Source organism: Aeromonas sp. Y318-1 (assembly GCF_027706125.1).
GTDB classification, from domain to species: domain Bacteria; phylum Pseudomonadota; class Gammaproteobacteria; order Enterobacterales; family Aeromonadaceae; genus Aeromonas; species Aeromonas hydrophila.
This window is the reverse complement of record NZ_JAPDCM010000004.1, coordinates 1-57,464: the sequence shown is the minus strand read 5'-3', so window position 1 is coordinate 57,464 and position 57,464 is coordinate 1. Positions and strand designations below refer to the sequence as shown.

General features: G+C 59.9%; 51 protein-coding genes, 1 tRNA gene, 1 other RNA gene and 1 riboswitch (1 of these 54 running past the window's edge). Of the genes, 46 read left to right on the top strand and 7 right to left on the bottom strand.

The window, feature by feature from the left end:
- Positions 1-36: the beginning of a LysR family transcriptional regulator gene (locus tag OKB87_RS07240; RefSeq protein ID WP_011705681.1), read on the bottom strand. 903 nt of this gene lie to the left of the window's left edge; 36 of the gene's 939 nt are visible here — the first part of the coding sequence; it begins with the start codon at positions 34-36; its stop codon lies off the left edge, out of view.
- Positions 37-109: 73 nt separating this feature from the next.
- Positions 110-811, bottom strand: a complete 702-nt coding sequence (locus tag OKB87_RS07235) for a DUF2982 domain-containing protein (protein ID WP_076359648.1) — start codon at positions 809-811, stop codon at positions 110-112.
- Positions 812-977: 166 nt separating this feature from the next.
- Between OKB87_RS07235 and OKB87_RS07230 the strand changes: the two genes are divergently transcribed.
- From OKB87_RS07230 to OKB87_RS07215, 4 genes are all read left to right on the top strand, one after another.
- Positions 978-2,915, top strand: coding sequence for a putative bifunctional diguanylate cyclase/phosphodiesterase (locus OKB87_RS07230; RefSeq protein WP_016350432.1), 1,938 nt, complete (start codon positions 978-980; stop codon positions 2,913-2,915).
- Between the two features lie 88 nt (positions 2,916-3,003).
- Positions 3,004-3,729, top strand: coding sequence for an oxygen-insensitive NADPH nitroreductase (gene nfsA, locus OKB87_RS07225; protein WP_024944058.1), 726 nt, complete (start codon positions 3,004-3,006; stop codon positions 3,727-3,729).
- Positions 3,730-3,917: 188 nt separating this feature from the next.
- Positions 3,918-4,682, top strand: a complete 765-nt coding sequence (locus OKB87_RS07220; RefSeq protein WP_146061895.1) for a DNA repair protein — start codon at positions 3,918-3,920, stop codon at positions 4,680-4,682.
- Positions 4,676-5,230: a VOC family protein gene (locus OKB87_RS07215; RefSeq protein WP_270826972.1), complete on the top strand. Its 555-nt coding sequence runs from the start codon at positions 4,676-4,678 to the stop codon at positions 5,228-5,230. Before OKB87_RS07220 ends, OKB87_RS07215 begins: the two co-directional genes overlap by 7 nt.
- A 46-nt stretch (positions 5,231-5,276) precedes the next feature.
- Here the strand turns inward: OKB87_RS07215 and OKB87_RS07210 are convergent, their stop codons facing one another.
- Positions 5,277-6,485, bottom strand: coding sequence for an MFS transporter (locus OKB87_RS07210; protein WP_270826971.1), 1,209 nt, complete (start codon positions 6,483-6,485; stop codon positions 5,277-5,279).
- Between the two features lie 93 nt (positions 6,486-6,578).
- Here OKB87_RS07210 and OKB87_RS07205 point away from each other — a divergent pair, with 93 nt between their 5' ends.
- On the top strand, positions 6,579-7,454 hold the full coding sequence (locus tag OKB87_RS07205; protein ID WP_146061897.1) for a LysR family transcriptional regulator: 876 nt from the start codon (positions 6,579-6,581) through the stop codon (positions 7,452-7,454).
- 73 nt (positions 7,455-7,527) lie between these two features.
- Positions 7,528-8,502: an HTH-type transcriptional regulator CysB gene (cysB, locus tag OKB87_RS07200; RefSeq protein ID WP_010634254.1), complete on the top strand. Its 975-nt coding sequence runs from the start codon at positions 7,528-7,530 to the stop codon at positions 8,500-8,502.
- 77 nt (positions 8,503-8,579) lie between these two features.
- Here cysB and ribA read toward each other — a convergent pair whose 3' ends face one another.
- Positions 8,580-9,173, bottom strand: a complete 594-nt coding sequence (gene ribA / locus OKB87_RS07195; RefSeq protein WP_005299914.1) for a GTP cyclohydrolase II — start codon at positions 9,171-9,173, stop codon at positions 8,580-8,582.
- Between the two features lie 249 nt (positions 9,174-9,422).
- Here ribA and cmk point away from each other — a divergent pair, with 249 nt between their 5' ends.
- From cmk to pyrF, 6 genes are all read left to right on the top strand, one after another.
- Complete coding sequence (cmk, locus tag OKB87_RS07190; RefSeq protein WP_011705689.1) at positions 9,423-10,115, top strand: (d)CMP kinase; 693 nt, start codon at positions 9,423-9,425, stop codon at positions 10,113-10,115.
- A gap of 93 nt (positions 10,116-10,208) precedes the next feature.
- Positions 10,209-11,879 (top strand): 30S ribosomal protein S1, encoded by a 1,671-nt coding sequence (gene rpsA, locus OKB87_RS07185; RefSeq protein ID WP_011705690.1) that lies wholly within the window; start codon positions 10,209-10,211, stop codon positions 11,877-11,879.
- 95 nt (positions 11,880-11,974) lie between these two features.
- The gene (ihfB, locus tag OKB87_RS07180) at positions 11,975-12,259 is read left to right on the top strand and encodes an integration host factor subunit beta (protein ID WP_011705691.1); all 285 of its coding nucleotides are present in this window, start codon (positions 11,975-11,977) and stop codon (positions 12,257-12,259) included.
- A gap of 156 nt (positions 12,260-12,415) precedes the next feature.
- Entirely contained in the window at positions 12,416-12,700 is a 285-nt protein-coding gene (locus tag OKB87_RS07175; RefSeq protein ID WP_011705692.1) for a LapA family protein, read from the top strand.
- 9 nt (positions 12,701-12,709) lie between these two features.
- Positions 12,710-13,876: a lipopolysaccharide assembly protein LapB gene (gene lapB / locus OKB87_RS07170; protein WP_016350438.1), complete on the top strand. Its 1,167-nt coding sequence runs from the start codon at positions 12,710-12,712 to the stop codon at positions 13,874-13,876.
- A 101-nt stretch (positions 13,877-13,977) separates the two neighbouring features.
- On the top strand, positions 13,978-14,679 hold the full coding sequence (gene pyrF / locus OKB87_RS07165) for an orotidine-5'-phosphate decarboxylase (RefSeq protein WP_139389103.1): 702 nt from the start codon (positions 13,978-13,980) through the stop codon (positions 14,677-14,679).
- A gap of 47 nt (positions 14,680-14,726) precedes the next feature.
- On the opposite strand, the gene rrtA is transcribed toward pyrF, so the two are convergent.
- Positions 14,727-15,305: a rhombosortase gene (rrtA, locus tag OKB87_RS07160; RefSeq protein WP_270826970.1), complete on the bottom strand. Its 579-nt coding sequence runs from the start codon at positions 15,303-15,305 to the stop codon at positions 14,727-14,729.
- Here rrtA and OKB87_RS07155 point away from each other — a divergent pair.
- The 5 genes from OKB87_RS07155 (at position 15,235) to OKB87_RS07135 (ending at position 18,176) form a co-directional block, all read left to right on the top strand.
- On the top strand, positions 15,235-15,921 hold the full coding sequence (locus OKB87_RS07155) for a tRNA-uridine aminocarboxypropyltransferase (protein ID WP_270826969.1): 687 nt from the start codon (positions 15,235-15,237) through the stop codon (positions 15,919-15,921). The two genes, rrtA and OKB87_RS07155, sit on opposite strands and share 71 nt — an antisense overlap.
- 22 nt (positions 15,922-15,943) lie before the next feature.
- On the top strand, positions 15,944-16,651 hold the full coding sequence (gene queC / locus OKB87_RS07150) for a 7-cyano-7-deazaguanine synthase QueC (RefSeq protein ID WP_073349852.1): 708 nt from the start codon (positions 15,944-15,946) through the stop codon (positions 16,649-16,651).
- 61 nt (positions 16,652-16,712) lie between these two features.
- The gene (queE, locus tag OKB87_RS07145) at positions 16,713-17,384 is read left to right on the top strand and encodes a 7-carboxy-7-deazaguanine synthase QueE (RefSeq protein ID WP_016350442.1); all 672 of its coding nucleotides are present in this window, start codon (positions 16,713-16,715) and stop codon (positions 17,382-17,384) included.
- Position 17,385: 1 nt separating this feature from the next.
- Entirely contained in the window at positions 17,386-17,616 is a 231-nt protein-coding gene (locus OKB87_RS07140) for a DUF3820 family protein (protein WP_017410178.1), read from the top strand.
- Complete coding sequence (locus OKB87_RS07135) at positions 17,613-18,176, top strand: cob(I)yrinic acid a,c-diamide adenosyltransferase (protein WP_270826967.1); 564 nt, start codon at positions 17,613-17,615, stop codon at positions 18,174-18,176. The genes OKB87_RS07140 and OKB87_RS07135 overlap by 4 nt, the downstream gene beginning before the upstream one ends.
- Positions 18,177-18,242: 66 nt before the next feature.
- Here OKB87_RS07135 and OKB87_RS07130 read toward each other — a convergent pair whose 3' ends face one another.
- Positions 18,243-18,647: an H-NS family histone-like protein gene (locus tag OKB87_RS07130; protein ID WP_270826966.1), complete on the bottom strand. Its 405-nt coding sequence runs from the start codon at positions 18,645-18,647 to the stop codon at positions 18,243-18,245.
- 321 nt (positions 18,648-18,968) lie between these two features.
- A riboswitch (Lysine riboswitch) is annotated at positions 18,969-19,140 on the top strand.
- Positions 19,141-19,226: 86 nt separating this feature from the next.
- On the opposite strand from OKB87_RS07130, the gene OKB87_RS07125 reads away from it, so the two are divergent.
- Together OKB87_RS07125 and OKB87_RS07120 are read left to right on the top strand one after the other, a co-directional pair.
- Entirely contained in the window at positions 19,227-20,807 is a 1,581-nt protein-coding gene (locus OKB87_RS07125) for a Na+/H+ antiporter NhaC family protein (RefSeq protein ID WP_011705702.1), read from the top strand.
- 86 nt (positions 20,808-20,893) lie between these two features.
- Positions 20,894-21,475 carry a thymidine kinase gene (locus tag OKB87_RS07120; protein WP_011705703.1) on the top strand — a complete coding sequence of 194 codons (582 nt, stop codon included), beginning with the start codon at positions 20,894-20,896 and terminating at the stop codon, positions 21,473-21,475.
- 68 nt (positions 21,476-21,543) lie between these two features.
- Here the strand turns inward: OKB87_RS07120 and OKB87_RS07115 are convergent, their stop codons facing one another.
- On the bottom strand, positions 21,544-22,881 hold the full coding sequence (locus OKB87_RS07115) for a flavohemoglobin expression-modulating QEGLA motif protein (RefSeq protein WP_270826965.1): 1,338 nt from the start codon (positions 22,879-22,881) through the stop codon (positions 21,544-21,546).
- Between the two features lie 158 nt (positions 22,882-23,039).
- On the opposite strand from OKB87_RS07115, the gene OKB87_RS07110 reads away from it, so the two are divergent.
- The 27 genes from OKB87_RS07110 (at position 23,040) to OKB87_RS06980 (ending at position 57,393) form a co-directional block, all read left to right on the top strand.
- Positions 23,040-23,495, top strand: a complete 456-nt coding sequence (locus OKB87_RS07110) for a YbjN domain-containing protein (protein WP_029301206.1) — start codon at positions 23,040-23,042, stop codon at positions 23,493-23,495.
- Positions 23,496-23,641: 146 nt separating this feature from the next.
- Positions 23,642-23,729: transfer RNA gene (locus tag OKB87_RS07105), tRNA-Ser, on the top strand.
- A gap of 223 nt (positions 23,730-23,952) precedes the next feature.
- Positions 23,953-24,082, top strand: a non-coding RNA gene (locus OKB87_RS07100) — RtT sRNA.
- 569 nt (positions 24,083-24,651) lie between these two features.
- Entirely contained in the window at positions 24,652-25,170 is a 519-nt protein-coding gene (hcp1, locus tag OKB87_RS07095) for a type VI secretion system effector Hcp1 (RefSeq protein WP_005332563.1), read from the top strand.
- Between the two features lie 277 nt (positions 25,171-25,447).
- On the top strand, positions 25,448-27,643 hold the full coding sequence (gene vgrG / locus OKB87_RS07090) for a type VI secretion system effector VgrG (protein WP_270826962.1): 2,196 nt from the start codon (positions 25,448-25,450) through the stop codon (positions 27,641-27,643).
- Between the two features lies 1 nt (position 27,644).
- Positions 27,645-28,964, top strand: coding sequence for a type VI secretion system polymorphic nuclease effector (locus OKB87_RS07085; RefSeq protein WP_270826961.1), 1,320 nt, complete (start codon positions 27,645-27,647; stop codon positions 28,962-28,964).
- A gap of 9 nt (positions 28,965-28,973) precedes the next feature.
- Positions 28,974-29,963, top strand: a complete 990-nt coding sequence (locus OKB87_RS07080) for a PoNi-like cognate immunity protein (RefSeq protein WP_270826960.1) — start codon at positions 28,974-28,976, stop codon at positions 29,961-29,963.
- Between the two features lie 285 nt (positions 29,964-30,248).
- Positions 30,249-30,632, top strand: a complete 384-nt coding sequence (locus OKB87_RS07075) for a DUF6630 family protein (protein WP_235195040.1) — start codon at positions 30,249-30,251, stop codon at positions 30,630-30,632.
- Between the two features lie 135 nt (positions 30,633-30,767).
- A complete protein-coding gene (locus tag OKB87_RS07070) occupies positions 30,768-32,138 on the top strand; it encodes a tetratricopeptide repeat protein (RefSeq protein WP_270826958.1) in 1,371 nt (456 codons plus the stop codon).
- Positions 32,139-32,810: 672 nt separating this feature from the next.
- Complete coding sequence (gene tssB, locus OKB87_RS07065) at positions 32,811-33,314, top strand: type VI secretion system contractile sheath small subunit (protein ID WP_011705712.1); 504 nt, start codon at positions 32,811-32,813, stop codon at positions 33,312-33,314.
- 38 nt (positions 33,315-33,352) lie between these two features.
- Positions 33,353-34,831, top strand: a complete 1,479-nt coding sequence (gene tssC, locus OKB87_RS07060) for a type VI secretion system contractile sheath large subunit (protein WP_043163044.1) — start codon at positions 33,353-33,355, stop codon at positions 34,829-34,831.
- 6 nt (positions 34,832-34,837) lie between these two features.
- Complete coding sequence (gene tssE / locus OKB87_RS07055; protein WP_043163045.1) at positions 34,838-35,269, top strand: type VI secretion system baseplate subunit TssE; 432 nt, start codon at positions 34,838-34,840, stop codon at positions 35,267-35,269.
- Between the two features lie 3 nt (positions 35,270-35,272).
- The gene (gene tssF / locus OKB87_RS07050) at positions 35,273-37,039 is read left to right on the top strand and encodes a type VI secretion system baseplate subunit TssF (RefSeq protein ID WP_011705715.1); all 1,767 of its coding nucleotides are present in this window, start codon (positions 35,273-35,275) and stop codon (positions 37,037-37,039) included.
- Positions 37,003-38,001, top strand: a complete 999-nt coding sequence (tssG, locus tag OKB87_RS07045) for a type VI secretion system baseplate subunit TssG (protein WP_207136889.1) — start codon at positions 37,003-37,005, stop codon at positions 37,999-38,001. The genes tssF and tssG overlap by 37 nt, the downstream gene beginning before the upstream one ends.
- Before the next feature lie 56 nt (positions 38,002-38,057).
- Entirely contained in the window at positions 38,058-39,308 is a 1,251-nt protein-coding gene (gene tagH, locus OKB87_RS07040; protein WP_263308576.1) for a type VI secretion system-associated FHA domain protein TagH, read from the top strand.
- Positions 39,308-39,823, top strand: coding sequence for a type VI secretion system lipoprotein TssJ (gene tssJ / locus OKB87_RS07035; protein WP_167826556.1), 516 nt, complete (start codon positions 39,308-39,310; stop codon positions 39,821-39,823). The genes tagH and tssJ overlap by 1 nt, the downstream gene beginning before the upstream one ends.
- Positions 39,824-39,825: 2 nt before the next feature.
- On the top strand, positions 39,826-41,160 hold the full coding sequence (tssK, locus tag OKB87_RS07030) for a type VI secretion system baseplate subunit TssK (protein WP_201886334.1): 1,335 nt from the start codon (positions 39,826-39,828) through the stop codon (positions 41,158-41,160).
- A 22-nt stretch (positions 41,161-41,182) separates the two neighbouring features.
- Positions 41,183-41,962 (top strand): type IVB secretion system protein IcmH/DotU, encoded by a 780-nt coding sequence (icmH, locus tag OKB87_RS07025; RefSeq protein ID WP_010634228.1) that lies wholly within the window; start codon positions 41,183-41,185, stop codon positions 41,960-41,962.
- A 20-nt stretch (positions 41,963-41,982) separates the two neighbouring features.
- Positions 41,983-44,625 (top strand): type VI secretion system ATPase TssH, encoded by a 2,643-nt coding sequence (gene tssH, locus OKB87_RS07020; RefSeq protein WP_270826954.1) that lies wholly within the window; start codon positions 41,983-41,985, stop codon positions 44,623-44,625.
- Between the two features lie 2 nt (positions 44,626-44,627).
- Complete coding sequence (vasH, locus tag OKB87_RS07015) at positions 44,628-46,166, top strand: sigma-54-dependent transcriptional regulator VasH (protein ID WP_270826952.1); 1,539 nt, start codon at positions 44,628-44,630, stop codon at positions 46,164-46,166.
- The gene (gene vasI / locus OKB87_RS07010; protein WP_242795204.1) at positions 46,166-46,771 is read left to right on the top strand and encodes a type VI secretion system-associated protein VasI; all 606 of its coding nucleotides are present in this window, start codon (positions 46,166-46,168) and stop codon (positions 46,769-46,771) included. The genes vasH and vasI overlap by 1 nt, the downstream gene beginning before the upstream one ends.
- An 8-nt stretch (positions 46,772-46,779) precedes the next feature.
- Entirely contained in the window at positions 46,780-48,225 is a 1,446-nt protein-coding gene (tssA, locus tag OKB87_RS07005) for a type VI secretion system protein TssA (protein ID WP_270826949.1), read from the top strand.
- Positions 48,226-48,266: 41 nt separating this feature from the next.
- Positions 48,267-51,752 (top strand): type VI secretion system membrane subunit TssM, encoded by a 3,486-nt coding sequence (gene tssM, locus OKB87_RS07000; protein ID WP_270826948.1) that lies wholly within the window; start codon positions 48,267-48,269, stop codon positions 51,750-51,752.
- A 46-nt stretch (positions 51,753-51,798) separates the two neighbouring features.
- A complete protein-coding gene (locus OKB87_RS06995) occupies positions 51,799-53,229 on the top strand; it encodes a VasL domain-containing protein (protein WP_270826947.1) in 1,431 nt (476 codons plus the stop codon).
- 257 nt (positions 53,230-53,486) lie between these two features.
- Positions 53,487-53,774, top strand: a complete 288-nt coding sequence (locus OKB87_RS06990) for a type VI secretion system PAAR protein (protein ID WP_017411057.1) — start codon at positions 53,487-53,489, stop codon at positions 53,772-53,774.
- Between the two features lie 10 nt (positions 53,775-53,784).
- On the top strand, positions 53,785-55,830 hold the full coding sequence (gene tssI, locus OKB87_RS06985) for a type VI secretion system Vgr family protein (RefSeq protein ID WP_270826946.1): 2,046 nt from the start codon (positions 53,785-53,787) through the stop codon (positions 55,828-55,830).
- Between the two features lie 9 nt (positions 55,831-55,839).
- Positions 55,840-57,393, top strand: a complete 1,554-nt coding sequence (locus tag OKB87_RS06980; RefSeq protein WP_270826944.1) for a hypothetical protein — start codon at positions 55,840-55,842, stop codon at positions 57,391-57,393.
- The last annotated feature ends 71 nt before the right edge of the window (positions 57,394-57,464 follow it).

The following is a 57,464-nucleotide window of genomic DNA, read 5'->3' as shown; positions in this document are numbered from 1 at the left end:
CTTGACGAACAGATAGAACTCTTCGATGTACTTCATAAGCGGTGTTCTGGGTGTAACAAGCCAGTGACCTTAAGAAGAGGCGCCCGCCTTGGCAAGCTCAATCCGGCGTTTAATTGATCTGGATTAGATTCGACTCCCGCTGGTACTGGTGCAACAGCCGGACAAATTCGACCGGATCCCGGTCAAGGCTGTTGTCCGGCACCAGCAGATCATAGCCGAGCAGCTCGCGCAGCCGGGTCATGCGGTTGGCCAACATGGCGATCACCCCCTCATAGCGCTGGCCGGAGGGAGAGCGAAAATGGCTCTCCTCCAGCAACCCCTCGCCCTGAAAGGCACAGGAACCCCCACCGCCGCTGCAGGCCGGCTGTTCGCTACGCAGTGCCTGCAGCAAGACGCTGCGTTGCTCGGTCAGCAGGCGTACTGCCAATCTGGGTGTGATCAATGTCAAAAAATCGTCGTAATCTTTTATTTTCAAACCGATATAGGGCAGGGGGACCAGATCCCAGCCCAGATGAATGCGCGGCTGGTCTATTCGCTGAATATTTCTCCATTTCAGGATCCAACCACCGTATTTATGGTGATATTGCAGACAATCGTGACAGAGCGAGAGACTGAAGTGAGGCTCAATCAACTTCAATGAGCCGATAAATATCATCATCAGACCGGCCAGCAGGCCGGAGACGAGGGGGATTAGTGGTTGTTCACCGAATAAAAAAAGTATAAAAATCATAGCAATGGTTACTATGATGCCCAACAATACCAACGTGAGTCCGTTTTTTCTGACCATGGGTTTCACATGTAGCGTTTTCATATGAAGTCAGCCCTTTGCGCATGCTTGTTTCACATTATGGGCTGGATCCGATTTTGTACCAGCACCGGGTGCCCGGGAGGGCCCTCCGTCGCTGGGTTTCCCTGTGATCACACATCATGAATCACCATATTAGATGAATACGCTAGACGAACGGTTATTGAACGGGATGGATGTGTTGCATACCCCAATCTGGGTTTATGACATCCGGCATCACCACATCTACTGGGCCAATCGCGCCGCCTTGAGCGTGTGGGAAGCGAGCTCGCTAGGCGAGCTGCAATCGCGCGACTTCTCGGCCGACATGGCACAGGCCATCGATCTGTTGCTGCAGCGCTACCTCGGGGATTTCCAGCAGGGGCGCAGCTACAGCGAGTGGTGGACGCTTTCCCCCAAGGGCGTGAAAAAGCAGATCTACCTGCGTCTCTCCGGCATCCAGCTGGCGGGTCGGCTGATGATGATGACCGAGGCGGTGATCGACGCCGATACCCTCTATCAGGAGTCTTCGCTCGCTACCGGAGATACCCTGGCCTGTCTGTTTGACAATCAGGGCCAGCTGGAGAGCGGCAACCACCATTTCGACATGTGTTTCGGCAACCAGATCCGCTACCTCTCCCAACTCTTCTCCGGCAATGACGAGGCGTTCTACCAGAAGCTCTCCCGCCTCGATGAGGTGGTGGCCGAGGGGGAGTGCCGTACCCTCAAGGGGATGCGCTGGTTTCAGTACCAGTTTCGCCACATTCAGCAGGGGGCGCAGATCCTGCTCACCATGCGCGACATCACCGACCGCAAACTGGAAGAGCTCGAACACCGCCACCTGGCGTGGCACGACTCGCTGACCGGCCTGCTCAACCGCTATGGCTTGATGAAATCGCTGGAGGCCTATTGCGGGCTGGGTGGGCGTTTTGCGCTGGTGTTCATGGACTTGGACAACTTCAAGCTGGTCAACGACAACTACGGCCACAAGGCCGGTGATCGGCTGCTGGAGCGGGTTGCCGGCCGGCTCAAGCAGATCTGTCCGCGCGATGTGGAGCTGGCGCGGCTCGGTGGCGACGAATTCACTGCCTTGGTGCCGCTCAGCCACTCGAGCGATCGGGCGCAGGAGGTGGCCGACCTCATGCTCTCCCAGATGACCAAGCCGCTGCAGCTGAGCGGCGTGCCCGAGGTGACCATCGGCGGCAGCATCGGCATCGCCATCTATCCGGACGATGCGGACGACGGTGACAACCTCATCACCCGCGCCGACATGGCCATGTACCAGGCCAAGCAGATGGGCCGGCTGCGCTGGCAGCGCTTCACCCCCAGCATGCAGCAGACTCTGCATCGCAAGCTGACCCTGAAGCAGTTTCTGGCCAAGGCCATCGGGCGGGGGGAGCTGAGCCTCTGCTACCAGCCTCAGGTGGATGTGGCACAGGGCAAGCTGCTCGGCTACGAGGCGTTGCTGCGCTGGCACAATCCCGTGCTGGGCCACGTTTCACCGGTGGAGTTCATCCCGCTGGCGGAAGAGATGGGGCTGATCCGTGAGATAGGAAGCTGGGTGTTGTCGACGGCGCTGGCCCAGATGGCCCACTGGCAACGGGAGTGGCGGGTGAACGTGCCGGTGTCGGTCAATCTCTCCGGCTTCCAGCTCTCTTCCGCTCTGCCTGAACTGGTGGCCCAGCAGCTCAAGGAGTTCGGGGTGGCGGCCAGCCTGCTGACGCTGGAGCTGACAGAGACGGTGTTGATGCTGGACATGAAGGGGTGTATCGAGATCCTCGACGCCCTGAGCGCGCAGGGGATCAAGATTGCCATCGACGATTTCGGTACCGGCTACTCGTCACTGGCCTATCTCAACCGGCTGCCCATCGACACCATCAAGCTGGATCGCTCCTTCGTAGTGGGGCTCAACCTGCCGGTGATCCGCGCCACTGTCGCCATGGCCACCAGCCTGGGCCTTGGCATCATGGCCGAAGGAGTGGAGGATGAGCACGAGCTTGCCGCCCTGCGCACCCAGGGCTGCCACGTGTTTCAGGGGTTCCTGTTCAGTAAGCCGATGACGGTGGCGCAGGTGGAAGAGAGCCGTTTCATGGTCAGCTGCAAGGCCGGCCGCTATCCGCTGGCAGGCTAGCGGATGACTCTGTGGCTGTGCTAATGCGAGGGGCCTTGGGCCCCTCGCTGTTTTTGGGTAGAGTGTGGGCTTCGTCTCTGGAGGCAACATGAACCCGACTCTCGACCTTATTCTCGCCCATCGCTCCATTCGTCAATTCACCGCCGAGCCCATCACCGACATTCAACTCGACCAGATCCTGAGCGCGGCCCAGGCCGCTTCCAGCTCCAGCTTCCTGCAGGCCAACAGCATCATTCGGGTGACTGACAAGGCACTTCGCAGCCGTCTGGCTGAGCTAGCGGGGCACCAGGCCTACGTGGCCCAGGCCGCCGAGTTCCTGCTCTTTTGCGCCGACTACCATCGCCACTGCGAAGTGGTGCCGGATGCCCAGACCGGCTTTGTGGAGCAACTGCTGATCGGCGCCATCGACGGCGCCCTGATGGCCCAGAATGCCCTGTTGGCAGCCCAATCCATGGGACTTGGCGGCGTCTATATCGGCGGGATCCGCAACAATCCGGCCGCCGTGAGCGAGGCGGTGGGGCTGCCACATCAGGTGATCCCGCTGTTCGGCCTCTGTCTCGGCCACCCCGCCCAGGCACCCGAGCAGAAACCCCGCCTGCCTCGGGCTTTGGTTGTGCATGAAAACCGCTATCAGACCGAACTGGATCGGGATCTGCTTGCCGGCTACGACCAGCAGATCGAGGCTTACTACCAATCCCGCAGCAGCAACAACAAGCAGCAGAGCTGGAGCGGCCAGATCCGGGGCATCCTGGGCAAGGAGGCGCGCCCCTTCATGCAGGATTTCCTGCGATCCAGGGGGTTCAACCTCAAGTAATGGGCCCGATGGGCGATACTAAGGGGTAATGGCGGTGTCGCCAGCGCCGCGTGATCCTGGCTTTCCCTGATGCTCCTGCCCGTCTGGGCACAACAAATCAGGGGCAAGCCCTGCGCTGCGGACTACCTTAACTAGGTAAGCTGTTGTAGGATCACGCAATTGGATTGGGACAGGAGTTTGGACTTCCTATGATTTTAACCTTGGTATTGCTGTCTATTGGCGCACTCCTGTTTCTGGTCATCGCCTATAACGTGGTGCAGCAATATAAACAGAAGGCAGAGGCAGACAAGCGTCACGCCATCGCCCGCCACAAGTCGGTGGTGGATGAAACCGAAGAGATGCTGCTCAACGTCAACCTGGTGCCCTTCTCCAAGAACATAGTGTTGCTGCTGCAGCACCGGATCCTCGATGCCTATCGTGCAATCGCCCTGGTGATGCCAAGCGGCCAGCTCAAGCAGCGCATTGCCGACGTGCAGACCCAGATCAAGAACGTGCAGGAGAACTACAACAGCCAGGATGAAGGGCACTTCAAGACCCCGGAGTCGGATCGTCAGGCTATTCAGATGTTGCAGCTGGTCAAGAAGATGCGGGCTGTGCTGCGGGTTGAACACAACAAAGGCAAGATAGATCCGCAAGGCTTTGCCCAAGAGGATCGCCGCCTCGAGCTGATGCAGCTCAAGGTCAACATCGCCAACCTGGTGAAACGGGCCATGGATGCCCAGATCCAGGGGCAGTTCGGCACCTGCCGGCAGCTCTACACCAAGGGGCTCTCGGCCCTGGCCAGCGTCACCGACAAGGACCCCTACCTGATGGCTCGTGAAGAGGACATGCGGCAGGGCTTGGCCGGACTCGATGCCCACCTGCAGGAGCACAGCGAGAAAGAGCTGCAAAGTATCAAGGACAAAGAGGCAGACGAGCTGGACGTCCTGTTCCAACCCAAGAAGAAATGGTGATTATGTCGCACTCACTCGATACCACACTGGGGCCGATGGCCCCATTTGTTTGCCAGCTGTTGACCGAGCTGGATGCCCTCGCCATCCATCCCGCCGCCATCGAGGTCGACCACCTCTGCTACCGGGCCGCCACCCTGCCGGAGTACCAGGCCCTGAAGGCACAATTGGCAAGCCAAGGTGACCTGCTGGTGGAGGGGATGATCGGCGGACGGCCCATCGCCACCTACCGCCTGCATCAACCGGTGCCCCACGCCCACGGCATCGTGCCCTGCATCGAGCTGGCGGCGCCCAAACCGGGTCGCAGCCACCAGGCGGGGCTGGAACATATCGAATTGGTGGTGCCTTCACTGGACGCCTTGCTGGCGGCCCATCCCGAGGTGCCCTTCAAAACCGGCAACCTGCGCGATGAGCGCAATCCTGACGTGGCGGTGATGCTGGCCTCGGGGCAGATCAAATTCCATCTGCGCACCTTGGCCGAGGTGATCGAGGAAGAGCTGGTGAGCGGCGCCGTGGTGCCGGTGCCTGCCGGCTACTACGACCAGGTTTGATGCGACGGGGTAGCTTGACCGGCCCCGTCTCATAGCCGAGATAGCATCAGGGATGGCAGATGCGGGGGCGGGCGGGGCGCCCCTTCAAGTGGCCGAGCCAGAGGCTCAACCCCGCCGTGATGACCAGTACCAGCTCGATGCCGAGCACCAATCCCCCGAGCCCCCCTTGCTCCCAGAAAGGGTGCAGATAGAGCCCGCCCAGACTGGCTCCCAGATAGTAACCCACCAGATAGAGCGACGAGGCGAGCGCCCGGTTGTGCTCCACGTGCTGGCCGACCCAGGCGCTGGCGCAGGCGTGGGCAAGGAAAAAGCCGAAGCTCGAGATAAGCAGGCCCGACAGGATTGCGCCGAGCGAGCCGCCCAGCAGCAGAGTGCTGCCGAGCGCCATCAGGGCTATGCCGACCAGCAGCAGGCGCTGCGCCCCCCAGCGATGGGCGCAGCGACCGCTGAGGGAGGAGGCCACCGTCCCCGACAAATAGGTCAGAAACAGCATGCCGAGCCACTGGGTAGGCAAGGAGAAGGGGGGGCTGGCCAGCAGGAAGGTGAGGTAGCTGTATTGGTTCAGAAACACCATGAAGTTGAGGCCGCCGATGAGGTAGGCCCCCACCAGCAGCGGATTGCCGAGGTGGCTGGCGATCGCCTGGCGAAACTGACCCGGCTTGGCGATGACGGGCACGAAACGGGTCTGGGCCGGCAGCAGCCAGATGACGAGAGGCAGCAGCGCCAGGCTGATGAGGCCGATGCCGAGAAAGGTGTGCTGCCAGTCGCCAAACCAGCCTGCCAGCAGACCGCCGACCACCCGGCCGGCGATACCCCCCAGCGAGTTGGCGGCAATGTAGACCCCGACGGCAGAGAGCAGGGCTCGCTTGCTGAACTCTTCCCCCATGTAGGCGATGGCAGTGGCGGGCAGCCCCGCCAGCAGAACACCCTGCAGGACCCGCAGCAGCAGCAGCAGTTCAAACTGACTGACCAGGCTGATGAGCAGGGAGAGCAGGATGGCGCCGGCCAGACTCCACAGCATGATCCGGCGCCGGCCGAAGCGATCCGCCAGCCGGGCGCAGACAAGTAGCGAGGCGGCGAGCCCAGCGGTGCAGCCAGCCAGGGTCCAGCCGGCCGACAGCGAGCTGACGGAGAACACCTCGGCCAGCAGCGGCAGCAGCGGGTGGGTTTGATAGAGATTGAGAAACACCAGGAAGGAGCCCAGGCTGAGGGCCAGGGTGGCGCGGATCCATTCACGACTACCGACTTCGATCATATGCAATTGTCCTGACAGCTTTGTTGCAGGTTAGTGCGCGCCAGAACATAAATATAATATATTTAAGTTATCCATCTGATAAATAAAATTGATATGGACCTGAAACAGCTTACCTATCTGCTGGCGGTGCGGGATGCCGGCTCCTTTACCAAGGCGGCCAACGGGTTGCATGTGGCGCAGCCCGCCATCAGCATGGCCATCGCCAAGCTGGAGCAGCAGCTCGAGCTGCGCTTGTTCGACCGCCAGGATCGCAACGTGCGGCTCACCCCGGAAGGGGAGGTGCTCTGCCGCCATGCCGAGCGCCTGCTGCGCCAGATGCATCAGGCCGAAGCCGAGATGGCCGAGCTCAAGGGGCTGGAGCGCGGAGAAGTGCGTATCGGCATCCCCTACATGATGGGCTCTTATTACTTTCCGCCGATCCTGATGGCCTTCAAGCATCGCTACCCCGGCCTCAAGATCCGGGTGGAGGAGGCGGGCACTCGCGAGCTATTGAGCCGCATGGTGGACGGCTCGCTGGATCTTGCCATCCTCATCACCAGCGATCTGCCGCCAGCGCTGGAAGGGGCCCAGCTGCTGCGTGAAGAGATGTTGATGGTGGTGGGGGAGGAGCATCCGCTGCGCCAGGCCCGGAGTGTGTCGCTGAGCGAGTTCTTCAGCCAGGAGCTTGCGATGTTTCGCCGCGGCTTCTATCACCGCGAGCACATGGAAGCGCTGGCCCATGGGCTGGGCTGTGAGCCTGATATCGCCTTTGAGAGCAACCTCATCCCGCTGCTCAAGGCGGTGGTGAAGCAGGGCTTTGCGGTGACCACCTTCTTGCGGATGGCGCTGGACGAAGAGCCTGCCCTGACCGGGATCCCGTTTGCCCCCCCGATCTTCCTAGATCTCTGTGTGGCGTGGCGGCGGGGGGATCCGCTCTCCATGGCCAACCGCGCCTTGCGGGATTTTTTGCTGGCACAGGCACAGCCATAAATGGCCAAGAAGGAAAGGCTATCAGGCAAAAGTTTGTTAGTATTAGTTCAAGTCGCCTTTAGAGCCTAACATCATGAAACTCCAACAATTGCGTTATATCGTTGAGGTTGCCAACCACAGACTGAACGTGTCGGCAACGGCAGAGAGCCTCTACACCTCTCAGCCAGGGATCAGCAAACAGGTGCGCATGCTGGAAGATGAGCTGGGGATCCAGATTTTCGAGCGCAGCGGCAAACATCTGACCCAGATCACCCCGGCTGGCCGGGACGTGATCAAGATTGCCAACGAGATCCTGGGCAAGGTGGAGAGCATCAAGTCGGTGGCGAGTCAGCACACTCACCCCGAGCAGGGCACGCTCCACATTGCGACCACCCACACCCAGGCCCGTTATGCGCTGCCTGATGTGATCAAGGGCTTCATCAAGCGCTTTCCCAAGGTCTCCCTGCACATGCACCAGGGCACGCCGACCCAGATCAGCGAAGCCGTGGTCAAGGGCCAGGCCGACTTTGCTATCGCCACCGAGGCGCTGCACCTGTATGAAGATCTCATCATGCTGCCCTGCTACCACTGGAACCGCAGCGTGATCGTGCCCAAGGGTCACCCGCTGACCCAGGTTGGCAAGCTCTCCATCGCCGACATCGCCCGCTTCCCGCTGGTGACCTATGTGTTCGGTTTTACCGGCCGATCCGAACTCGACACCGCCTTCAACCGGGCCGGTTTTGAGCCCAATATCGTCTTCACCGCCACCGATGCGGACGTGATCAAGACCTATGTCCGGCTGGGGGTGGGGATCGGCGTGATGGCGACCATGGCGCTGGATCCCCAGGTCGATACCGATCTGGTGGCGCTCGATGCCAGCCACCTGTTTGCCCATAGCACCACTAAGATCGGCTTTCGCAAGGGCTCTTTCCTGCGTACCTACATGTATGACTTCATGACCCGTTTTGCCCCGCATCTGACCCGGGACGTGGTGGAGCGGGCCATCGCGCTGCGCTCCAGCGACGATGTGGATGCCATGTTTGCCGATATCGAGCTGCCCATCCGCTAGCGCCGCGGCGATCTAGACCAACAAAAAACGCCTCCCGATGGGAGGCGTTTTTCATGGCGACGAGCGGCGAGGCGAGCTCACTTCTTGAACATGTGATCCAGCTTGCTGGCTTTGGTCGAGAGGTAGAACTCGTTATGGGGATTGCGCCCTTCCTGCAGGGGAACCCGCTCTGCCACTGGAATACCGAAGGATTCCATCGCCTTCATCTTGCGCGGGTTGTTGGTCATCAACTTGAGAGATTTTACCTCCAGCTGCTTGAGCATGTCGGCGCAGATGGTGTAGTCGCGCATGTCGGCGGCAAAGCCGAGCGCCACGTTGGCCTCGACGGTGTCGGCGCCTTGATCCTGCAGATGATAGGCCCGGATCTTGTTGAGCAGGCCGATGCCGCGTCCTTCCTGACGCACGTACAACAAGACGCCGCGGCCTGCCTTGGCGATGTTTTCCAATGCAGCCTGCAGCTGGAAGCCGCAGTCGCAACGCAGACTGAACAGGGCATCGCCGGTCAGGCATTCGGAGTGAATGCGGCCCAGCACCGGCTCATCACCCGTGATATCGCCCATCACCAGTGCGGCATGATCCTTGCCAGTGCCGGTTTCCTGAAAGCCTACCAGCGTGAAAGTGCCCCAGGGGGTCGGCAACTTGGATTTGGCCACGAGGGTAACGCTGCTCATAGGTTGCTCCTTACTACAGCTGCTTAAAAAAGGGCGGCCAGTTTAGCGCGCCTTGTGCGGAACAACCATAAGAACAAAACCTTGCACAACTTAATGGTTTGCCTGGCGGTACACAAAGAGGACGGTTGCGACTGGTTTTGCGCAAATATGTGCCACGACGACTGCCAGGCTCGGCACATTTGGGTATAATCGGCGCCCATTACCCCATCCCTCCCGGGATGTGTGCAACAAGTGTGCAGGAGAGACGTTATGCCGCAGATGGCCCCCGTGATGACAATTGATGGCCCGAGTGGTGCAGGCAAGGGCACCCTGTGTCAGTTGCTGGCTGAAAAACTGGGTTGGCACCTGCTCGATTCCGGCGCCATCTATCGGGTGCTGGCCCTGGCCGCCCTGCATCACGATGTAGAGCTCGATGCCGAAGCTGCGCTGGTTCCCCTGGCTGCCAATCTGGACGTGCAGTTCCAGGTCGATGCCGAACAGGTGAAGGTCGTGCTGGAAGGGGAGGATGTGTCCCGTACCATCCGTACCGAGGAAGTGGGCAATGCCGCGAGCAAGATTGCCGCCTTCCCGCGGGTGCGCGAAGCCCTGCTGCGCCGTCAGCGAGCATTTCGCCAAGCCCCCGGCCTCATCGCCGACGGTCGTGACATGGGCACCGTGGTTTTCCCGGAAGCCGAGGTGAAGATTTTCCTCGACGCCAGCGCCGAAGAACGGGCTGCCCGCCGCTATAAGCAGTTGCAAGATAAGGGCTTTGATGTTAACTTTGAGCGTCTTTTAACCGAGATTCGGGAACGTGACGATCGCGACAGAAATCGCGCCGTTGCCCCCCTTAAACCGGCAGAAGATGCTCTCGTGGTGGATTCAACCGCCATGTCCATAGACGAAGTGCTGGTAACGGTGCTTGCCTATGCAGAGCAACAACTTGGTGATGTCAGTACAAACTGATGTCAGTCGTCTGCACCATGGATGGCGCAGATAATTTAAAACAACCCCGCTTGTGCCGGATTGCAAGTGGATGTTTCATTTGTGACATAAACAATGATCGAATCTTTTGCTCAACTCTTTGAAGAGTCCCTGAACGCCGTTGAAACCCGTCAAGGTTCCATCGTCAAGGGCACTGTCGTTGCTATCGAAAATGGTTTCGTACTGGTTGACGCCGGTCTGAAATCCGAGTCCGCTATCCCGGCTGAAGAATTCAAGAACGCCATGGGCGAGCTGGAAATCAACGTAGGCGACTCCGTTGACGTGGCTCTGGACTCTATCGAAGATGGTTTCGGCGAAACCAAGCTGTCCCGCGAAAAAGCCAAGCGCCACGAAGCCTGGCTGCAGCTTGAAAAAGCTTACGAAGAGCAAGCTACCGTTATCGGTATCATCAACGGCAAGGTCAAGGGTGGTTTCACCGTTGAACTGAACGGCATCCGTGCCTTCCTGCCGGGTTCTCTGGTTGACGTGCGTCCGATCCGTGACACCGCTCACCTGGAAAACAAAGAACTCGAGTTCAAAGTCATCAAGCTGGACCAGAAGCGCAACAACGTTGTTGTTTCCCGTCGTGCCGTGATCGAGACCGAGAACACCTCCGAGCGCGAAAGCCTGCTGGCTAACCTGCAAGAAGGTCAAGAAGTTAAGGGTATCGTCAAGAACCTGACCGACTACGGTGCATTCGTAGATCTGGGCGGTGTTGACGGCCTGCTGCACATCACCGACATGGCGTGGAAGCGCGTTAAGCATCCTTCCGAAATCGTCAACGTTGGCGACGAGATCGCAGTCAAGGTTCTGAAGTTCGACCGCGAGCGTACCCGTGTATCCCTGGGTCTGAAGCAGCTGGGCGAAGATCCCTGGGTTGCTATCGCCAAGCGTTACCCGGAGACCACCCGTCTGTCTGGCCGCGTGACCAACCTGACCGACTACGGCTGCTTCGTTGAAATCGAAGAAGGCGTGGAAGGCCTGGTACACGTATCCGAGATGGATTGGACCAACAAGAACATCCACCCGTCCAAGGTTGTTAACGTTGGCGACGTGGTTGACGTGATGGTTCTGGACATCGACGAAGAGCGTCGTCGTATCTCCCTGGGTCTGAAGCAGTGCAAATCCAACCCGTGGCAGCTGTTTGCCGAAACTCACGCCAAGGGCGACCGTGTTTCCGGCAAGATCAAGTCCATCACTGACTTCGGTATCTTCATCGGTCTGGATGGCGGCATCGACGGCCTGGTTCACCTGTCTGACATCTCCTGGAACAACCAGGGCGAAGAAGCCGTGCGTGAATTCAAGAAGGGCGACGAGATCGAAGCCGTTGTTCTGCAAGTGGACCCGGAGCGCGAGCGCATCTCCCTGGGCGTCAAGCAGATCGAAGAAGACCCGTTCAATAAGTACCTGTCTGACAACAAGAAAGGTGCTATTGTGAAGGGTAAGGTTACCGAGGTTGATGCCAAGGGTGCCGTGATCGAACTGGCTGACGGCGTAGAAGGCTACCTGCGTGCCTCCGATGCTGCTCGTGACCGCGTAGAAGACGCCACTCTGGTGCTGTCTGTTGGTGACGAAGTTGAAGCCAAGTTCATGGGCGTTGATCGCAAGAACCGCACTGTAAGCCTGTCTGTCCGCGCTAAGGACGAGGCTGATGAGCGTGTTGCTATCGACAGCCTGAACCAACAAGAAGAAGTTGTGTTCAGCAATGCCATGGCTGAAGCGTTCAAAGCCGCCAAGGGTGAATAATCCTTGATGCAAGAAAAGGGCGGCGTGTCACGCCGCCCTTTTTTATCATTGGCGTAATGAATATTGCATGTGATCGGGGAAGGAGATTTAACGTTATGACCAAATCAGATCTCATCGAACAATTGGCTGCCAGCCGCATGCATATGCCGGCCAAGGATGTCGAAGCTGCCATCAAGGAGATCCTTGAGCAGATGGCATCGACTTTGCAAAACGGCGACCGGATTGAAATCCGCGGATTTGGAAGTTTTTCACTGCACTATCGTGCCCCCCGCGTGGGCCGCAACCCCAAAACCGGGGACAAGGTTGAATTGACCGGGAAATATGTTCCCCATTTCAAACCTGGCAAAGAGTTACGCGAGCGAGTGAACATCGCTGAATAATGCAGAAAATGGCATACTTGGGTATGCCTTTTTTGTTTTTATGGTTTGCCTTGTGGCAATTGTCCGGTTTCTCCAAGTCTTTTCCCATTCGCTCTAGAGTCTGCCGGTGATTTTAAGGATAATCAGCCTTTCATTAGATACTGACAGGGAGCTCCTATGAAGCGTATCTTGGCCCTCATTCCACTGGTGCTGGTGTTTATTCTGACCCTGGCCGTCGGTTCGCAAAATGGCCAGCTGGTGCAGTTCAACTATCTGATTGCCCAGGGCGAGTTTTCACTCTCCATGTTGCTGGGATTCTTTTTTGGTGGTGGCTTCCTGCTGGGCTGGCTGGTATTCGGTCTCTTGTTCCTGCGTCTGAAGATGCAGAATCGCACTCTCAATCGCACCATGCGCCGTCAATCCCGCGAGTTGGAGCTGGCTCGGTCGGCTGCCAAGGAATAATGTCCCTCGATGCTTGAACTGCTTTTCCTGCTGTTGCCCATTGCTGCCGGTTACGGCTGGTACATGGGGCGCAGGAGTGTTCGCCAGGACACCCAGAAACAGAGTAACCAGTTTTCCCGCCAGTACGTGGCGGGCCTCAATTATTTGTTGTCCGATGAATCAGACAAGGCGGTGGATCTCTTTATCCAGCTGCTGGAAGTGGACAGCGAAACCATCGAAACCCACCTCTCCCTCGGCAACCTGTTTCGCCAGCGTGGAGAGGTGGACAGAGCCATCAAGATCCACCAGAACCTGGTGACCCGCCAGCTGACCCGGGAACAGCGCCAGCTGGCGTTGCAGGAGCTGGCGCGCGACTTTCTTGCGGCCGGTCTGCTGGACAGGGCCGAGGCGCTCTGGAACGAGCTGTGCGATGACAGCGACTATGAAGAGACGGCGCTGGCCCAGCTGTTGATCATTCATCAGCAACTGCGGGATTGGGACAAGGCCATCGACGTGGCGGTACGGCTGCAGAAGTTTCAGGGCAAGAAGCTGGCCGAGCCCATTTCCCATTTTTACTGCGAGCAGGCAGAGAGCGCCTTGCGTGAAGGGGACAAACCCGCCGGGCTTGCCAAGCTCAAGCGGGCGCTTAGCGTCAACCCCGCCTGTGCCCGTGCCAGCCTGCGTCTGGCGGAACTGGCCATGGCAGCAGGGGAATACGAGCAGGCCAGCAAGGATCTCTTGCGGGTGTTCGAGCAGGATATCGACTTTGCCTCCGAAGCCATTCCCTCCCTCAACGAGTGCTATCAGCGGCTGGGTCGTGCCCACGATCTCATTCCCCTGCTGGAGCAGGCGGTGGAGGATCATGCCGGCGTCAGTGTGACCCTGGCACTGGCCAAGCTGGTCGAAGAGCGCGATGGCCTGAGTCAGGCCCGTGCGCTGGTGCTGCGTCAATTGCGCCGTCATCCCTCCATGAAGGGCTTCTATCAGCTGGTGGGTTTCCAGCTGGCGAGCGCAGAGGAGGGCCCTGCCAAGGAGAGCCTTGAGCTCTTGCAGCAGCTGGTTGGCGAGCAGATCAAGATCAAATCCACCCACAAGTGCCGGCAGTGCGGTTTTGCCACCCACTCCCTGTTCTGGCAGTGTCCCTCCTGCCGTCAGTGGGGATCCATCAAGCCGATCCGCGGCCTGGACGGGGAGTAAGAGCCACCACAAGATCATGAGCCAGGCCGCTGCGGCCTGGTGTTTTAAGGTCGAGCCGGGGCCAAGCTCCGGGCGGCGAATAACCATCGATAGGAAGTGAGATGCTAGATCCCAAAGTACTGGTTGCGCTGGATTATCAGCACGAGGCCGATGCCTTCGCCTTCATTGAACGTATCTCCCCGGCCCAGTGCCGTCTCAAGGTAGGCAAGGAGATGTTTACCCTGTTTGGCCCCCAGTTCGTGCGTCAGCTGGTTGCCAAGGGATTTGATGTCTTTCTGGATCTGAAGTTTCACGACATTCCCAACACCGTCGCCAAGGCGGTAGCCGCCAGTGCCGAGCTCGGCGTCTGGATGGTGAACGTGCACGCCAGCGGTGGCGTGCGGATGATGCGGGCCGCCAAGGAGGCGCTGCTGCCTTATGGCGACAAGGCGCCGTTGCTGATTGGGGTGACCGTGCTGACCAGCATGGAGCAGGCCGACATGGCGCCGCTGGGGCTCACTGTCGGCCCGGCCGAGCAGGTGATCCGGCTGGCCAAATTGACCAAGGAGGCGGGGCTCGATGGGGTGGTCTGTTCCGCCGAAGAGGCGCGTGAATTGAAGGCGCTGCTCGGTGCCGACTTCAAGCTGGTGACGCCGGGGATCCGTCCCGCTGGCTCGGCAGCCGGGGATCAACGCCGGGTCATGACACCGCTGGCGGCGGTGGAGGCGGGGGCCGACTATCTGGTAATTGGCCGCCCCATCACCCAGGCGGCCGATCCTGCCGCCATGCTGGCAGGCATCAACGCAGAGCTGGCAAATCGATAACGAATAGAATGCCGGTCCGATGAGGCCGGCATTGCATCAGGGGCGGCTCACTCCTTGGGAGTGGGCTCGCGCAGGGTGATCGGGAGCAGGCCGAGCAACAGGCCGGCGCCCGAGCCAATCAAATGTGATTCAATGTGTACCCTGGCGCCGATGAGGGCGGACACCGGGCTTTCCCCCGCACTGTAGAAGTCCACCCCGAGCTTGATCGCCACCCCTGCCAGCATCAACCAGCCGGAGTAGCGGCGATAGCGGATATCCTGCAGCGCCCCCCAGACGAACAGGCCGTGCAGCGCGCCCGACAATCCCATGTACCACTGGGTCTGCGGACACCACCACCAGATACCTAGCCCGACGGCGGCGCCGAGCAGCAACAGCAGCAGCGGCAGCCGACCACCGGTCAGGTATTCGCGAAACAGGCTGTAAAGTACCCACAATCCGCTCAGATTGAGCAGCAGGTGCCACAGATTGGTGTGGGCCACATTGCCTGTTATGATGCGCCACCCTTCACCCTGGGCTATCAGGGTGCGATCGAAGGAGAGCTGGTGATTCGGCACGATGAAAAAGAGCAGCAAACTGGCGAGTGAAAGCGTGATGACCCAGAGCAATCCTGATTTTTCTGACAACATGAAACAGTCCGACGACAACAAGAGCCGCTACTGTACACGTTGCACCAGAGCCCTCAAAGCCTGTCTGTGTGATTATATTCAGCAGGTGCCGCATCTCGCCCCTCTCCATATTTTGCAGCATCCAAGTGAAGTCGGGCATCCCAAGGGAACCGCCATCCTGCTGGCCGCCTCGCTGGCGCAGGCCCGCCTGCATGTGGGCGAACAGGTGGCCGACGTCCCCGAGCTGGCGGCCTTGCTGGCCGATCCCGCGCAGCAGTGTTATCTGCTGTGGCCGGATGAGGAGGCCATCTCGCTTGCCAGGGTGCGGGAGAGGGAGGCGGCCGAGCCGGCTCGTCGGGTCTGTTTTTTGCTGCTTGATGGCACCTGGCGCAAGGCCTACCGGATGCTGCACAGCAACCCTGAGTTGCAGCAGCTGCCGCGGATAAAGCTGGATGCCGTCGCGGGGCAATATTCCATTCGCAAGAAGCCGTTTCCAGAGGCGCTGTCGACCCTGGAAGCGGGCTACCATCTGTTGTCGCAGTGGGAGAGGGCGCCCGATCGCTTCGCCCCGCTGATGACCCTTTTTACCCATTTGAACCGGCAGTGGCATGATTTTGCCCAGGGCCGGCGCAGTTGAACTGCCCAGAGGAGAGTTATTCGTGAAAAAAGCCGTCGTGGTATTCAGTGGTGGCCAAGACAGCACCACCTGCCTGGTTCAGGCCTTGTCCCGTTATGACGAAGTGCACGCCATCACCTTCGATTATGGTCAGCGCCATCGGGAAGAGATCGAGACGGCGCGCCGTCTGGCCAGTGGGCTCGGCATCGCCGCTCACAAGGTGATGGACGTGACCATGCTGGGCGAGCTGGCCATCTCGGCCCTGACCCGGGATGAGATCCCGGTGAGCTTCGAGCTGCAGGACAACGGCCTGCCCAATACCTTCGTACCGGGCCGCAACATCCTGTTCCTCACCCTGGCCGCCATCTACGCCTACCAAGTGGGCGCCGAGGCGGTGATCACCGGGGTGTGCGAGACCGATTTCTCCGGTTACCCCGATTGCCGTGACGAGTTCGTCAAGGCGCTCAATCAGGCCGTCTCGCTGGGGCTGGATCGCGCCATTCGCTTCGAGACCCCGCTGATGTGGCTCGACAAGGCCGAGACCTGGGCACTGGCGGATCACTACGGCCACCTCGACACCGTGCGCCAGCAGACGCTCACCTGCTACAACGGCATTGCCGGCGACGGTTGTGGTGCCTGTCCCGCTTGTGATTTGCGCAGCCGTGGCTTGCAGCAGTACCTTGCCGACAAGGCGGGCGTGGCGGCACGCTTGCACCAAAAAACCGGGCTGGGCGAGAAAAGCGGATGCTGAACCTGCGTCTCGGCCATGCTTGGGGTATAATCCGCGACTTTTGCAACCAGCCGTGACCAAGATGCACTACCCAATCAACGAGATATTCCAGACCATCCAGGGGGAGGGGGTCTTCACCGGCCTGCCCGCCATCTTCGTTCGCCTGCAGGGCTGCCCGGTGGGGTGCCCCTGGTGCGATACCCGTCATACCTGGGTGGTCGATCCTGCTCGTGAAGTGGGGGTACAGGCGGTGCTCGACTGCTCCAACGAATCTGATGGCTGGAGCAAGATGAGCACGGAGCAGATCCTAGCCAGCTTTCAGCAGCTCGGTTATCAGGCGCGCCATGTGGTGATCACGGGTGGGGAACCCTGCCTCTATGATCTGCAGGATCTCTCTGCCGCCCTGATTGAGGCGGGTTATCAGGTGCAGATCGAAACCAGCGGTACCAGCGAGATCCAGACCCATGAGCAGACCTGGGTCACCGTATCTCCCAAGATCAATATGAAGGGAGGGTTGCCGGTGCTGGTCTCTGCTCTCGAGCGGGCCAACGAGATCAAGCATCCGGTGGCCACCGAGCGCCATGTGGAGGAGCTCGATGCGCTGCTGGCCACCGCCCGCTTGCGTGAAAACGTGGTGATCGCGCTGCAACCCATCAGCCAGAAACCCAGGGCCACTCAATTGGCGATGGCAACCTGCATTGCCCGCAATTGGCGGCTCTCCATCCAGACCCATAAATATCTGGATATCGATTGAGATGGAGTGGTTGTCCGACGAGCGGGTATTGTTGTCCCTGACCAACAAGATGCCTTACGGCAAATATCGGGGACGTCGCATCATCGATATTCCAGAGCCTTATCTGGTGTGGCTGGCCCGCACCGGTTTTCCCGCCGGTTCACTGGGTCAAACGCTGGCGCTGGCCTATGAAATCAAGCTCAACGGGCTGGAATCCATGATTGTTCCCATTATTAACAGGATGTCGGTATGAGGATATATACGAGGCAGGGCGACAAGGGTATGACTCGCCTGGCCGATGGGCTGCAACTGGCCAAAGACGATATGCGGGTAGAAACCTATGGTTATATTGATGAATTAAATTCTCATATAGGTCTTCTTATTGCCGAGGTGCCTGCGGCCGAAACCGGATTATTGGCTGACTTGTTATTATTGCAACAGGAATTGTTCGATCTGGGCGGGGAGCTGGCATTTTCCAGCGCCGCTCAGGAAGCGGCCATCTGGCAGGTGAATAACGAGTGGACCTTGCGGCTGGAGCAACAAATTGATGCCTACAGCGCCAATTTACCTGTGCTGCGCAATTTTATTTTGCCCAGCGGTTCCCGTGCGGCGGCGCAAGCCCATGTGGTGCGAACCCTGACCCGGCGCTGCGAGCGTCTGCTGCTGACCCTGAGCCGCAGCGAGCAGCTCAATCCGGCCATTTTGCCCTACATGAACCGGCTGAGTGACTGGTTTTTCACCATTGCCCGCTACCTGCTGACCTGTACGGCGACCCCAGAAGTGCTCTGGGTCAAGGCGGCAGAGCGGGGCTGATAGCCAGGCTACAGGCAATAAAAAACCTCGCGATGCGAGGTTTTTTATTGCGCCGATACGGCTTTATCAGATGGCAAATTCTTCGACGGATTTACCTTCGGCAACGGCCTTGGCAATCACGGAAGGCATGCGGCCCTGGCCGGTCCAGGTTTTTTCCACGCCGTTGTCCATATAACGGTATTTGGCCGGGCGGGGAGCACGTTTGCCCTTGCTGGCTTTGGCGGGTTCAACGGCCACGGTACCAACCAATTCGGCCGGATCGATGCCGGCGGCTTTCAGCATTTCGGCATATTCGTTAATTTTGCGCAGATGTTCTTCGCGAGCCTGACGCTCGGCGGCTTCATCCTGCTGGCGCTCGCTGACAATAGCGGAGAGCTTTTCCAGACCTTCTTCCAATTGTTCCAGTGTCAGCTCACGGCAAGTGGCACGCAGGCTACGGACATTCAGCAGGACTTTCAAAAATTCGTTCATAGTGTTCACCACGCGAGCAAAAGAGTGAATTAAATAGATATAGTAATTTTGGCTAATTTATACGGCCATTTATGATCAAGTCAAGTCAGCTGAATTAATAAATTCATAGTGGAAATTAAGAGATCTATTTTGGATTCAGGCCCGATTCAGCAATATTGGCAATGTACATACTCGACTGAGTTCTTGATAGATGAAAATAGCGACAAAATCATAATGTTTGCACCATTTGACTACCACCATGCCATTTTAAGCCACGCCATTTGGTGATTTAATCAAAAAACTTGCTATAACGTGCCGGCACGATAAAATGTGCCTCGAATACCTTTAAGTAGAGGCGCGCTGCCTATGACTACTTGTGCGGAGGGTGATGCCTGTGATGCACGAGGAAAGGAGTCAGCGCCGAAGTGGCCAGGCCATCATACCGGGCTGCTGGTTCTGCATCTAATAGGTGCAGGACTGCCATAGTCATCCACTATGGAGCGCTACCTGAAGGGGCTGAGGAGTATTACCTCCCCATGGGTTTTGTTTCTTTATCCTCTCGGTAGATCTCCACCTGCTGTCTTTAGGTGCAAAGAGATCATGGACATCATTCACTACGCCGACTCCGGTTGGTCAATCATTCCACCCCTGCTGGCCGTCGCCCTGGCGATCCTGACCCGCCGCGTCCTGCTGTCGCTGGGGGTGGGCATAGTCACTGGCAGCCTGCTGCTGAACCAGTTTTCTCCCCTCGATTCCCTGCATTACATGTTGAACACCGTGCTCAAGATCTTCTGGGTCGACGGGGCTCTCAACCGTGACAACATCAACATGTTGCTGTTCATGCTGCTGCTGGGCGGTCTCATCAGCCTGATGAGCGTGTCCGGTGCGACCCGGGCCTTCGCCGAGTGGGCCGCCAAGCGCGCCAAGACCCGCAAAGGGGCCAAGACGCTGACCGGCATGATGGTCTTTGCCTTCTTCATCGATGACTTCTTCCACAGCCTGTCGGTGGGGGCCATCTGCCGTCCGGTGACCGACCGCTTCCAGATCTCCCGCGCCAAGCTGGCCTACTTGCTGGACTCCACCGCCGCCCCGGTCTGCGTGCTGATGCCCATCTCCTCCTGGGGGGCTTATATCATCGCCCTGGTCGGCGGCATCATGGCGGCTCACGGCATCACCGGGCAGAGCCCCATCTCCGCCTTCGTCGAGATGATCCCGATGAACCTCTATGCGGTGTTCACCCTGATCATGGTGCTGGTAGTGATCGCGTTCCAGCTCGACATAGGCCCGATGCGCCAGCACGAGCAGTGGGCGCTGGAAGGCAAGCTGTGGGATGAGTCCAAGGGCCGCCCCATCGGCCTGGACATGGAGAGCCCGGAGGAGAGCAACGGCGGCATGATCGACATGGTATTGCCGATCTTGACCCTGACCGCGGCCACCGTCTATTTCATGATTGACTCCGGTGCCGCCGTGCTGGCTGCCAATGGCGAGCCGTTCAGCGTGCTCGGCTCGTTCGAGAATACCAACGTCGGCTCGTCCCTGGTGTATGGCGCCCTGTGCAGCCTGGTGGTCTCCATCGGTCTGGCCATGCGTCTCAAGCTCGGCGCCAAGAACTGGATCAAGGCTGCGCCGCAAGGGGTCATGGCCATGTTGCCGGCCATCAACATCCTGCTGTTTGCCTGGACCATCGGCGCCGTGGTGCGTGACGTCGAGACCGGCAAGTACCTGGCATCGCTTGCCAACGGCAACCTGCCCATTGAAGTATTGCCTGCCGTGGTCTTTATCCTCTCCTGCGCCATGGCGTTTGCCACCGGCACCAGCTGGGGCACCTTCGGCATCATGCTGCCGCTGGCCGGCGACATGGCGGCGGCCAGTGACATCACGTTGATGCTGCCGATGCTGGCCGCCGTTCTGGCCGGTTCCGTGTTCGGCGATCACAGCTCGCCCATCTCCAGCACCAGTATCCTGTCGGCCACCGGTGCTGGCTGCCACCACATCGACCACGTGATGACCCAGCTGCCCTACGCCTTGGCCATCGCCTTCGGCGCCGCCCTCGGTTATCTGGTGATGGGGTTGATGCATTCGGTGCTGGCAGGCTTCAGCGTCAGTGCGCTCTGGTTCGTCATCTTCTCCAGCTACCATTTGCGCAAGGCAAGGTCCCAAGCGGACCTGGCTATCGCATAAAAAGAACAAGGGGCCGCCAGGCCCCTTGGTTTTGTTGGGGGCTTTGGTTAGCATGCGCCCCATAAATTCAGTTTCGGAACAGTACCATGGCTTCACTGCACTACAAGTTTGCCACCATGAATTCAGGCAAATCGACCCAGCTCATTCAGGCGCACTTCAATTATCTGGAGCGGGGCATGCATCCCTTGGCCATGACACCCGCCATCGACGACCGTTTCGGGGTCGGGGTGATCAGTGCCCGGGTGGGGTTGGAGCTGAGAGTCGAGGTGTTCAGCGATAGCTGCGATCTGTTCGAGATGGTAAAAGCCCGCCATGCCGAGCGGCACATCGACGTGTTCATCGTCGATGAAGCCCAGTTCCTGACCAAGGAGCAGGTCTATCAGCTGGCCCGCATCGTCGACGAGCAGGACATTCCGGTGATCGCCTACGGCCTCAAGACCGATTTTCGCGGCGAGCTGTTTCCCGGCTCCTACCACCTGCTTTGCCTGGCCGACAAGTTCGAGGAGCTGAAAAGCATCTGCTGGTGCGGCAACAAGGCGCACATGAACTCCCGGGTCAATGAAGCCGGCCAGGTGATGCGCGATGGCGAGCAGGTGGAGATCGGCGGCAATGATCGTTATGTCTCCCTGTGCCGCAAACACTATCTGGAAGGGCGAGCATTCAAATAACCTCCTCTTCATCGCGATGAGTGGATAGAAAAAGGCGCCAATCTGGCGCCTTTTTTGTTGCTGGCGGTTCAGTCAATCTCGATGTCGACGGGGGCTATGATGGGATCGGCCACCGGCAGGCGGTGGAACAGCTGGCGAAAGTGCTGCTGCACCCGGCCGATATCCACCAGCGACATGCCGGAGGCGAAGCCGAACCAGACGTAGAGGCCGGTGAGATCGCGAAACATGGGGGGCAGATAACGGGGCGCACTGATCAGCCCCTCCAGATAGTGCTGATAGAGCACCGGGATGTCGTCCAGGGTCACCTTGCCGACAAACAGCATGGGCAGGATCTCGGGTACCCCCTCCAGCACGGCGCTGCGGATGAAGTTGACCGTCTCCACATAGCCCTTCACATAGGAGAGATCCTTGGTGAAGCAGGCGCCCCCCTCGACCATGCCGCCGCGAAACACCCGCTGGGTGATCTTGTAGGCGTCGTGTTCGCTGGTGCCTTGGTCGACGAAGTGCTGGAACACCTCGATAAAGTCGGCGCCACGCTCCGCCATGTCGATGGCCATCACCCGATCCGAGATGCGCTTGGCCCGGTCCGGGAACGAGCTGAAGGTGAGGGTCTCTATCAGCACCGCCAACCCCTCCTGACAGGCCGTGATGCGCGGCGAGCCGGCACTGAGCCAGGTGGCATAGGGTTGCTGGCGTCCGTTGAGGGTTGTGCCCACGTGCACCCAGCCCTCGTGGACCTCCAGCACCTGCAGATCCAGCTCGGAGAAGCGGGCGTGGGAGTTGAGCTTGATGTAATCGCCGCCGGCCGCCGCGTCCGAGACGATGCCATCGCTCAGCTTGACTTGCACGGTGCCGTCACTGAAATAGCTCGACAGCTTGCCCTGCAATTTGGCCACCGCGGCTTCACCTTCGAACTCTTTGGGGTAGGGGCGGACCAGGTGGCGGGCGCCGGGCAGGGAGAAGATATCGCACAGCCTCGCCCCCAGCTCCTTGAGGGTCTTGCGATCGCCGCGCAGGTGATCGCCGGCCGAGCCGTACAGCAGCTGGCTGTAGCGCAGAAAATCCGGTTGGCCGCGCTGGCGCAGCATTTCGATGACCACCATGTATTGATCCACCGTCTCCTGCAGGATGCGGCCAAGCTCGTCCTGAGGGCCGAGCCGGCGGCGGATCCGGTCCCGCAGCTCCTTGAGCTCCAGATACTTGTTGCGAGGATCGAAGCCGAGGGGGAGGCCATCATAGAAGGCTTTGTCGACGGCCGGCAGCGTGCGTCCTCCACTGGCCAGAAAGTCGGCCTGCAGGTGACGGGGCCACTTGATGGCATCCAGAATGCGGATGGGCTTTTGCAGGATCAAGAGTTCATCCGAGAGGGATTTCAGATGCAGGCGGTACTTTTCTTGGATGGTCATTTAGCCCCCTGTGGGGCGAGTGTGGCGCTGGAATGGGCTGAGTATATGCAGGCGGCTTGCCAAAAAGAAGCGAGGCGTGTGCTTATCCGGCCAGTGCGCTTTTGGTTGCCGGAAAATTGGTTTAGACTGCGCCCCTTGATCCCAATTGTGTCGTGGAAATGATGAATATCCCCAGCTCCGAAATGATAATGCGTTGGTTGCAGCAGGCTCGTATCGAGCACTATGTCTGTGATCAGTGCCACGGTATCCACATTGTCTCTCTGCAGTCTGTCGAAGGCATTCAGGAGAGCCGGATCTTCGTCGAAGAGGAAGGGCTGCTGTTTTCATCGGAGCTGGAGGTGCGTCCCTCCGCCTTGCTGCCGCTGGTGGCCGAACTGGGTCGTCTCAACATGCAGTACCCGTCGCTCAAGGTGTTCCTCGACATCATCGATGACAACCTGCCGCGTCTGGTGGTGGGCCACACCGTCTTCACCAAGGCCGGTCTTTCGGTCGAGCAGTTCCTGTTGTTCGTTGAAAGCACCATCGCCACCACTCATGAAGTGGTCTCCGAATGCGAGCGGTTGGGCTTCTTGAATCTGCCGGAAATCCAGGTTGCACCGGAGTCAGTGCACTGATTTGTGCGTTAAATGTGCGAACGGTTCGCCTGATGCAAAAAGCCGTTGACGCAGGCGGGGCTTTCCCCTAAATTACGCCCCGTTCCAGCGCAACGGCGCAGAGAACACAGTGCTGGCTGAGCACGTTAAACAACAGACCAAAATTTGGTGAGGTGTCCGAGTGGCTGAAGGAGCACGCCTGGAAAGTGTGTATACGGCAACGTATCGAGGGTTCGAATCCCTCCCTCACCGCCAAATAAAGTAAAAGGGCCTGTCGCAAGACAGGCCCTTTTACTTTATCCGGTGACGGGCGGCGCGGTTCGGGCCCTGGTTCGACAGGCGGGCAGGATAGTCCGCCTGGACGGCCAGAGGCCGCCCGCAGGGCGAGCGCCATGGATGGCGCGAGTCAATCCCGACCCAGCGTGCAGATTGAAAAACCGACCTGATGGTCGGTTTTTTGCTTTGGGGAAGAATTATCCGTTCATGTCGAAGAGAGAGGGTGAGAACCCTCACCGGGTTCGAGCAGAGCAGCTTGCTGCGATGAAGGATCGCAGGCCGCCCCGAAGGGGTGAGCCACGCAGTGGCGAATGATCCTTTCCTCATCGCCAAACAAAGTAAAAGGGCCTATCGCAAGATAGGCCCTTTTACTTTATCCGCTGACGGCGGCCGGGTTCTGACCCAGGCTCGACCTGCGGGCAGGGTAGCCCGCTTGGGCGTTATGCAAGGAAGCTTGCCAAGCTGTCCATCTCATTGAGCAGCGCGCTCACCACGTTGCCTCCCTTCTTCCTTATTACGCTGGCGCCAAGAGGTCTGTTTTTCGAAGACATATTGGCGCGCTTCTTTCTGTTTATCTGAACCAAAGGGGAGAGTCTTTGGTGGCCCACGCTTTGATTGGCCAAGTACCTCTCTTCAGTAAGTGATCGCTGGGTAATAGGTGATAGGTAGAGATAAGCTCTGCTCTGCGCAATGTATTGCCATTTATTCAGTGATTGGTGCTGGTTGTGCAATGACGGGTAGTTTTATGTGCCAACCGCGCAACTTGTTGCGCCGCATGGCGGCTGTGCAAGTGAGGATATATTTTACTTATTTGTTTTTTAAAGAAAAAACTGTTTGGCATGGTCACTGCTAACGGATTCGGTCGAGTGTCATTACCGTTCAACCAATCAGGAGCATACCCATGCCAACTCCATGTTATATCAGCATCGAAGGTAAAACCCAGGGCAACATCACCGCCGGTGCCTTCACTTCCGATTCCGTCGGCAACATCTTCGTGCAGGGCCACGAAGACGAGATGCTTGTACAAGAGTTCCAGCACGTCGTGACCGTACCGACTGACCCGCAATCTGGTCAGCCTGCTGGTCAGCGTGTCCACAAGCCGTTCAAGTTCACTGTTGCGCTGAACAAAGCCGTGCCGCTGATGTACAACTCCCTGGCCTCCGGCGAAATGCTGCCGAAAGTGACCCTGAAGTGGTACCGCACCTCCGTCGAGGGCAAGCAGGAGCACTTCTTCTCTACCGTGCTGACCGATGCCACCATCGTCGACATCGACTGCCAGATGCCGCACTGCCAGGATCCGGCGAAGTCTGACTTCACCCAGCTGATCCAGGTCTCCATGGCCTACCGCAAGATTGACTGGGAGCACACCGTTGCCGGTACTTCCGGTGCAGATGACTGGCGTGCGCCGATCGAGGCGTAACTTGCCCATCAGGGGCACTGCTTGCGGTGCCCCTTGTTTTCCTCACCCATAGCCCGTTGCTTTCAACCGAGTCAGCTAGTTTCCCCCTCATTTTTCTTATGTCCGTTTGCCTGGTGTGAGCGGGTACAAGAAAAAATCTGGGTTTACGTCTTGCCGCACGCCGTCAAGGGCGTGCGGTAGCCATGGTGTCAGAAAAACCGGGGCGATGGCGGATCTCTCACCCGGCTTGCAGTGCCCCGCCTGATGGGGCTACACGACATCTCAGAGGCGCTCAGCGATGGCAGACAGCACAGGATTACAATTTACCGTCAAGGTGGGGGCCCTGCCCGAGAGCACCTTCGTGGTGGCCGAGTTTGCGCTGGATGAGGCGTTGAACCGGCCGTTCAACCTGCGCCTGGAGCTGGCAAGTGCCCAGCCAGACATCGACTTTGGCGCCGTGCTGGACCAGCCCTGCGAGCTGCTGGTGTGGTACAACGGCGAGCTGCAGCGCCGGGTGTGCGGGGTGGTCAGTGACTTCGCGCAGGGGGACAGCGGCTTTCGCCGCACCCGCTATCAGCTGCTGGTGCAGCCGGCGCTGTGGCGGCTGTCACTTCGCCAGAACTCTCGCATCTTCCAGGCGCAGAAGCCCGATGAAATCCTCTCCATCCTGTTGCAAGAGCACGGCATCACCGACTATGCCTTTGCGCTCAAGAACGAGCACGCCAAGCGGGAGTACTGCGTCCAGTACCGGGAAACCGACCTCGACCTCGTGAACCGGCTCGCCGCCGAAGAGGGGATGTTCTACTTCCACGAGTTTGAAGCGGGCAAGCACCGCATCGTGTTTGCCGACGATGCGGCGGCATTGACCCAAGGCCCCGAGCTCTTCTTCAACCTCGGCAACCGTTCCCTCGAGCAAGGCCCCTATGTGCGCCAGTTCCACTACCGGGAGGCGGTGCGCCCGTCGGATGTGGAGCTCAAAGACTACAGCTTCAAGACGCCGGCTTACGGCCTCTCCCACAAGAAAGTGGGGGCGGAGCTTGCGCATCAACGGGATACCTACCAGCACTTCGATTTCCCGGGCCGCTACAAGCAGGATGGCAGCGGCAAGGCCTTTGCCCAGCACCGGCTGGATGCGCTGCGCAATGACGCGGTGGCGGGCCAGGCTAAGTCCAACTGCGCGGCTTTGCTGCCGGGTCAGCACTTTTCACTCACTGAACATCCCAACGGCAGCCTCAACACCGACTGGCAAATCGTGCGCATCCAGCACACCGGCTTGCAGCCGCAGGCACTGGAAGAGGAGGGGGGCAGCGGCCCCACTGTCTACCACAACGAATTCGGGGTGGTAAAAGCGAGCACCACCTGGCGGGCGCGCATCGGCAGCCCGGAAGCCCCTCACAAGCCGATGGTGGATGGCCCGCAAATCGCCATGGTGGTGGGTCCCGAAGGGGAGGAGATTTACTGCGACGAGCACGGCCGGGTGAAGCTGCAGTTCCCGTGGGACCGCTACGGCTCGAGCAACGACCAGAGCTCTTGTTGGGTGCGAGTATCCCAGGGCTGGGCCGGCGGTCAGTACGGCATGATGGCCATCCCGCGCATAGGCCACGAGGTCATCGTGAGCTTTCTGGAAGGTGATCCGGACCAGCCCATCGTCACCGGCCGCACCTATCATGCCACCAACCGGCCGCCCTACGAGCTGCCGGCCAACAAGACCCGCACCGTGCTGCGCACCGAAACCCACCAGGGCGAGGGCTTCAACGAGCTGCGCTTTGAAGACCAGGCTGGGCAGGAAGAGATTTACATCCACGGTCAGAAAGACCTGAACGTGCTTATCGAGAACGATGCGGCGTGGCATATCAAGCATGACGAGCATCGGGATATCGACAATGAGCGGGTGACCCGTGTCAAAGCCAACGACCACCTGACGGTAGAGGGTGAGAAGCGCGACCAGATAAAAGCCGACTACTCGCTGACTGTCGATACCTCCATGCATCAAAAACTCGGTCAGAGCTGGCTCACCCAGGCGGGACAGGAAGTGCACGTAAAAGCCGGTGCCAAGGTGGTGCTGGAAGCGGGTTCTGAAATTACCGTCAAGGTCGGTGGCTGCTTTATCAAGGTCGATGGCGGCGGTGTCACCCTGGTCGGCCCCACCATCAAGATGAACTCGGGTGGTAATGCAGGCTCTGGATCCGGTTGGGCTGGCAAGGTACCCAAGAGCATGGAGGGTATGCTGGACAGCCCTCACACACGCTGGATGAAGTTTTATCACCTCGACTCCGAGCTGATGCCGCTGGCGGGCACCCCCTACAAGGCCGTATTGAGCGATGGTTCGGTGCGGGAAGGCACGCTGGATGGTGAGGGCATGGCGCTACTCGAGGATGTACCTGCTGGCACCGCTTCAGTGACCTATGACCTGCAGGACAATTTTGTCGATCTGCCCCGTGAATCCATCTCGGCCCTCACCGGCCATCTCGACAGTCTGAGCGACGAGGGCTGATATGTTCGGTAACGATCTGTTTGAGCAGCTCTATGACCACCTGGATAAGGCGGTGTCTGGTGGCGCGGCCTATGTCAAACAAAGTGCAGAGGCGGTAAAAAAGGGGGTTGCTTCCAGCCTGCAGTGGATTTGGGAGGCCCTGCAGGGGGATTTCAACCCCAATCAAAGTGCAGGACAAATCGCCGCCAATGCGGTGCTGGGCCTCATTCCGGTCGTCGATCAGGTGCTGGATTGTCGCGATCTGATTGCCAATGCCCGGGATATTTCCCGTGATCCCAAGCAGCCGGATAAATGGGTTTTTCTGAGCTTTACCCTGATTGGCCTGATCCCGTCGCTGGGCTCAGCCCTCAAGGGGGTGTTGAAGATCATCTTCCTGTTTGTCCGCAAGGCGGGTGGGGATGCCACCAAGGCGATCAGACCCGCAATGGCGCCCGTGCTGACGTTTCTCAGTGATCCCAAGGTCAAGAAAGTGCTGGGTATCTCGCGCCTCGACAAGGTGCTGAAAGGATTTGCCGGCCAGATCCGTGGGCTGAGAGGACAGATTGCCGTCAGCGTGCTGCTGGGTTATCTGAATGATGCAGTCAAGTCACTGACCAGTTTGATCGGCAAGATCAAGGGATTGGCTCCTGCTTCAGTCAGGATCTGGCTTGAGCAATCCCAGCGTCTGGTGTTGCAGATGCAGTCACAGGCGGGTCAGATGCTGCCTGTCGCCATGGGGCCCGTGCTCAAATCCCTCGATGAGATAGCCGCGGGATTGGAGAAAGAGGCGGTCAAGCATGCCCCTGGTTACAAGGCCGTGCCCGGTGGTACCGTTATCCACCCGCTGCCGGACGATGTGGTCAAAGTGAACCTCAAGATCCTGAGCCGCTCGAAGAAAGGGATTTATGGTGAGATCATCAGCGACAACTGGATGGCAAACCACAAGTTCGAGAACCTGTTGCCAGAACATCGCCGGGTACGTAGCCTGAATGACAAGCCCAGAGGGCGGGGCATCGATGGTATCTACAAGAATACCAATCCTCCTCCTCCCTACGTGGTGACCGAGACCAAGTTTCGGACGGCAGGGGGGGAGTATATTGACGAGGATGGCACCAAGAGCACCAAGCTGTTGTCGATGACCAAGGGGTCGGGCAAGCAGATGAGCAATTTGTGGATAGAAAGGCGATTACCGGATGAAATAGCAGATAAAAAGCTATTGGCGGATATCAGAAAACAAAAATATGAATCTTGGTTGATGATCGTCGATGAGTCTGGTGAGGTGATTCAGATCACCAAGTTGAATAAGAATGCCGATGCTATCGGTACTATCCCGGTCAAGTAGGAGTAGAGAATGAGTTCGTTTATTGAGCAGCGTCGAGATCCACTATTATCTGAGGATTTCTTCTTGGTTCAGCTAGAAGACTACAAAGAATCGCTCTATTTTGACCAGGAGTGGTGGAGCTGGATAAATGATCCTCACCATGAACGCTGGAGTGACCCAGCAGGATTGCCTACTCGCTCTGGTGCCAGTGCGGGCATGTTTATGGATAATCTTGAACATCTGATCTTGCTTTATTCTGGCGGAGTCTCTCATGAAGAGGTTATTGCTCAGCTAGGCGTCGTCACTAAAGAGTTTTTACGCCATAAAAAAGAGTTTCCAGATGAACTGTTTTATTACTGGGAGCAAGATGCTTATCAATATCTGCTCTGGATGTTCTCATTAAGCATCCTCTATGGCCAGGATGAGATATTGCCCGAGTTGGTGCGTTATATCAGTAAGAATCCGGAAGGGGACGACGACCCGCTGTGGAGCGTACTGTTGGCCCGCCTGGGTTATCCTGGCTTCCCTCGAGGTCCAGAATCCTATATTCCAGAGGTGTACCGCCCGCTATTTGATGCCATCAAGGGAGATGGTGTGAATCCCACCAAGGTTGAGCGTCAGGCGAGCATCAAGCAATATCTCAAAGGATGGTACAAGGGGTGTAAAGAGTGCTATTGGCACGACAGGCACAAGGCAAAGCATGCCATCTACTTTGGCTATTGGGCTTTTGAAGCGGCGCTGGTCACCCTGCTTTATGAGCTGGATGACAGCAGCTATCGAGACATGCGCTATTACCCCAAGGATCTGGTCGATTATGCCAGAGCCAATGGTATTGCAGAGAAATGGCAGGCATTGCGAGTAGCCCAACATCCTATTGCCATGCCGGGTTCCGTGGTGGAGCAGGATGGCAACTGGCGCTGCAACCTGACCGATGAGCAGTGGCAGCTTCGCAAAGGGCAGCGCTTACCTTCCCAAACCCATGTCAACAAGGACGACATGTTGTTCTGGGTACAGGAGTAGTCCGCAGTGTATCGATCATGCATTGCCTGCGTGATCGATACATCGCGAACCGAGCATCGTTTTGGTGCTGCCGTGGTATTGCTTGGCCCCTTTGGCTCTGTATGAAAAAATCGAGAAAGAAAGGTGAAGGCGATAAAAAAACTATTTCTGCTCCTCTCTGTCATTATCTTGTCACCCCTGTTGATCCCCATGGTCTATGTCGAAAGACGAAGAAAGAAATGGCTTCTATCAATTTTACTATCCCCTCTGCCTGAAGAGATCAGAGCCGGCAGATTGAACGCGCTGATGAATACCCATACCGATGAGCTACAGGGCGGCATTGTGTCAACACTTGTTGAATTCAACTCTGATGAACATTGGGTGTGTCTTAATATTGACTGGCGAGACGTCGAGGAAGTTGAGTTGCAGGGTAACGCATTGGCGGATATTCACGGTATCAAGGAACATTTTATTTGCTCCGAACCGGGTGAGGATACATCGGTTTGGCACATGTTGGTGCTTTATGACTTATGGCTGCAAGCGCGAGGATATGAAGTCGTGCTTTGGGATATAGATGCAGATCAATATACAGGGTTTATTTGTCGAACGGATGTTCTCGATAAACTGTTAAACGAGGGGCGCAAGCTGGGTTTAGCTCTGGTCAAGCTGGATCATGTAAACGAACAATAAGATTATTGGGCGTCATGGGCATGTCCAGAACAAGGTCTGTTTAAAATTTGGTAAGCAATAGAAAGTCTATCTGGTTGTAAGCAAGCATTATGTACACAGCCACCCTTCCATCTTCATTATTTGCAGATACAAACGATGACATACCGCACATTATGTTTGGTACTGGCGAGCCATTGGCTCGCCGCTTGTTCCACTACGAAACCACAGACTGAATCCGATCTCATTCAAGCCGCTCAGCAGGGCCAAGGCAAGGCGCAATATGAGCTGGCCAATCGTTTGGCGGCCAAGCCGGATTATCCCGAGGCGATGCACTGGATGAAGCAGGCCGCGGATCAAGCAGGGCCTTTGGCAGCGGATGCCGACATTCGAGGAAAAGCGGCTCTGCAGGTAGGAAGCTGGTATCGGGTGGGTCTGGGTGAGCCGAAGAATCCTCAATTAGCCGAGAACTGGTGGCAGCGCTCGGCCAAGCTGGGCAACCGTGAAGCCAGTTATCAGCTGGGGAGGAATTGTCAGCAGCACAAAGGCAAGCTGGTAAGCGAGTGCCTCGACTGGTTCGAGCAGGCAGCCAAACGGGATCATGCCGAAGCGCAACTGATCCTGGGGCAATGGTATGCCAAGCAGCCTGGAGCCGATGTGGATGCTGTCAAATGGTTGGAGAAAGCCGCTGAGCAAGGCAATCGCGACGCGCAATATCAGTTGGGATTGCGCTACGAGCAGGGGCAGGGGGTAAGCAAACGCAGCGATGTGGCGCAGCGCTGGTTTGAGAAGGCTGCTGCCCAGCAGCAACCGGATGCCTTGCTGATCCTGGCACGCAAAGCTGCACCTGAGGAGGCGTTCAGTTTCTATCAGCGGGCTGCCAATGCAGGGTCTGCGCCAGCTCAACTGTGGCTGGGGCAGGCTTATCTGGCAGGAGAAAAGGTCGTTCAGGATCTTGCCTTGGGTCGTTATTGGCTGGAGCTGGCTGCTGGCAATGGTTCTCATGAAGCCGAATATCAGTTGAGCCTGCAACAGAGCGATGCTGCGGCGCGAGAGCATTGGTTGACGCGTGCCGCAGAAGGGGGATTGAGCCAGGCTCAGCTGGCATTGGCGCAATGGCAGCAAGAACGGGGGGACCTTGTGACCGCTCGTCAGAATTTTGCACTGGCTGCAGCACAGGGTGACGTCGATGCCCGTTATGCCTATGGCGAGATGCTGCGGTTGGGATTGGGCGGCAAGGAAGATTATGTGCAGGCGCTCAAACAGTATCGATTGGCTGCCAATGCCCAGCACAGAATCGCCCAATATCGCATGGGGATCATGCGTGAACAGGGGCTGGGAGCACCACGCAATAGAGTGCATGCTTATGCATGGTATTTGTTGGCGGCCACAGATGGTAATCAAGCGTCTGTCAACGCCCGTGATGAACTGGAAAAAGGCATGACGGAAAAAGAAAAAAGTGTTGGACAAAAGTTGGCGCAGCATTGGTTTTTACAACATAAAAATCAGCTGGAATTGTTTCCTGGTTAAGTAGAGGAATTACCTTTCAATCTAGGAACTCATCTTTTCAATGATCTCATTACGATGGCAATGCATTGTTTTCTTGGTTTTTCAATGAGTTCTGGCTAGCTGATGAAAGCTGCTTATCATGTCCTTTCATGTAATGGAATCCTATTGTGTGCTGTCGCGGCACAGTTTGACGCATGGATGGCATTATATTTTCGACAGTAAGTGACGTATTGAGTCGTTAATGATGAAAAATAACATTTTTAATTGTTGAAAAGTGAAATTATTTTCTGATATTTGATGTGGGTAATATGCCACAAATGTTTGTTTAGATTTGTGGGTTTAGGTAACCTTCTGTTTTTGTTGTGCTTTTTATTTTTGTTTTGCTTGTTTTATTAATGTCTTATTGACGGGTTATTGCCTGTGAATATACCATCTGCCGCAAATGGCGCCTTAAGCAAATATGACCTCTAACAAAGAGTAGAGGCACATCGGGTTGTATAAATACAAACGTGAATATTATGTTTTTGATTATTAGAGCTTTGCTCTATTCATATCAAAAGCATATCTGTTGGCCTGTGGACTTTCCTTGCGATATCCACCCATATCGTCAACTGTCATTTTTGACAGTTGTTGGTTAATCCATCGGCTATAAGCTTTTGGGTCTCTGTAGATCCATAACTTGGTATTTAGAGCATGGGAAAAAATATCGATGGCGCTACCGTTGCGCCCAAAGAACGTATCAATATCAAATATGTACCGGCGACCGGTGGGCAGCAGGGAGAAGTTGAACTTCCGTTGACCATGATGGTAGTCGGCAATATGAAGGGCCGTACCGAAGACACCCCGATCGAGGAGCGTCAGACCGTCTCCATCGACAAGAATAATTTTTCGTCCGTCATGAAAGAATCCGCACTGGAACTGAAGTTTTCCGTTCCTAATCGTCTGGAAGAGAACAGCCAGGATGCGTTGCCGGTTTCGATCAATATCCAGTCTCTGGAAGACTTCACCCCTGACCGCGTGGCCCAGCAAATACCTGAGCTGCGCAAGCTGCTGGAGCTGCGCGAAGCGCTGGTTGCCCTGAAGGGGCCGCTGGGGAATATTCCTGCTTTCCGCAATCGTTTGCAGGATCTGCTGTCCAGTGATGAAGCTCGTGAGCAGCTGCTCAAGGAGTTGGATTTGATTAAGCCTGCCGAGTGATCGCCGGGTTGGATTGACTGAACGAGAAGGGAACAAACATGTCTTTGGTCGAAGAACAGGTTCAAGCGGGGGCGAGTGCTGCCTCCTCGTCCTTGCTGGACGAAATCATGGCGCAGGCCCGCATTACCCCGGTGGATGAGGGCTACAGCGTCGCCAAGCAGGGCGTTGCAGCCCTGATCGCCAACATTCTGGACAGCGGCACCACCAGCGATCCGGTCAACAAGGCGCTGGTGGACAGCATGATTGTCGAGCTCGACAAGAAGCTCAGCAAGCAGATGGACGTCATCCTGCACGCCAAGGAGCTGCAGGAGATGGAGTCCTCCTGGCGCTCCCTGAAGCTCTTGGTGGATCGCACCGATTTTCGCGAGAACATCAAGATCCAGGTGCTGCATGCCACCAAGGAAGAGTTGCTGGAAGATTTCGAGTTCTCACCCGAAATCACCCAGTCCGGCCTCTACAAGCATGTCTATTCCAGCGGTTATGGTCAGTTTGGTGGCCAGCCGGTGGGGGCCGTGATCGGTGATTACGCCTTCACCCACAGCGCACCCGACATCAAGTTGATGCAATACGTCAGTGCGGTGGGGGCCATGGCCCATGCGCCGTTCATCTCCTCTGTGGCGCCATCCTTCTTCGGCGTCGACAGCTTTACCGACCTGTCCTCCATCAAGGATCTGAAATCGGTATTCGAAGGGCCGGCCTACACCAAGTGGCGCGCCTTGCGTGAGTCGGAAGATGCCCGTTATCTGGGACTGACCGCACCGCGCTTCCTGGCGCGTCTGCCCTACGACCCGACCGAAAACCCCATCAAGGGCTTCAACTATCAGGAAGACATCAGCTCGGACCACGATCACTACCTGTGGGGCAACACCGCCTACCTGATGGGCACTTCCCTGACCGACAGCTTCGCCAAGTATCGCTGGTGCCCGAACATCATAGGCCCGCAGAGCGGTGGCGCCATCCACGACCTGCCGGTGCACGTCTATGAGGCCATGGGTCAGCTGCAGGCGAAGATCCCGACCGAGGTGCTGATCACCGACCGTCGCGAGTACGAGCTGTCGGAAGAGGGTTTCATCACCCTGACCATGCGCAAGGACAGCGACAACGCCGCCTTCTTCTCCGCCAACTCGGTACAAAAACCCAAGGTGTTCCCGAACACCAAGGAAGGGCGGGAGGCTGAGACCAACTACAAGCTGGGTACCCAGCTGCCCTACATGTTCATCATCAATCGCCTGGCGCACTACATCAAAGTGCTGCAGCGCGAGCAGATCGGTTCCTGGAAGGAACGTCAGGATCTGGAGCGTGAGCTGAACAGCTGGATCCGGCAGTTTGTCGCAGACCAGGAAAACCCGCCGGCAGAGGTCCGCAGCCGCCGTCCGCTACGTGCCGCCCAGATCAAGGTGCTGGATGTGGAGGGGGAGCCGGGCTGGTATCAGGTCGCCATGGCAGTGCGTCCACACTTCAAGTACATGGGGGCGAGCTTCGAGCTCTCTCTGGTAGGTCGTCTGGACAAGGAATAAGGCCCGATGCCGCATCTCTCTTCCTGGGATAGAGGAAATGCGGCCAGCCTGTTTGATCGTATCCGGGGGGAGGGGCTTGGCTCCTCTCCCCGCTCGGAGTCTGAGGAACTGATCGCATCTGTCAAACGACAGCTCGAGCAGGTTCTCAACACCCGTCCCGGCAACTGTCGCAGTGCCCCCGAGCTTGGCGTCATCGATCTCAATGACGCCACCCAGGGCAGTGCTGACATCAAGGGGCGGATCCGGGAGGCGATCCGGCAATGCATCCGCCGCTATGAGCCGCGGATCGTGCACGTGGATGTACGTTCACCCGACTATCAGGCGAGTCCGCTTGAGATGTCGTTTCAGGTGACGGCCCACGTGCGGCTGGAGCATATCGAGCAAGTTACCTCGTTCAACGTCCATATGGACAGTCACCGTCACTACCGCATGGTCTGATCAATGTCGCTGGAACATTACTTCAGGGATGAACTGGCATTTTTGCGCCTGCAAGGGCGCGAATTTGCCGACGCCTATCCCGAGCTCACCCGCTTTCTGTCGGAGCAGAATACCGATCCGGACGTGGAGCGCCTGTTGGAGGGATTCGCCTTCCTCACGGGCAACCTGCGCGCCAAGATTGAGGATGAGTTTCCCGAGCTGACCCACGGTCTGCTCAACATGCTCTGGCCCAACTACCTGCGTCCCGTGCCCAGCATGACCATCATGCAGTTTTCGGTCATTCCGGGGGCCATCGCCCAGCCGGCGCTGGTCAGGCAAGGCTGCCAGCTTGACAGTCTGCCCCTGGACGAGGTGACCTGTCATTTCCAGACCTGTCACGATACCTGGGTCTATCCGGCCGATATCCGCCATATCGCGGCCCAGAGCGGCAACGATCTCTCCACCATCTCGCTGGACATCGCCCTGCATGCCCCCTTGCCGCTCAGCGAGTTGCAGCTGGACAAGCTGCGCTTTTTCCTTGGTGGCGACAGCTACACCGCCTATGAGCTCTACTTCTGGCTCTCCAACCAGCTCTCCCATATCGAGCTGGAGATCGACGGCAAGCGCTTTCGCCAGGAGGCCAAGGCCCTCAAATCGGTTGGCTTCGAGCGGGATGACGCACTCTTGCCCTATCCGAACAACGTCTATTCCGGCTACCGGATCCTGCAGGAGTACTTCTGCTTCCCGGAAAGCTTCCTCTTCTTCGAACTCTCCGGTGGCGAGTGGCCCAAACAGCCGTTGCCGGTGAGCGAATTCAAGGTGCACTTCTGCTTCGATCGGCCACTGCCGGCGGAGCTCAAGATCCGTCCCGACTCTTTCATGCTCAACTGCGTGCCGGCCATCAACCTGTTCCAGCACGACAGCGAGCCGGTCAACCTCAATGGCCGTCAGGCGGAGTATCCCCTCAAGGCAAGTTATCGCCACGCCGACAGCTTCGAGATCTTCTCGGTGGATCAGGTGGAGGGCTGGGTCGAGGGGAACCTCGGCCGCTCCCGCGGTACGCCGCGCATCTATCAGCCATTCGAGAGCTTTCAGCACCAGATCGAGCGGGCCAAGCAGCGGCTGGCGCTCTACTACCGGGTGCGGGTCAAGGAGGCGGTGAGCGGGGATGGTTTCGAACACAGCCTCTCGTTCGTGCGTGGGGATGAAACCACCACGGTCGAACTGGATGAATCCATCTCGGTGACACTCACCTGCACCAACCGCTCCCGCGCCGCCCGTCTCAAGGTGGGCAGCGTCTGCGTGCCGACCGGCAGCTCGCCCTCGTTTGCCACCTTCCGCAACCTGATCCGGCCGACCCGGCCGCTGCGCCCGGCGCTGGACGGCAGTCTGCACTGGACGCTGATATCCAACCTGTCGCTCAACTATGTCTCCCTGCTGCGCCGCGATGCCCTGGTACAGGTGCTGCGCACCTACGATTTTCCGGCGCTGCACGACAAGCAGGCCGAGCAGGCCTCGCGCAAGCGGCTGGCGGGGATCGAGGAGATAGAGACCAAGCCGGTGGACCGGCTGGTGCGCGGCATGCCGGTGCGGGGGCTCAAGTCGGTGCTCTCCATCCGCCAGTCCGCCTTCGGCAGCGAAGGGGAGCTCTATCTGTTCAGTACCGTGCTGGCCCACTTCTTCTCGCTCTATGCCAGCGTCAACGCCTTCCACCTGCTTGAGGTGGTCAATCTCGACAACAAGGAGCGCTACCAATGGCCAGTCCAGATCGGTCAGCACTCCCTGATGTGAACGCCACCCGGGAGGCGCCCCGCTTCAACTTCTTCCAGCTGGTTGAGCTGCTCAACCGGCTCGATGGCGCCGATCAGGAGCGAGGGCTCGACTACCTGCCGGGTGACGAGAACATCCGCTTCAAGGCGACCGCCTCTCTGGGATTTCCCACCAGCGACGTGCTGCAGATTGGCCGGGACGGGCAGGGCCGCCACGAGCTGGAGGTGGCCTTCCTCGGCCTGCACGGCAGCCAGTCGCCGATGCCCGGCTATTACCTCGATTCGCTGGCGTGGGAGTACGCCCAGGGGGAGCAGAAGCTCGGCCTGTTTCTGGACTTCTTCCACCACCGTCTGCTGACCCTGCTGCACCGGATCTGGCGCAAGTATCGCTACCACGTGCGGTTTCAGGACAACGGCGAGGATGGTTTCTCCCGCCTGATGTTCGCCCTGGTGGGGCTTGGCAATGAGGCGGTCTGCCAGAGCCTGCCGGTCAACCGGGCCAAGATGCTCTCCTACGCGGGCATGCTGGCCAGCCCCAGCCGCTCCCCCGAGGTGGTGGCCGGTCTGGTGGCCCACTGCTTCGATCTGGCCGACGTGCAGGTGAGTGCCTGGCAGTGGCGCAAGGTGCCTATTCATGAGGATCAGCAAAATCGCCTCGGCGGCGCCTGCGCCACCTTGGGGAGCGATTTTGTCATCGGTGACAAGGTGAATGACTGTGCCGGCAAGTTCTTGTTGAAGATCAACAACCTGAGCTTTGGCCAGTTTCTCGGCTTTCTGCCGAACGGGGAGCACTTTCACGCCCTGGTGACCTTTGTCTCCTTCATCCTGCGTGATCAGCTGGCCTGGGATCTGCGCCTGGGGTTTGGTCAGGAGCAGGCGAGGGGGTTGAGGCTGGGGGAAGAGCAGAGTGCCCGCCTGGGGTGGAGTACCTTTCTCGGCCAGCCGCCGAGTGATCCGTTCGTGACCATCTGCGTGCAGGAATAAGTGCAGACATCAGCAGCGCAGAAAATTTAACTACAGGAATCAGTGCAGGAGTAACTGTGGACGATTTTAACCAGCAACTTTCCCTGGTGGTGCTCAACAGCGAACAGCTCGACGGCAGCCAGCAGGTGCAGTACCGCTTCGACGAGATGGGGGGGACCCTGGGGGCCTCCGAACAGGATGACTGGCAACTGCGCGACAGGCTGGGGGCCGTCATGCCCGCCCACGCCCGCATCGAGCTCAACGACGGTCGCTTCTGCCTGTGCGATCTGAGCGGCCAGACCTATATCAACGGTGCCACCTCGCCCATCGGTCGGGCCCGCAAGGTGCATCTGGAGCAGGGGGACGAGCTCGTGGTCGGCCCGTTCCGGCTGCGCGCCTATCTGGGGGCCATCACCCCCGAGCAGAGCCTGCAACAGGTGCTGGGCAACCGCCCCACCGAGCAGCTCGACGAGTGGCTGACCAGCGATGAGCCGGTCGTGCCGGCTGACGATCCGCGTACCCTGGCGGCCGATCCCTTGCTGGCATTGCAGCAGGAGCGCAGGGCGCCCAATCCGTTGATGGATGGCCCGCTGGCGGACGCTCGCCTGCAGGCTTCACTGCGTTCACAACCGGATGTGGACGTCCCCCCTCTTGCCCCTTTTTCTGCTGTCGAGAACACCATGAACCAAGAATTTCTGGATATGCCCGCCATCGAGAACCATCCCGATTATCAGCTGTCGCTGGACGGCGTCGACCACGTGGCCCTGACCCCGCTGATGCGCGGTCTGGGTCAACCCTTGCAACTGCAGGACACCCAGCAGGCCCACGACATGCTCGAAGAGATGGGCAAGACGGTGCGGGCCATGGTGGAGGGGCTGCTGCAACTGCAAAACGAACAGGCCGCGCTGGCGGACAAGCATCTGCGCCCCATCGAGGACAACCCGCTGCGTCTGGGCCTCGACTATGACGAGACCCTGGCGGTGCTGTTTGCCGAGCAGAAGAGCCCGGTCCACCTGAGTGCACCGGCGGCGGTGGCCGAGAGCCTGCACAACGTGCGCATCCACCACGTGGCGAACCAGCAGGCCATCGGCGCGGCGCTGGACAGCATCCTGCAGGCGTTTTCGCCGCAGGCGCTGCTGGGGCGCTTCGAGCAATACCGCCGCAGCGGTGCACCGGGCACGGCCGACGAAGGCTGGGCCTGGGACATGTACCAGCACTACTACCGCGAGCTCACCTCCGCCCGCCAACAGGGGTTCGACAAGCTGTTTCACCAGGTGTATGCCCAGGCCTATGACCAGGCCGTGCGTCAGCAACAGGGACTGATTTGATGATACGTGCGCTGATGCTGGGCGCCGCGCTGCTGGCCCTGGCAGGTTGTACCACCATGGGCAAGATGGCCGACGTGGCCATGAACCCGGATATCCAGGTGGGCAGCAATGACAGTCAACCGACAACCCTGGGGTTGAGCCTGCTGGCGGAGCCTGACGTCAACCCCAACGAGAGCGGGGAGGCGGCGCCCATCGAGTTTCAGGTGGTGCTGCTGGCGGAGGATTCCAAACTGCTCGCCACCGACTACGACCAGGTGACTGCGGACGTGGAGAAGGCCCTTGGCAAGAACTATCTGGACCATCAGGACTACACCCTGCTGCCGGGCCAGTTCAAATACCTGCCCCCCATCAAGCTCGACGAGAAGACCCGCTACATCGGGGTGATCGCACGCTATGCCGACCCCGACAGCGCCGAGTGGCGCAAGGTCATCAAGATCAAGAGCAAGGGAGCGGCTTATCAAATCCTGGTGCACCTGCGCCTGGATGAAGTGGAACTGCAAAAAGAAGAAGAATAACCATGTCGAGTCGAAATCGGGTTATCTGGCGTGAGGGGCTGTTCATCAAGCCCCAGCACTTCCAGCAACAACAAAGACATTCGGATTACGCGCTGCACGCTCGCCTGAGCGCGCTGTCAGACTATTTCTATGGCTTGCAGTCGCTCGCCATCAACGAGGATTACCTGGGCTTTGGCCGCATCGCCCTGGTGGGGGCCACCGGTATTCTGCCGGACGGGACCGTGTTCAACATCCCCAATGACGACGTGCTGCCGACCCCGCTGGAGGTCACCGACGCCTCGGTGGCGAACCAGAAGGTCTATCTGGCGCTGCCGCTCTCGGTGAGCGGCGTCAACGAGGTCAATCAGGGCGGCCAGGTGGCCACCCGGTTGCAGGCCCATCGCCACGACGTGCGCGATCTGCACAGCGAAGGGGGGGACGTGGTCTCCCTTGAAGTGGGGCGGGTCAGTCTGCGGCTGATGCTGGAGCGGGAAGATCGCAGCGCCTATGCGTCGCTCGCCATCGCCCGCATTCTGGACAAGCGCCCGGACGGCGGCCTGGTGCTGGATCCCAACTTCATGCCCTGCAGCATCAGCGTCTCCGCCATCCCGACCCTCAAGCGCTTCCTCGGCGAGTCGGCCGGCCTCGTGGCCGAACGGGCTCGCAGCCTCTCTCAGCGCATTGCCGCGCCGGGTCAGCAGGGGGTGGCCGACGTGGCCGAGTTCATGATGCTGCAGCTGCTCAACCGGGCACAGCCCCAGCTCTCCCATCTGGCGCGCCTTGGCACCCTGCACCCCGAGCGGTTGCATGAGGCGCTGGTGCAGCTGTGTGGCGAGCTGATGACCTTTACCGACGAGTCCCGCCTGCCGCCCGAGTTCTCTGCTTACCGTCACGACGATCAGCAGGTGAGCTTCGAGCCGGTGATGCTGGCCCTGCGCCAGGCGCTCAGCACCGTGCTGTCGCCGCGCGCCGTCTCCATCCAGCTGCGCAAGCACCAGTACGGCATTATGGTGGCCATGGTCAACGAGAGCGAGCTGATGCAGAGCGCCGACTTCGTATTGGCGGTGCGTGCCCGCATGCCGCAGGAGCAGCTGCGCAAGCAGTTGCTGCAGCAGACCAAGGTGGCCTCCAGCGACAAGATCCGCGAGCTCATCAGCCTGCAGCTGCCCGGCATTCCGCTGCTGCCGCTGCCGGTGGCGCCGCGCCAGCTGCCCTATCACGCCGGTTACAGCTACTTCCAGCTCGACCGGCAGAGCCCGGCCTGGCAGATGCTGGCGGTGGGCAACACCCTTGCCTTCCACATCGCCGGCGACTTCCCCGAGCTCGACATGCAGCTCTGGGCCATTCGCAGCCAGTGATCGCACCAAGGAATAAGCAGAGATGACCACGGACATTATCAAGAACGAGCAACTCAGCGATCTGCTGTTCGATCATGCCGAGCAGCTGGACATGGATTCGGATTACTGGTTCCGCCTGCGCGGCCAGAGCATCAACCCGATGATCGATGCGGTGACCCCCTTGCTGGGGCTGGTGCAGCGGGTGCGCCTGCTGTCGCGCTACGACCGGGTGCCCGAGCTCTACCAGCGGGTGGTGACCGAGATCCAGGCCATCGAACAGGAGCTGATGGCCCAGGGCTACGAGAACGGGGTGGTGCTGTCGTTTCGCTACATCCTCTGCACCTTCATCGACGAGGCCGTGATGGGCCGCGACTGGGGCAGTCAAAGCGAATGGTCCGAGCACTCCCTGCTGACCCGATTTCACAACGAGACCTGGGGCGGCGAGAAGGTGTTCGTGCTGCTGGCCCGCCTGCAGGAAGACCCGGTGCGTTATCGCGACATTCTGGAGTTCATCTACCTCTGTCTGTGCCTCGGTTTCGAGGGGCGTTACAAGGTGATGAGCAAGGGACAAGGCGAGTTCGAGCGTATCGTCCGCCAGCTGCACAAGCAGTTGGCCCCCGAGGCCGGCGGCGAGGCGCCCAGCGTGTTTCACCTCGATCTGGGTCAGCAGGCCTCCCGCTATCAGCTGCGCAAGCAGGTATCCCTGCGCAGCCTGTTCATGGGCGGCGCGCTGATCCTGGCGCTGATCTTTGGCCTCTATCACCACCAACTCAATAACCAGACCCAGGACGTACTGCGTCAACTGGGCGAATTATTAAAATAAATACCTAAGGAGAGCACGCCTTGATTCGTATAGAGCTACCGGTACTGGTGGAAAGACTCAACCCCATCTGCCGTCACATGCTGGAGGAGGCCGCGGCCCTCTGCGTCAACCACCAGGGAGCCGAGATCCGCATCGAGCATTTGCTGCTCAAGATGCTGGAGACCCCGCTGAGCGACGTGCGCCAGATCCTGAAGGTGGCCGAGGTGGAGGTGGAAGAGCTCAAGACCCTGCTGCAACCGTCCGCTGCCGACGGCAGCTATGGCCAGGGTTACCCCTCCTTCTCGCCCATGCTGGTGGAGTGGCTGCAAGACAGCTGGCTGCTCGCCTCCGCCGAGCTGCAACATGCCCAGCTGCGCAGCGGCGTCATGCTGCTGGTGCTGCTGATGACCCCCCAGCGTTACCTGCCGGGTTCGGTGACTCGTTTGCTTGCCAAGGTCAATCGCGAGCTGCTGCGCCAGCAGTTCGACGAGTGGGTCAAGGAGTCCGCCGAGACGCAAGTTGCCACCGCCCCCAGCGGCAAGACGGCACAGGCAGCCCTGCCGGCCGATGCCAGCCTGCTGGCCCGCTTTACCGTCAACGTGACCGAACAGGCCCGCCAGGGCAGCCTGGATCCCGTGCTCTGCCGGGATCACGAAATCGACCTGATGATCGACATCCTCTCCCGTCGTCGCAAGAACAACCCCATCGTGGTGGGGGAGGCCGGTGTCGGCAAGAGCGCCCTCATTGAGGGGCTGGCCCTGCGCATGGTGGCGGGCCAGGTGCCCGAGAAGCTGCGCGGGGTCGAGCTGATGACCCTGGATCTCGGTGCCATGCAGGCCGGCGCCTCGGTCAAGGGGGAGTTCGAGAAGCGCTTCAAGGGGGTGATGCAGGAGGTCAAGGACGCCGTGCAACCTGTCATCCTGTTCATCGATGAGGCGCACACCCTGATCGGGGCCGGCAACCAGGCCGGCGGGCTGGATGTTTCCAACCTGATCAAGCCGGCGCTGGCACGGGGCGAGCTGCGCACCATCGCCGCCACCACCTGGGGTGAGTACAAGAAATACGTGGAAAAAGACGCGGCACTGTCGCGTCGCTTCCAGCTGGTGAAAGTGGGTGAGCCCGATGCCGACGAGGCCACCGTGATCCTGCGCGGCCTGCGCAGCATCTACGAGAAGGCCCACGGGGTGCTGATCGACGAGGAGGCGCTGCAGGCTGCCGCCCAGCTCTCCGCCCGTTACATCTCCGGCCGTCAGCTGCCGGACAAGGCGATTGACGTGCTCGATACCGCCTGTGCCCGGGTGGCCATCAACCTCACCACGCCGCCGCGCGCGGTCAGCCACCTGCAAAATGCGCTGCGCCAGCGCGAGCTGGAGATCCGCCAGCTGGAGCGCCAGAGCCTGATAGGTCTCGGTGACAACGCAGAGCGCCTGGCCGAGTTGCAGGCGGCCCAGCAGGCTTGCCGCGAAGAGCTGGCCGAGCAGGAGGCCCGCTGGCAGCAGCAGCAGGGGTTGGTGCACCAGATTGTCGAGCTGCGCGCGGCGCTGCTGGCCGATCAGCAGGATGAGATGCTGGCCAGAGAGGCGCTGGATCTCGCCGATGCGCCGCTCGATCCGCAGGCCGCTGCCGAGCAGCTGGCCAGCCTTGAGCGCGAGCTGGTCGAGCTGCAGCAAGGGGAAGTGTTGGTCTCCGCCCATGTCGACAAGACCCAGATTGCCGCCGTCATCGCCGAGTGGACCGGGGTGCCCCTCAATCGCATCTCCCAGGGGGAGCTGGATGTGGTGACCCGCCTGCCGGAGTACCTCGGCGAGCTCATCAAGGGGCAGGATGTGGCAGTGGCCCACCTGCACAAGCACCTGCTCACCGCCCGCGCCGACCTGCGTCGGCCCGGCCGTCCGCTCGGCGCCTTCCTGCTGGTGGGGCCGAGCGGGGTCGGCAAGACCGAAACCGTGCTGCAGATTGCCGAGCTGATGTTCGGTGGTCGCCAGTATCTGACCACCATCAACATGTCCGAGTATCAGGAGAAGCACACCGTCTCGCGCCTGATCGGCTCGCCGCCCGGCTACGTCGGCTTCGGTGAGGGGGGCGTGTTGACCGAGGCCATCCGGCAGAAGCCTTACTCCGTGGTGCTGCTGGACGAGGTGGAGAAGGCCCACCCGGACGTGCTCAACCTCTTCTATCAGGCGTTCGACAAGGGCGAGTTGGCAGACGGGGAAGGGCGCATCATCGACTGCAAGAACGTGGTCTTCTTCCTCACCTCCAACCTCGGGTTCCAGACCATCGTCGATCATGCCGAGCAGCCCGACGTGCTGCTGGACGCCCTCTATCCGGAGCTCGCCGCCTTCTTCAAGCCGGCGCTGCTGGCGCGCATGGAGGTGATCCCCTATCTGCCGCTGGGTCACGACACGCTAGTACAGATCGTGGGCGGCAAGCTCAACCGGCTGGTCAAGCTGCTCAAGGAGCGCTTTGGCGCCGAGGTGGTGCTGGACGACGAGGTGGCCGAGGAGATCCTGCTGCGGGCCAATCGCAGCGAGAACGGTGCCCGCATGCTCGAATCCGTCATCGACGGTGCCCTGCTGCCGCCTGTTTCCCTGCAACTGCTGCAGCGCCTCTCGGCCGGTGAACCCATCAAGCGCGTCCACTTTTCCGTGGCCGATCACCAGTTTGTGGCCGAGGTGGGGGCTTGAGTATGGAGCAAGCCCTCGCATTTGCCCTGGCCCTCACCGCCCAGCGCGATGAGCCGCACCTGTGCCACTGGTGGAGCTCGACCGTCCATGCCAGCTTCCAGCCCAGGGGGCTGCTGCTCGGCATGCTGGATGTGAGCGGCCGCCAGCTGGAGTGCCAAGGCTGGGTCAGGGGGAAGGAAGTGGCGCTGGGGCTGGCGGTGGACGATTTTTCCCACCCGCTTGCCTATGTGCTGCACAAGGCCCAGTCCCGTACCTGGGACTCCCTCTACGGCGGTGCCCGCATCGAGCACGCCGGTTTTCGCGCACTGCTGGCCAACCTTGGCCAGCAGTGCGGGCTGCATGCGTATCCGCTGCTGGATGGCAACGGCAAGCCGTTTGCCGTGCTGGCCCTGATGGATGAAGGGGAGGTGCTGCGGGCCTGGGCCGATGGCCCCGAGCTGGCCCAGCTCTCCCAGGTCTTTTGCAACCAGCTCACCCTCATTCGCGATCTCGGTCGCAGCCGGCGGGATCAGGGGGTACTGCGTGACTCCCTGCGTCAGATGAAGGGGGAGGGGGAGCGGCTGCGTCAGCACGAGAAGCTGCTCGGCGACCAGCTGGTCGGCCAGTCGGCGGTGATCCGCGGGCTGCGCGAGCAGATCAATCAGGCCGGCCAGCACAAGCTGACCGTGCTCATTCAGGGGGAGACCGGCAGCGGCAAGGAGGTGGTGGCAAGGCTGGTGCACCAGTGCTCCGATCGCGCCAACAAGCCCTTTGTGGCCATCAACTGCGCCGCCATTCCGGAGAACCTCATCGAGAGCGAGCTGTTTGGTTACCAGAAGGGGGCCTTCTCCGGCGCCCTTGCCAACAAGACCGGGCTGGTGGCCCAGGCCAACGGCGGCACCTTGTTTCTGGACGAGGTGGGGGACATGCCGGCTGCCATGCAGGCCAAGCTGCTGCGGGTGCTGGAAACCCGCAGTTACCGGCCGCTCGGGGCCGAGCAGGAGTATCACTCCGATTTTCGCCTCATCGCCGCCACCCATCAGCCGCTGACCCGCCATGTGGAGGAGGGACAGTTTCGGGCCGACCTCTATCACCGCCTCTGTCAGTGCCTGCTGCTGATCGCCCCCCTGCGCGAACACATGGACGACGTGCCGCTGCTGTGCCAGCACTTCATGGTCCAGTTTGCCGCCCAGGATGGCAAGACACTCGCCGGCTTGCAGCGCAAGTTCTTGAAACAGCTGCAGACCTATGACTTCCCCGGCAACGTGCGTGAGCTGCGCAACCTGCTGGAGGTGGCCTGTGCCCATACCCGCTCCGGGGAGGAGGTGGGGCTGGAGGCGCTGCCGCCGGAGCTGCGCGAGCGGGTCTGCGTCGAGCTGCCCGGCACCATGGACGACTACAACCACATCCGCGATCTGCGCCGGGCCATGCAGCAGTATGAGGCTTCCGTCATCGAGGCGCGGCTGCGCCACTTCCAGGGCAATCGGATGCTGGTGGCCGAGAGCCTCAACATTCCCAAGCGCACCCTGGATCACAAGTGCCAGAAACTGGAGGTGAACTGATGAGCATCCTCGGCTTGTTACCGCTGCTGTTGGCCACCAGTGCGGCTGAGGTTCCGCTGGACATGACGCGCTGGCAGGCCTGCCGGCAGGAACCCTCGCCGCTGGTACGGCTCGCCTGCTACGACGCCATCGGCAATGGCGCGGTCATTGTAGCCGAAGGGACAGCCCCCAAGTCGGCGGCCTGGCAGGCCATCTGGGCCCAGGAGCAGGCCCGCACGCCAGCGAGTGCGCCCTTTCTGCTGCAAAGTGACGCCGGCAGTGGCAGTGAAACCCTCACCCGCCCGGCACTGCGCGGGGCGACCCTGGCCATCGGCTGCGTCGACAGCATCACCCATATCCGGCTGCGGCTGGACAGCCCCTGGAGCGGCGAGAAAGTGCAGGTCGAGCTGGATGGTCAGCCGAGTGCCGGCTCCCAGAGCTGGTTTATCCGGGATCAGGGTCTGTTGCTGGAATATGGCCGTGGCCTGCCCGCCATCGAGGAGCTCAAGCGTTGGCAGGGCCATCGCGAGCTGCAGGTGCGGGCCGACAACGGTGCCCTCTTGCGGGTTGACCTGAGCGGCCTGAAAGAGGCGCTGGCACCGCTGCGTCAGCAGTGCCGCTGGTAGGAGGGGCGATGAGCTATCAACACCCCTGGTGTGCACGCCTGCTCACCAGCCTGCCGGATGAACAGATAAGAGGCGCCGTGCTGGCCGACGAGCCGCGCTGGGACTACGTGGAGACCGAGCTGGTCAAGCTGGGATCCCTCGCTCACAGCCAGGTGGATCTCAATGCGGTGGCCGAGGCCTGCCTCGGCTTGCTGGAGAGCCGCACCAAGGACATGCGGGTGCTGGCCCAGCTGCTGCGCTGTCTGCAGCACCCGGCCAAGGCGACCCCGCTGGGGGCGGCGATCAGCCTGCTGGAGGCCTGGATCCAGGCTTACTGGCTGCTGGCCTGGCCCGGCAATGCCAGCCAGAAGCAGCGGCTGATGGTGCAGATCGTCAAGCGCTTCGAAGGGGCCCTGCCGCGCATTTGCGAGAGCGCCTCGGCAGCCGAGCTGGCCCAGTTGCTGGCCCAGGCCGAGCAGCTGGAGCGGGTCTGGCTGGCGCAGTGTCCCGACAAGGGGGAGCTGCTTGACCCGCTGGTGATGGGGCTGAAGCGGGCCCAGCGCCAGCAGGTGGCACAGGCCGAGGCCAATGCGGCAGGGCAGCCCCAGAGCAGCGGCGCGGCGGCTGCGGGCTCCCCGGCCTCGGTGGCGTCGACCGCCAGCGGTGCCGGCGCCATGGTACTCAGCGGCGGTGGCGGCAGTGCTGGCGTCGACGTCGACAGTTCCAACGATCGTGCCTGGCGTCAGACCCAGCTCAAGGTGGCTGAGCTCCTGATCGAGCGCCAGCCGGAGGCGGCAGTGGGCTATCGGCTGCGCCGTCACGCCGTCTGGGCCGGGATCACGGCGGTCCCCATGAGCGGGGTGGGCAATAAAACCCCGCTGGCGCCCATGTCGGCGGACATGGTGGACGAGTACCGCGCCGCCATGAACGCCCCTGATCAGGGGCTCTGGCAGCGCATCGAGCAGAGCCTGACCCTGGCGCCTTACTGGTTCGAGGGACACAGGCTCTCGGCCGAGGTGGCCCAGAAGCTCGGCTTTGGGGCGGTGGCCCAGGCGATCGCCGAGGAGCTCGGGACTTTTCTGCAGCGCCTGCCGGCCCTGCGGGAGCTCGCCTTCAGCGATGGCTCGCCGTTTCTCTCCCCCGAGTGCAGCCGCTGGCTGCAACCGGCCAAGGGCGGCAGTGCGGGCAGTGGCGAGGCGGGGCTGGCCGAGGAGGTCGCCCAGCGCCACGGCGAGCAGGGGGTCGCGGCGGCGCTCGCCCTGCTCGATGAGCGGATGGCGCAGTTGAAAGAGCCAAGAGATCGCTTCCACGCCTTGCTGGTGCAGGCGGAGCTGTTGGCGCAGGAGGGCATGGAGGCGCTTGCGCGCCAGCACTATCAACACTTGTGGCAAGAGGCCAGTCGCCTCGGGTTGTCGCACTGGGAGCCCGGGCTGGTCAATCGCCTGGAGAGCCTGGCGGCGCCGTTGTCGAAATGAATGCCGAAATGAGTCATTGAGTCGGAGTTGGATCACATTTTATGTTCAAAACCATTTTTACTTTTCTGCGGCAACAGCTGCCGAAATTGAAACCCTCCTGGCCCCTGCTCGGTGCTGTGCTCTGGGTGCTGGCTCTCATTCTGGTGTGGTGGCTGGGCCCTCGTCTCGAGGTGCGCGGCGCCAAGCCGTTCGAGCCGCTGTGGGGGCGGGTGGTGTTCACCCTGCTCTGGCTCTGGTTGTTGCTGGGAGTGGTCTCCTGGCGGGTGTGGCGCAAGATGCAGCAGCTCAAGGCCGAGCGTCAGCACGAGGTGGTGCTGGAGCAGGACCCGGTCAAGGGGCTCATCGACAGGCAGACGCTGTTCCTCGATCGCTGGCTGCAGGCGTTGAATACCCATCTGGGCAAGGGGGCGCTCTACGCCATGCCTTGGTATCTGGTGCTGGGCCTGCCCGGCAGCGGCAAGAGCAGCCTCATTCACCGCGCCAACCCGGCCAACAAGCTCAACCCGAGACTCGACACCGAACTGCGCGACGTGGCGCAGGATCAGCTGGTGGATTGCTGGCTGGGGGAACAGGCAGTGATGCTGGATCCCGCCGGTGTGCTGCTCTCCCAGAGCGAAGCCGAACTGGATCCGCAGGCGCGCAAGCATGAGCGGCTCTGGCTGCACCTGCTTGGCTGGCTCAATGAACACCGCCGTCGCCAGCCCCTCAACGGCCTGGTGCTGACCGTGGATCTGGCCTGGCTCTCCCACGCCAGCGTGGCCGAACGCAAGGCTTATGCCCAGCTGATGCGCTCGCGCCTGCAGGAGGTGTCGGCCACCATGAATACCCGGTTGCCGCTCTATGTCACCTTCACCAAGCTCGATCTGCTGCGCGGCTTTGAGGTGATCTACCAGCAGCTCGACAAGGAGGCCCGCGAGGCCGTGTTGGGGGTGACCTTCAAGCCGGGTGCCGACTGGCAACAGGATCTGGCCCAGTTCTGGGATCAGTGGGTGGACAACCTCAACCAGAATCTGCCCGAACTGATGCTGAGCCGGCTCGATGCCGCCCAGCGCAACGCGCTGTTCTCGTTCGTGCGCCAGCTGGCGGGCCTCAAGGATTACGTGACCAGCCTGCTGGCCGAGACCCTGGCCATTGAGGAGAGCAAGCCACTGCTGGTGCGCGGGGTCTATGTCAGCTCCGTCTATCAGCAAGGGGTGCCGTTCGATGCGTTTGCCCAGGCGGCCTCCCGCCGCTACAACCTGCCAGAGCCCATCCACTCGGCCCTGCGCGGGGAGTCCAACACCTATTTCGTGCGCCAGCTGTTCTCCTCCATCATTTTCCCGGAGGCCCATCTGGCCGGCGAGAACCGACTGCATACCCTCTATCGCCGGCGCCGCATGGCCATCGGCCTCAGCTGTCTGTCGCTCTTCTCGGCCGCCCTCATCGGTGGCTGGCACTACTTCTACCGGGTCAACGAGGAGGCGGGTCGCAACGTATTGACCAAGGCCCAGGCTTTCATGGAGACCAACGAGGTGGCCGACGCCCACGCCTTCGGGGTGAGCCAGCTGCCGCGCCTCAACCTTATTCGCGAGGCGACCCTCTCCTTTGGCAACTACCGCGAGCGGATGCCGCTGGTGGCGGATCTTGGCCTCTACCAGGGGGACGAGATTGGTCCTTATGTGGAGGGCTCCTACCTACAACTGTTGAGCCTGCGCTTCCTGCCGGCCCAGATGCAGGGATTGCTTGAGGATCTCAACCAGGCGCCTGCCGGCAGCGAGGAGAAGCTCGCCATCCTGCGGGTGATGCGGATGCTGGATGACGCCTCCGGTCGCAACAAGGAGCTGGTGGCGCAGTACATGGCAAGCCGCTGGCAGAAGGCCTTCCCGGGGCAGGGCGCGGTGCAGGAGCAGCTGATGGGGCACCTGGACTATGCCCTCGATCACACCAACTGGTATGGCGCCAGGGCCGAGCGGGATCAGGCCGCCATCACCGCCTTCGTGCCGTTCAAGGAGCCGGTCTACGGTGCCCAGCGCGAGCTCGGCAAGCTGCCCATGTATCAGCGGGTCTATCAGAATCTGGTGGTGAAGGCCGGTGATGTATTGCCGCCGGATCTCAACGTGCGCGACGAGGTAGGCCCCACCTTCGACACCGTGTTTGCCCTGCGCAGCGACAACGCCGGCCAGGTGCCGCGGCTGCTGACCTGGCCCGGTTTCAACGACTTCTTCCTCAAGCAGGACAAGGCGCTCATCGATCTCACCGCGATGGATGCCTGGGTGCTGGGCCAGCGCAAGCTGAGTCAGTTGAGCGAGGCGGATCGCAAGGAGATCACCCGTCAGGTCAACGACCGTTACGTCACCGATTACGTCAACCAGTGGCAAAAACTGCTGACCAATCTGGACGTGCAGACCCTGGAGAGCCCGGAGCAGGCGCTGGACGTACTCGCCGCGATCACTGGCAACGATCAGCCGTTCCAGCGGGTACTGGCCTCGCTGGATGACAACACCCGCATTCGCAAGATCTCCGATGTGGAAGGGGACCCGGCCCAGGCCATCAGCGCCCGCATCGGTCGTCCCTTCATGGCCACCAATGCGGCGCTCAGCGGCCGCGGCGAGCAGGGGCCGCTCATCTCCGAGGTCAACCAGAAGCTGGTGGAATTGCAGCACTACCTGGAGCTCATCGTCAACGCCACCGAGCCGGGCCAGTCCGCCTTGAAAGCGGTGCAGCTGCGCATGACCAACAAGTACGCCGATCCGGTGTTCGCCCTGCAGCAATATGCCCGCAGTCTGCCGGCCCCGCTCGATCGCTGGGTGGGTCAGCTCTCCGAGCAGAGCTCGCGACTGGTGATCGACCTGGCCATGTCCTCCCTCAATCAGGAGTGGCAGGACAAGGTGCTGGCCCCCTTCAACAGCCAGCTGGCCGGTCGTTATCCGTTTGATCCGAGCTCGAACAAGGATGTGCCCCTCTCGGAGATGGAGCGCTTCTTCGCACCTAACGGGACGCTGGACAGCTTCTATCAGGTCAACCTCAAGCCTATGGTGGAGAGCGGCCTGATGGAAGGGGAGTTCAGCTCGCCCATCCAGGCCGAGCTGGTCAAACAGCTGGACCGTGCGGCTCGCATCCGTCAGATCTTCTTCAGTCAGCAGGGCAACCTGGAGGTGCAGTTCGCCCTCGAGCCCATCGAGCTCACTGCCAACAAGCGGCGCAGCGTGCTGAACCTGGATGGCCAGCTGCTGGAATACGCCCATGGCCGCCGTACCAAGATCCCGCTGGTGTGGCCCAACACCATGCGCGACGGGGCCGAGAGCAAGATCACCCTGGTGCCGGCCGCCCGCGAGCGCTCACCGCGCAGCGAAGGCTTCGTCGGCCCCTGGGCCATGTTCCGCCTGATGGACAAGGGGGAGCTGACCCAGGTCAATGACGCCACCTTCGATGTGCGCTTCCCGGTGGATCAGGGGGCCATGACCTATCGCGTCTACACCGACAGCGCGCAAAACCCCTTCACCGGCGGCCTGTTCAGCCAGTTCAGACTGCCCGAATCCCTCTATTGATCGCGTCGGGGGCACGTTGTGCCCCCTTCCTGCGTTGGAAGTTCATATGTCACAGAATCAACAAGGTCAGCAGGCCCTGAAAGTGGGGCGCGACCCCAGGATGTTGCCGGAGTACGAGGCGCTGCGGGCCGAGATCAACAAGCTCAGCCACGCTTCGCGCCCCGAGGTGGACTGGCAGCGGATCCATCAGCTCGCCAGCCTTATCTTCGAAAAACACGGGGTGGATCTGCAGACCGCCATCTACTTCACCCTGGCGCGCTCGCGCCTGCAGGGGCTGAGCGGTTTTACCGAAGGGTGCGAGTTTCTCGCCAACCTCATCGTCACCCAGTGGGAGAGCTTCTGGCCACCGGTTCATCAGGAGCGGGCCCGCATCGAGATGCTCGACTGGTTCATCGCCCGCATCAGCGACGTCATTCGCCAGTACCAGATCAGCCACGAGGACAAGCGGCTGATCTATCGCTGCGAGCGGGCGCTGCAGCTCATCAGCGAGAAGCTGCACAATGCGGGTCTCAGCCGCATTCCCCGGGTCGAGAATCTGGTGCACTTCATCGAGGGGTATACCCACCTGTTCGATGAGACCGAGATCGTCATCGTCTCTGACGAGCCGGGCCTCAAGGAGGATCTGCAGATCCCGCCCATGGTGTTCTTCAAGTCAGACATGGAGAGTGATCACGGCAGCACGGTTTCGGCATCTGCTCCGCACCTGCCCCAGGGCAGCATTCTGGTGGGGCGCGAGAAGGGGCAGGTCAAGCCCACCGTGCTGAAGATTGAGCAGCACCGCCGGCAGCGCCCCGCCTGGTTCTGGTTTGGCTGCGGCCTGCTCAGCTGCGCCCTGCCGGTGATGGGCTGGCTCGGCTGGCAGCAACATCAGCAGGAGAAAACCGTGGCGGCCCAGCGTCTGGTGCAACCGGCCGCCGAGCTGCCCCGAGCCCTCAACTATGACGACATTCGTCAGGCTCGCATCGTGCTGGGGGAGCAGACCCTGCAGAACATGGAGAGCGATCTGGTGGCCCGCTACCAGAATCAGTTGACCCGGCTCGAGCAGACGTCGCCGCTCTACTGGTATCGCTACGGCGAGGGGCTGCGCAACTCGCTCTTGATGCTCTATCCCGACTCGCTGGCGGTCAAGGCGCTGGACAAGCAGTGGCAGGCACAGCTTGGCGGCCAGCAGGGGGATGTCATCAGCGTGCCCACCTACTTGGATGCCCGCGCCGGGGTGGATGCCCTGCTCGATCAGCTGCTGGAGCTGGAGCGCCAGCGCAAGACGGTGACCATCTCCTACCTCAAATCCCAGCTCTACGAAGTGCAGAAGAACCTGATGCAGAACATTCCGTTCAGTCTGCGCCTCGGTGAACTGGAGGCGAGAAAAGCCTCCCAGGAGCCCATCACGGCTGCCGAGCTGAAGAGTCTGGAAAATGATCTGAAAGCGCTCAATATCCGCCTCTATCAGCTGCAGCAGGGCGCTTCTGGTAGCTGAAAATGCTGCCTTGAGCAAAAAATTGCGCAAGCTGTGGTGAGTTTGACTGGCAAGGCAAGGTTTGCCGGGAAACTTGCCCTGTCTTGCGCAATGGATTGCAGCAGATTGGTCAGATGCCGCGAGCTTGAATCGTAATTGACTGATTTTTAATGTGATTGTGGACGACTTGGCCATGGCATGGAGGCTGCTGGGTCGCCGTTCCAACTGTCTCTGCACCAGACTGCGCTTGCACCATGGTTGCCCCACGGAGAATCCAGATGTGCCCTTCTATTGCATTGCTCGGTGACATCGGCACCGACCACGATGGTTTCCACCCATCCCCCGTGATTGCTGCCAGCCCGGATGTGTTCCTCGATGGCAAGCCGGTGGCCCGCCAGGGTGATCCGCTGGCCCCCCACGACAAACCCAACAATCCACCCCATCCGCGCAGCATCTCGGGCGGCGTCGGCTCTGTGCTGGTCAACGGCAAACCCATCGCCGTGACCGGCACTGCCGTTGGCTGTGGCGGCGTGGTGATTGGTTCAGGCAGCGGACAGGCAGGTTAAGGAGCGCTTCATGGCAGACAGCACAGGATTACAATTTACCGTCAAGGTGGGGGCCCTGCCCGAGAGTACCTTCGTGGTGGCCGAGTTTGCGCTGGATGAAGGGCTCAACCGGTCATTCAACTTGCGCCTTGAGCTGGCAAGCAGCCAACCCGACATCGACTTTGGCGCCGTGCTGGACCAGCCGTGCGAGCTGCTGGTGTGGTACAACGGCGAGCTGCAGCGCCGGGTCTGCGGGGTGGTCAGTGACTTCGCGCAGGGTGACAGCGGTTTTCGCAGGACCCGCTATCAGCTGCTGGTGCAGCCGGCGCTGTGGCGGCTCTCTTTGCGCCAGAACTCCCGCATCTTCCAGGCGCAAAAGCCCGATGAAATCCTCTCCATCCTGTTGCAAGAGCACGGCATCACCGATTATGCCTTTGCCCTCAAGAACGAGCATGCCAAGCGGGAATACTGTGTTCAGTACCGGGAAACTGACCTCGATTTCGTCAACCGCCTCGCCGCCGAAGAGGGGATGTTCTACTTCCACGAGTTTGAAGCGGGCAAGCACCGCATCGTGTTTGCCGACGATGCGGCGGCATTGACCCAAGGCCCCGAGCTCTTCTTCAACCTCGGCAACCGTTCCCTCGAGCAAGGCCCCTATGTGCGCCAGTTCCACTACCGGGAGGCGGTGCGCCCGTCGGATGTGGAGCTCAAAGACTACAGCTTCAAGACGCCGGCTTACGGCCTCTCCCACAAGAAAGTGGGGGCGGAGCTTGCGCATCAACGGGATACCTACCAGCACTTCGATTTCCCGGGCCGCTACAAGCAGGATGGCAGCGGCAAGGCGTTTGCCCAACATCGGCTGGATGCGCTGCGCAACGATGCGGTGGCGGGCAGTGGCAAGTCCAACAGCGCCGCCTTGCTGCCAGGGCAGAGCTTCTCGCTGACCGAACACCCCAACGGCAGCCTCAACACCGACTGGCAAATCGTGCGCATCCAGCACACCGGCTTGCAGCCGCAGGCGCTGGAAGAAGAAGGCGGCAGCGGCCCGACCGTCTACCACAACGAATTCGGGGTGGTGAAAGCGAGCACCACCTGGCGGGCACGCATCGGCAGCCCGGAGGCCCCTCACAAGCCGATGGAGGATGGCCCGCAAATCGCCATGGTGGTGGGCCCCGAAGGGGAGGAGATTTACTGTGACGAACACGGCCGGGTGAAGCTGCAGTTCCCGTGGGACCGCTACGGCAGCGCCAACGACCAGAGCTCCTGCTGGGTGCGGGTCTCCCAGGGTTGGGCCGGCGGTCAGTACGGCATGATGGCCATCCCGCGTATCGGCCACGAGGTCATTGTCTCGTTCCTGGAGGGGGACCCGGACCAGCCCATAGTCACCGGTCGCACCTACCACGCCACCAACCGGCCGCCGTACGAGTTGCCGGCCAACAAGACCCGCACCGTGCTGCGCACCGAAACCCATCAGGGTGAGGGTTTCAACGAGCTGCGCTTTGAAGACCAGGCGGGCAAGGAAGAGATTTACATCCACGGTCAGAAAGACCTGAACGTGCTTATCGAGAACGATGCGGCGTGGCACATCAAGCACGACGAACATCGGGATATCGACAACGAGCGGGTGACCCGCATCAAGGCCAATGACCACCTGACAGTGGAGGGTGAGAAGCGCGACCAGATAAAAGCCGACTACTCGCTGACGGTGGATGCCAGCCTGCATCAGAAGCTGGGGCAGTCGCTGCTGGTGGAAGCCGGGCAGGAAGTGCATATCAAGGTGGGCGACAAGCTGGTGCTGGAGGCTGGTTCCGAGATCACCCTCAAGGGCGGCGGCAGCTTTGTGAAAGTTGACCCGAGCGGCGTCAAGCTGGTGGGCCCCGCCATCAAGCTCAACGCCGGCGGCAGCGCAGGGTCAGGCTCTGGCTGGGCAGGTCAGCCTCCCGTTACTCCCAAAGGCGTGGAAGTGGTGAAAGCCCCTGACTTGGCTGAACTGGTCAAGGCCATCCCCACCGAGAAGGCGATGGAGGCGCTCTTGAAAGAAGAGAAGCCCGGTGCGTTCTACCTCTTTTCTGAATAAGGAAACAGCATGAAGTTTGCATTTCCCATCCTCACTGCCAAAGGGGAAGAGTTCAAAGATGCCAAGGCATTGACGGCGCTGATCAATGGCGAGCAATCGGGCCACTATCTTCTTGGCAATCACAACAAATGGCATGGTGGCATTCATATCAGCGACAAGAGTGCCCCTTGGTGCAAGGATAAGTATCCTGTCAGAGCCATGGCCGATGGCAAGGTGGTGGCCTTCCGGATGATGAAGGATTACCTGACCTCTGAATTTCAGGGGGAGTCCTTGCGTTATTCCAACTGCTTCTGCCTGGTACAGCACGAATATTGTGAAATCAATGCAGAGACCAAGGCGAAAAACGAGTTCACTTTCTACTCGCTCTATATGCATCTGCTGCCTTGGGATCAGTACCAAAGTACCGATAAGCTGGTACTGAAGAAGGGATGGAATGCGCGCAATTCCGTTCCCCATGCCAATCCTGATGCCGAGCAGCAGCGTGTTGATGCCGCCTTGCCGCGCTTCACGCTACCTAAAGATACCGAACTGGAAATGGACAGTAACACGCCTCCTCAAAAGGGGAGCGTTGGGGACAAGGAGTATGATTTCATCAAGGTGACGATCAAGAGCCAGCTGTCCAATACCCAGATGAAAGAGGCCGAGAAGGCCGGTGTTGTGGTCAGTCAAGGGAGTTCGGTCTGGATCGCCAATAGTCCGGCCGCTGTTGAGGTGATTAAACCCAACCTGCCTACCTGGCTATTCGATCAGATAGAGGCGGAACTGCTGACTAATATGGTTGGCCGTGCGGATCCTGGAGTTGATGGGCCTACAGGTCGTCCGGTGGTGGGAAAGAAAAGTGTTTCTCTGCCTGCCGGTACCAAGTTGAAGTATGATGCCCACCGACTCGAATTCCATTGGGTGGGTGACAAGGCGCGCAAGATGGCCAGATGCGAATATGTGACACCGAATGCAGATGGTGCTGCGGGTAGTTGCGGCATGGCCTGGGTGTGCGTCGAAGATGAATTTATCAAGGTAAATGTGCGTACACCTTCCCATCTCGGTGAGTTATATGTGTTGCCATCTCCCGTGGCCATTGCCGCAGGTGAGACCATAGGCTATCTCTGCCTGGTGGAAACGCCAGGCTCTCTGATTGGAGGCAAAAAGAGCAAGCATCAAGTCCATCTTGAAGTCTTCACCCAGGATCCTCGTCTTGACGATGTGCTGGCCAACAAGGCGGGAACAAAAGGCGGTGCTACCTATGCCAAGGTCCCGGCGGAACTCGTCTTATACGAAAAGAAAAAGCAGGATGGTAAAGATCTCTGGGTAGCGACTGCTGACAAAAGCCAAGAAGAACTGGTTGAATCACCCAAGCTTGAAAAAGACACTGCCAAGCAGGAGTGGCTCAGCGTATCGTCAGGAAAATATGTCAAGAAAGAGCAAGTGGAGCTTTTGAGCCAGCATGATTGGTTGAAGATTGGTTTTAAAAAGGTCGATGGTTCCAGTTCCGATGGGTATTTGGATCCTGACGCGCCACCCACCTTCTTTACCGAATTAGTAAAGAGTTTCGATACGGATACCTGATTACCCATGACCCTCAGCCAGCTTCAAGAGCCGATATGGCATCGGAGGGCTTGCCACGACTGCATGCCCCA

What these genes read in the sequence shown, in the direction of transcription:
- OKB87_RS07130 (WP_270826966.1), bottom strand. Translation starts at nt 18,647, where the DNA reads ATGAACGAATTTTTGAAAGTCCTGCTGAATGTCCGTAGCCTGCGTGCC.
- OKB87_RS07155 (WP_270826969.1), top strand. Translation starts at nt 15,235, where the DNA reads ATGAAAAAGAGCAGCAAACTGGCGAGTGAAAGCGTGATGACCCAGAGC.
- tssB (WP_011705712.1), top strand. Translation starts at nt 32,811, where the DNA reads ATGGGAAAAAATATCGATGGCGCTACCGTTGCGCCCAAAGAACGTATC.
- OKB87_RS07135 (WP_270826967.1), top strand. Translation starts at nt 17,613, where the DNA reads ATGAGGATATATACGAGGCAGGGCGACAAGGGTATGACTCGCCTGGCC.
- OKB87_RS07085 (WP_270826961.1), top strand. Translation starts at nt 27,645, where the DNA reads ATGTTCGGTAACGATCTGTTTGAGCAGCTCTATGACCACCTGGATAAG.
- ribA (WP_005299914.1), bottom strand. Translation starts at nt 9,173, where the DNA reads ATGAGCAGCGTTACCCTCGTGGCCAAATCCAAGTTGCCGACCCCCTGG.
- tssI (WP_270826946.1), top strand. Translation starts at nt 53,785, where the DNA reads ATGGCAGACAGCACAGGATTACAATTTACCGTCAAGGTGGGGGCCCTG.
- tssK (WP_201886334.1), top strand. Translation starts at nt 39,826, where the DNA reads ATGTCGAGTCGAAATCGGGTTATCTGGCGTGAGGGGCTGTTCATCAAG.
- OKB87_RS06995 (WP_270826947.1), top strand. Translation starts at nt 51,799, where the DNA reads ATGTCACAGAATCAACAAGGTCAGCAGGCCCTGAAAGTGGGGCGCGAC.
- OKB87_RS07125 (WP_011705702.1), top strand. Translation starts at nt 19,227, where the DNA reads ATGGACATCATTCACTACGCCGACTCCGGTTGGTCAATCATTCCACCC.
- OKB87_RS07070 (WP_270826958.1), top strand. Translation starts at nt 30,768, where the DNA reads ATGACATACCGCACATTATGTTTGGTACTGGCGAGCCATTGGCTCGCC.
- OKB87_RS07110 (WP_029301206.1), top strand. Translation starts at nt 23,040, where the DNA reads ATGATGAATATCCCCAGCTCCGAAATGATAATGCGTTGGTTGCAGCAG.
- OKB87_RS07235 (WP_076359648.1), bottom strand. Translation starts at nt 811, where the DNA reads ATGAAAACGCTACATGTGAAACCCATGGTCAGAAAAAACGGACTCACG.
- OKB87_RS07080 (WP_270826960.1), top strand. Translation starts at nt 28,974, where the DNA reads ATGAGTTCGTTTATTGAGCAGCGTCGAGATCCACTATTATCTGAGGAT.
- OKB87_RS07075 (WP_235195040.1), top strand. Translation starts at nt 30,249, where the DNA reads ATGAATACCCATACCGATGAGCTACAGGGCGGCATTGTGTCAACACTT.
- OKB87_RS07230 (WP_016350432.1), top strand. Translation starts at nt 978, where the DNA reads ATGGATGTGTTGCATACCCCAATCTGGGTTTATGACATCCGGCATCAC.
- tssM (WP_270826948.1), top strand. Translation starts at nt 48,267, where the DNA reads ATGTTCAAAACCATTTTTACTTTTCTGCGGCAACAGCTGCCGAAATTG.
- rpsA (WP_011705690.1), top strand. Translation starts at nt 10,209, where the DNA reads ATGATCGAATCTTTTGCTCAACTCTTTGAAGAGTCCCTGAACGCCGTT.
- OKB87_RS07115 (WP_270826965.1), bottom strand. Translation starts at nt 22,881, where the DNA reads ATGACCATCCAAGAAAAGTACCGCCTGCATCTGAAATCCCTCTCGGAT.
- OKB87_RS06980 (WP_270826944.1), top strand. Translation starts at nt 55,840, where the DNA reads ATGAAGTTTGCATTTCCCATCCTCACTGCCAAAGGGGAAGAGTTCAAA.
- vasH (WP_270826952.1), top strand. Translation starts at nt 44,628, where the DNA reads ATGGAGCAAGCCCTCGCATTTGCCCTGGCCCTCACCGCCCAGCGCGAT.
- OKB87_RS07175 (WP_011705692.1), top strand. Translation starts at nt 12,416, where the DNA reads ATGAAGCGTATCTTGGCCCTCATTCCACTGGTGCTGGTGTTTATTCTG.
- vasI (WP_242795204.1), top strand. Translation starts at nt 46,166, where the DNA reads ATGAGCATCCTCGGCTTGTTACCGCTGCTGTTGGCCACCAGTGCGGCT.
- OKB87_RS07205 (WP_146061897.1), top strand. Translation starts at nt 6,579, where the DNA reads ATGGACCTGAAACAGCTTACCTATCTGCTGGCGGTGCGGGATGCCGGC.
- OKB87_RS07210 (WP_270826971.1), bottom strand. Translation starts at nt 6,485, where the DNA reads ATGATCGAAGTCGGTAGTCGTGAATGGATCCGCGCCACCCTGGCCCTC.
- tssJ (WP_167826556.1), top strand. Translation starts at nt 39,308, where the DNA reads ATGATACGTGCGCTGATGCTGGGCGCCGCGCTGCTGGCCCTGGCAGGT.
- queE (WP_016350442.1), top strand. Translation starts at nt 16,713, where the DNA reads ATGCACTACCCAATCAACGAGATATTCCAGACCATCCAGGGGGAGGGG.
- OKB87_RS06990 (WP_017411057.1), top strand. Translation starts at nt 53,487, where the DNA reads ATGTGCCCTTCTATTGCATTGCTCGGTGACATCGGCACCGACCACGAT.
- lapB (WP_016350438.1), top strand. Translation starts at nt 12,710, where the DNA reads ATGCTTGAACTGCTTTTCCTGCTGTTGCCCATTGCTGCCGGTTACGGC.
- hcp1 (WP_005332563.1), top strand. Translation starts at nt 24,652, where the DNA reads ATGCCAACTCCATGTTATATCAGCATCGAAGGTAAAACCCAGGGCAAC.
- cysB (WP_010634254.1), top strand. Translation starts at nt 7,528, where the DNA reads ATGAAACTCCAACAATTGCGTTATATCGTTGAGGTTGCCAACCACAGA.
- tssA (WP_270826949.1), top strand. Translation starts at nt 46,780, where the DNA reads ATGAGCTATCAACACCCCTGGTGTGCACGCCTGCTCACCAGCCTGCCG.
- OKB87_RS07215 (WP_270826972.1), top strand. Translation starts at nt 4,676, where the DNA reads ATGGTGATTATGTCGCACTCACTCGATACCACACTGGGGCCGATGGCC.
- OKB87_RS07220 (WP_146061895.1), top strand. Translation starts at nt 3,918, where the DNA reads ATGATTTTAACCTTGGTATTGCTGTCTATTGGCGCACTCCTGTTTCTG.
- cmk (WP_011705689.1), top strand. Translation starts at nt 9,423, where the DNA reads ATGCCGCAGATGGCCCCCGTGATGACAATTGATGGCCCGAGTGGTGCA.
- tssE (WP_043163045.1), top strand. Translation starts at nt 34,838, where the DNA reads ATGCCGCATCTCTCTTCCTGGGATAGAGGAAATGCGGCCAGCCTGTTT.
- icmH (WP_010634228.1), top strand. Translation starts at nt 41,183, where the DNA reads ATGACCACGGACATTATCAAGAACGAGCAACTCAGCGATCTGCTGTTC.
- nfsA (WP_024944058.1), top strand. Translation starts at nt 3,004, where the DNA reads ATGAACCCGACTCTCGACCTTATTCTCGCCCATCGCTCCATTCGTCAA.
- pyrF (WP_139389103.1), top strand. Translation starts at nt 13,978, where the DNA reads ATGCTAGATCCCAAAGTACTGGTTGCGCTGGATTATCAGCACGAGGCC.
- tssF (WP_011705715.1), top strand. Translation starts at nt 35,273, where the DNA reads ATGTCGCTGGAACATTACTTCAGGGATGAACTGGCATTTTTGCGCCTG.
- OKB87_RS07140 (WP_017410178.1), top strand. Translation starts at nt 17,386, where the DNA reads ATGGAGTGGTTGTCCGACGAGCGGGTATTGTTGTCCCTGACCAACAAG.
- vgrG (WP_270826962.1), top strand. Translation starts at nt 25,448, where the DNA reads ATGGCAGACAGCACAGGATTACAATTTACCGTCAAGGTGGGGGCCCTG.
- ihfB (WP_011705691.1), top strand. Translation starts at nt 11,975, where the DNA reads ATGACCAAATCAGATCTCATCGAACAATTGGCTGCCAGCCGCATGCAT.
- tssC (WP_043163044.1), top strand. Translation starts at nt 33,353, where the DNA reads ATGTCTTTGGTCGAAGAACAGGTTCAAGCGGGGGCGAGTGCTGCCTCC.
- tssG (WP_207136889.1), top strand. Translation starts at nt 37,003, where the DNA reads ATGGCCAGTCCAGATCGGTCAGCACTCCCTGATGTGAACGCCACCCGG.
- rrtA (WP_270826970.1), bottom strand. Translation starts at nt 15,305, where the DNA reads ATGTTGTCAGAAAAATCAGGATTGCTCTGGGTCATCACGCTTTCACTC.
- OKB87_RS07120 (WP_011705703.1), top strand. Translation starts at nt 20,894, where the DNA reads ATGGCTTCACTGCACTACAAGTTTGCCACCATGAATTCAGGCAAATCG.